The sequence below is a fragment of the Bartonella sp. TT121SHDZB genome, assembly GCF_042193415.1.
Classification (GTDB): domain Bacteria; phylum Pseudomonadota; class Alphaproteobacteria; order Rhizobiales; family Rhizobiaceae; genus Bartonella.
Genome location: NZ_JBHILR010000004.1, coordinates 57,672 through 115,342 on the forward strand (window position 1 = coordinate 57,672; position 57,671 = coordinate 115,342).

Sequence of the window (57,671 nt, forward strand, 5' to 3'; positions counted from 1 at the left end):
TGGTTTTCTTATGCGCCCAATCGGCGGATGGCTTTTTGGCTTCATTGCCGATCGTTATGGACGCAAACGCTCAATGCTTATCTCTGTTTTTATGATGTGTGGTGGTTCGTTCTTAATCGCCCTACTTCCTACCTATGAAACCATTGGAGTGGCAGCAGGAATTCTTTTACTTTTACTCAGAATGCTTCAGGGGCTTTCTGTCGGTGGTGAATATGGTACAACAGCAACTTATATGAGCGAAATCGCCCTCAAAAATCGCCGCGGATTTTTTAGCTCTTTCCAATATACCACACTGATTGGAGGTCAACTTCTAGCCAGTCTCGTTATATTCATTTTAGCGCTTTATCTCACCGAAGATCAGCTAAAAGCGTGGGGCTGGCGTATTCCATTTGCCATTGGTGGATGCGGCGCAATTGTTGCGATTTATCTACGCCGCACACTCCATGAGACAACGACCAAAGAAAGTCGTTCTAGTGCACAAGCTGGTAGTATTAGGGGACTTCTGAGCAACCACCGAAAAGCTTTCTTTCTGGTTATTGGCTTTACAGCTGGAGGATCGCTCACATTCTACACCTATACGACTTACATGCAGAAATATCTGATCACAACCACTGGCTTTGATAAACATACAGCCACAACAATCATGACAGCTGCGCTCTTTGTTTTCATGTTACTCCAGCCCCTCTTTGGTGCTCTTGCAGATAAAATTGGAACAAGAACTTCTCTCCTTATTTGGAGTGTCTTATCTATTATCTTTACCATTCCTGGACTTAATATGATTGGTAATACTGATAGTACATGGATTGCTTTATCAGTCATTACTGGAATGCTCTGCATTATGAGCTTTTATACATCTATCTCTGGCATTGTAAAATCAGAAATGTTTCCCGCTTCAGTACGAGCGATAGGAGTTGGGCTCTCTTATGCTATTGCCAACGCACTGTTTGGCGGTTCTGCTGAATATGTCGCGCTTGGATTAAAAGATCTTGGATATGAATCTGTCTTCTATTTTTATATAACCAGTATGATGATTATTGCATTCATTGCTGTTCTCTTAATGCCAGATGCTCGCAAAAAAGGGTATTTACAAGGAGACGATATTCATTAACCTTTAATGTTAACAAACAAGGGTTTCAACAAAAAAAGTAAAGCCCAGTATTCTGGGCTTTTTATATTCTTTCCGATAGAAGTTTAAAGCTCACAGTTTTTTATCCTTTCAAACACTTTAAAGAAGCAATGTTCCCTCCTGCACACGCCGCTTATAAAAATAAATGGCTTCATATTATTATGTAATAAATACTTCTTTTGCTGAATTTAATTCACTGAAGATAAAAAACGTTTGATTTATTTTAATATTCCCATTCCCACTCAACGTCGAAGAAAAGTGATTATCTTTCAAGATAATTTTATCAATAATAAAGATTACACTCATGATTTTGTTTAATACGTTCTTAATGGTACCCCCTCATGCAAAACAAATCCTTTCATGAAAAATAGAAAATACCATTATATTATGAATTCACACATTTTTTTGAGAAACATTTCTCAATGCACCCAACTCCATTTCACAACGGCATCCATGAATTACATAACGTAAAAACCCCGTAAAATATAAACATGGGCATTACTCTCTTTACACTTAATAAAAGTGCAAGCCGCTATTATTATACTATTGACGAACTCTTAATATTGTACTCCCCCTTAACACTTAAGATCATTCCTAAAAAGTATTTTAACTAATACACCAACCTCGCATGCAATAGTCAATAACATCATTTTACGAAACAACATCAAGCATATAAACTAAAGAGTATCATATCTTCATAAATACTCTGCATATGCAAATAATTCACAATCAAACAAAAAACAATATTGCCTTAAGGGTAACCCAAAGCATACGATTTACGCAATATAATAACACCATGAGCCCACAACAACACTGATAGCTCTAGAAAAAACTTTATGTTTCCCTAAAAAATTATCATGATACAATAGCGTTTTTATAATGCACATCGTAAACAACTTTAAAAAGAAGAAAAGTTATAAATCTAAAAGGGGAACAATTCATGAATAATCAAACAACTTTAGATCCACATGATACAAGGAAACGTATTTTTGCTATTATATCCAGTGCATCCGGTAATCTGGTAGAATGGTACGACTTTTATGCTTACTCCTTTGCATCGGTTTATTTCGCTTCGCAATTCTTTCCTGAAGATGAGGATATCGTTACACAACTGTTAAAAACTGCAGGAATCTTTTTTATTGGCTTTCTTATGCGTCCAATTGGAGCATGGCTCTTTGGGTTTATTGCTGATCGTTATGGACGTAAACGCTCAATGCTTATTTCTGTTTTTATGATGTGTGGGGGCTCTTTTCTCATTGCCATACTTCCCACTTACAAAACCCTAGGAATAACAGCAGCATTTCTTCTCCTTTTAGTCCGTATGTTTCAAGGGCTTTCCGTTGGCGGTGAATATGGTACAGCAGCAACGTATATGAGTGAAGTTGCGCCCAAAAATCGTCGTGGTCTCTTTGCTTCTTTTCAATATGCAACAACGATCTCAGGTCAACTTCTGGCAAGTTTTATAATATTTATTTTAGCCCTTTACCTTAACGAGGATCAGTTAAAAGCATGGGGATGGCGTATTCCCTTTGTCATTGGTGGCTTTGGAGCAATCGTTGCAATTTATCTGCGTAGCTTGCTTCATGAAACAACAACCCTCAAAAGCCGCTCTGAACAACACGCTGGTAGTCTTAAAGAACTTTTTCGTAATCATAAAAAAGCGTTCTTTTTGGTTGTTGGCTTTACAGCTGGCGGATCACTCACATTTTATACATACACCACTTATATGCAAAAATATCTGATCACAACCACTGGCTTTGATAAACAAACCGCAACAACGATAATGACTGCCGCCCTCTTTATTTTTGTGCTACTCCAACCCCTTTTTGGTTCCCTAGCCGATAAAATTGGAGCAAGAGCTTCACTCATTAGTTGGGGGGCATTATCCATTATCTGCACCATTCCTGTACTTAAAATGATCGGTAATGCCCATAATCCATGGACAGCACTCTTAATTATTATTGGAATACTCTGTGTTATGAGTTTTTATACGTCCATTGCTGGTATCATAAAAGCAGAATTATTCCCTGCTTCAATCCGGGCAATTGGTGTTGGATTTGCTTTTGCCATTGGCAATGCACTCTTTGGCGGTTCTGCTGAATATGTAGCGCTTGGATTAAAAAATATGGGATACGAATCTGTTTTCTTTTTTTACATCGTTGGTATGATGGTCATTGCACTCATCTCTATTCTTCTTATGCCCGATATAGATAAAGAAGGATATCTCGATAAAGACGATAGACTTCATTAAACTTATTTTCTGGATAAAAAAAGCCCAAGAAATTGGGCTTTTTTATCATTATCACAAATTTAATATTGTTTAAATTTTATGAAGTGCATTAAGGTGCTTAGCAACTAGATAATAAAAAGTCAGTCGACTTTTTCTACGCTCTCCAGACATCATCTCAGCCACTTTTGAAACAGCCATTTTAGCACTCTTCTCATCAGCTTCTAAAACATCTTGAACCCATTTTTCAACACGTTCTAACTCTTTTGGATCCGATGTAGCAACAAGCGCTGCATCCTGCTTTTTCATCACCAAAGCTAAACGATGGCTAAGTCGTTCTACTGCTGCTTCATCGGGGCCTGAATCATATAGTTTAATATCTGCTAGATTATTTGTCATTTTGCATCATCTCCTCTCCAAAAATGAGCGGTCTATACTTTATAGCCGCCTCATATAGCTCCATAAATAATTAGAGGATTAAAAATATTAACAACCCCCCCCTTTTCCTAAGACTGTTCTTCATCTATATTTAGAGGGCTGGTTTACCAGCTATGGTAATAAATGGACGGTGAAATAAACCTATTGGACCCGGGGGCGGTACCCGGCGCCTCCACCAAAATATAAAAAACCAAAGTTATATTTTGGTGGGGGCGAAATAGGATCGACAAGGGTGTAAAGATCGCTCTTTTACTCGGCATTGTACCACCGTTATCGGGCTAAATGAGTAGTTGCAAATGACAACTATGCGGAAGCACGTCTCGCCGCTTAAGGTGGTGTGAATGTTTCAAATTGAGTCTTAAACCGTCGCAGGTTTAAGCGGGGTTCGAAGGCACCTGGCAACAGAAGCCTTCACTTTTTTAAATGTTATTGATTGATCTTTCAGACATTATCAGACATTATTTACCATAGATTTTCGTGTTTTTTCGATTCATTGAGGTACATCGTAGACAAAATATTGCTAGTTTTAAAATACATTCTATTACACAATATCAATACAATCCATTCTGCTACGTGAAATAAAAGGAATAAACTTCGATGGTTAAAGATCAAATCCGTTACGATATTCTCGTTCAGGATGCGCTTCGTGGAGTTATCCGTAAAGTTTTATCGGAAGTTGCCAAAGCAGGTCTTCCGGGAAATCATCATTTTTTTATAACTTTTTTGACAAATGCCCCAGGCGTTAAAATTTCTCCTCGGCTAAAAAATCGCTATCCTGAACAAATGACAATCGTCTTGCAACATCAGTTTAGAGATCTCAGTGTTTCAGAAACAGCCTTCGAAGTAACCCTCTCTTTCAGGGAAATAACGGAAAAACTGGTAATTCCTTTTACTTCCGTTCAGGTCTTTTATGATCCTGTAGCAGCATTTGAAGCAGCATTTGATCTACCCTCAAGTCTGACCTCTGGAGAAAGTGAAAATTCAGAAAACACCTTATCTGCACCCATTACTCTCTCAAACAAACAAAAAAAAGAAAATACGCTCACAAAAGAACAAAATCTCAGTACCAATAAAGAACCTTCAAATAATGACACAAAACAAAGTGCTGATGTTGTCTCTTTAGATTCTTTTCGGAAAAAATAAACTTTCTCATGCCTGAATTAATTAACCTTCGCCAATTTCGAAAACAAAAAAAGCGTACAGAAAAAGCTCTTTGCGCTGAGCAAAATCGTTATCGTTTTGGTCGAACAAAAACTGAAAAACTTTTTGAGCAACAAAAATCTTTAAAAACGCAAAAATTTCTTGATCAAAATCGTTTACGAAATGACGAATAAAGGTAGAAAAATGCACGAAAATAATTCTATCGATTGGTCAAAAGTTATTCCACGAAAAATATCCGTTCGCGTTGATGGGCACGCAACAAGCGTCTCTTTAGAACCACCATTTTTAGATATTCTAAAAGATATAGCCCGCCAAAAAGGACAATCTTTAGCCTTTATTATCACTGATATTGATAGCAAAAGACCACAACAAGTAAATCTCTCGGCCTCGTTACGCGTTTATGCCCTTCAAAGCGTTCTCACCCAACGCCTTTAATGTTTGTGCTTATTTTTTTTACGTTCTCTTTCTGTCTGTTCAACTGAAACTGTTGTGACTTTTTAAGAGAAGTTTTTTTAATCTAGAACTTCAATGAAAAAAAGACTACAAAAGAGAGATAATGAGTAATTTTTCTGATCACAACATACCTTTCTTTGAAGAAGATTCCCCTCCAGACCATGATAAAAAGAGCGCTGGTTTTTTCTCCCATACTCTAAAAGAACAAAAGTCATATAACACAGACTATTTAGAACAACTCAATCCAGAACAGCAACAAGCTGTTATGAATACTGAGGGACCTCTTTTAGTTCTTGCAGGTGCTGGTACAGGAAAAACGCGCGTTTTAACAACCCGTATTTCTCACATTTTACGCTCTGGACTTGCCTCTCCTCAGCAAATACTTGCTGTCACTTTCACCAACAAAGCAGCCCGTGAAATGAAAATACGGATTGGTGAACTTATTGGAGAAGTTGTTGAAGGTATGCCTTGGCTTGGAACCTTTCATTCCACTGGAGCTAAAATTTTACGCCGTCACGCAGAGCTTGTTGATTTAAAAAGAAACTTTACAATTCTTGATAGCGACGATGTTCTTCGACTTTTAAAACAGCTTATTCAAGCTGAAGGATTAGACGATAAGCGTTGGCCCGCACGAAACCTTGCCATGATGATTGATTCCTGGAAAAATCAAGGACTTTCACCAAAACATATCTCAAAAAGTGATGCTCATTCCTTTGGTAACGGCATGGGGCGCGAACTTTATCACAGTTATCAAAATCGATTAAAAGATCTTAATGCTTGTGATTTTGGTGACCTTCTACTTCATTCTATCTCTATTTTCCAACATAATCCAGATATTCTTCGCGAATATCATTCTCAATTTCGTTATATTCTTGTCGATGAATATCAAGATACAAATACAGCACAATATCTTTGGCTTCGCCTTTTGGCCCAACATCCTCAAGGTCAACATGTTAATCTTTGTTGTGTTGGCGATGATGATCAATCCATTTATGGATGGCGTGGTGCAAAAGTCGAAAACATATTACGTTTTGAAAAAGATTTTCCTTCTGCTAAAATTATTCGTCTAGAACGCAATTACCGCTCAACATCCCATATTCTCAAAACCGCCTCCCATCTCATTGCGCATAATGAAGAAAGACTGGGAAAAGTCCTTTTTTCTGCTCAAATAAAGAGTGAGGAAGAAAAGGTAAAAATTCATTCAGCATGGGATTCGGCAGAAGAAGCACGAGAAATCGGAGAAGAAATAGAACGCGCACAACAAACCGGTCATGCATTAAATCATATGGCTATATTGGTACGCGCATCATTTCAAATGCGTGAATTTGAAGATCGCTTTGTAACACTTGGCCTTAATTATCGCGTCATTGGTGGTCCTCGTTTTTATGAGCGAATGGAAATACGTGATGCCATGGCTTATTTACGCGTTGTTGTCCAACCCACTGATGATTTAGCTTTTGAGCGTGTTATTAATACACCCAAACGCGGCATAGGAGATGCAACCCTGCGCATTCTTTATGAGAGTGCACGTGCACGTGCTGTTCCTCTTTTTTCTGCTGCCGCTGACATCATTGAAACAGATGAATTAAAGCCTAAGGCACGCAGTGCGTTACGAAGCCTTATTGAAAACTTCCGCCGCTGGCAAAATATGCTTCAAGACACTCCTCATAGAGAACTTGCCGAAATCATCCTTGATGATTCTGGTTATACAACCATGTGGTTAGAAGATCGCTCACCAGAGGCTCCTACACGACTAGAAAATCTTAAAGAAATGATTCGTTCCATGGAACAATTTGAAAATCTTCAAAGTTTTTTGGAACATGTTGCACTCGTTATGGAAACGGAAAATAATGAAAATATGGATGCAGTCAACATCATGACACTTCATTCAGCCAAAGGGCTTGAATTTGAAACAGTTTTTCTTCCAGGTTGGGAAGAAGGACTCTTTCCCCACCAGCGCTCATTAGATGAAGGTGGACGTTCAGGATTAGAAGAAGAACGGCGCCTTGCTTACGTAGGTCTAACAAGAGCAAAAAAATATTTGCATATCTGGTTTGTATCTAATCGAAGAATTCATGGATTTTGGCAACCTGCTCTCCCCTCTCGTTTTCTAGATGAATTACCAGCAGAGCATATAGAAGTTGTAGAAATGGAAACATCTTATGGTGGTTATGGAAAATCTTCCTTTCAATATCACGATTCTTTTTATAATGACTATGCAACACCAAGACAAAAGCGTGCACAAAAAAACAAGAATATTGAAGGAAAAGTTATCACGCAATCAATCTCTCATACACCATCAGATTTTTCTGTCAATGATCGGATTTTTCACATAAAATTTGGTTATGGTTATATTACAGCAATAGACGATCATAAATTGACAATAATGTTCGAAAAAGCCGGAGAAAAGCGTGTACTAGATAATTTTGTAAACAAAGCTTAATTACAAGCAAACCATGATCCGTTTTTCCAAGAGATCATTTTGTTTTATTCTGACTATCATTTCCATTTGCGAACAAAGGCTTCAATGGGCAAATTTTGCATATCAGGCAATGCGTCGTGAATTTTATCAAGTGGCCAATCCCACCAAGCCATATCTAAAAGGCATTCTATCACATGATTGGGAAACCGCATCCGCAATCGCTTAGCAGGCACCCCAACGACAATCGTATAAGGCATAACATCTTTCGTTATAACAGCGTTCGCGCCAATGATAGCGCCATGACCAATTGTCACTCCAGGCATAATAACCGCACCATGTCCAATCCACACATCATGCCCAATAATAACACGTTTTGCACAACGCCTTTCACGAAAACCACTGTCTAATGCCATATAACGAAAATATTCGTTTGGACGATAGGTTATTTTATGCGTTGAAACACGCTCCATGGGATGCTCCAACGCATTCATCCGTACATGAGATGCAATAGAACAAAAACGACCAATATCGCTGTAAATAGCCTCACTGTTACGTTCTAAATAAGAAAAATCTCCAACTATTACATCACGCAAAACTACCCGCTCATTAATTTCCACATAGCGCCCTAATTTACAACCATGCAGCCGTGCTGTCGTATGGATACGAGGTTTACTTTCATGAAATCGAAGATCGTTTTCAATATTCATTATTGCCTTCCATCAATTGTTTCATCAATAGATATGGAAAGACATACCAACCAAACCAATAAAATCAACCGTGAAACAAACATTGCAAAACAAACCAGCCAATGCTAGAATTTTCTGACACTTTTAAAAGAGACAAACATATGAAAAATGTACTCCGCATTTTAGGGCTAACAGTTATATTTCTTACGGGGGTTTTTATTTATGATGCATTTATAAATAAGCCTTTAGGTGATAACTTTACGCTCACTGATTCAAATGGAAAAACGATTACCGAAGCTGATATTCGAAATAAGCCTTCAATAATTTTCTTCGGTTTTACAATGTGCCCTGAAAGCTGCCCTACCACACTGATGAATCTTGATCGATGGCTTACAGCCCTTGGACCACAAGCGGATAAGTTAGGAATATGGTTTGTGACTGTTGACCCCGAACGCGATACACCAGAAATACTCCATAATTATCTCAGTAATTTTAACAATAAAATCATTGGCATTAGCGGAGCTCCTGATAAAGTTCATAAAATGGTCAATTCTTTCAACATTGTTGCTGAAAAAGTCCCTGGGGAAGATGGAAACTATACTTATAACCATACGGCAGCAATTTTTTTACTCAAAAAAGGCGGAAAGTTAGCAGGTGTTATCCGTTATGATACGAAAGAAAGCGATAGCGAATTAAAAGATGAAATCGCCATTGAACGGTTAAAAAAACTCATCTTAAACTAAAAAAACCGATCAAAAGAAAGAACAGCATGTCGCAACAAATTCGCCTCTATTATACTGCTTCTAAAAATGAAGCAGAACGGTTCTATACCCTTATAGAAACAGCCTTTGACGAAGAAGGTTATCCTCTTGCTCTTGTAGAGATAGACGAAAAAAATGCTATATATGAACTTTCTCTATATGTTGATCAAGACAATCAAGAGCACGCATTGAAACGTTTTGCAAGCATTCTCTCTATAGATTTTGATAAAATTAATATAGAAGTTTTACCCAATATTGATTGGGTACAAAAAAGCCTAGAGGGACTAAAACCTATACATGCAGGTCCTTTTTTCCTTCATGGAAGTCACCACCGAAACACCATTCCAGCAAATGTTCTCCCTATTGAAATTGAAGCGAATCAAGCCTTTGGAACTGGGCATCATGGAACAACAGCCGGTTGTTTGGAAATGATTGCCAAAGTAATGAAACACGAAAATCCACAAAATGCCCTTGATCTTGGAACTGGCAGTGGAGTCTTAGCCATTGGCATAGCAATGCTCAAGCCCATTACTATTCTCGCCTCCGATATTGATCCTATTGCTATTCAAGTTGCACAACATAATATCGAGCTTAATGGCGTAAAAGAGTATATTACAGCGGTTACTGCAACAGGTTTTATGCATGAACACATTGCAACACGAGCCCCTTTTGATCTCATTGTTGCCAATATTCTTGCCAATCCTCTCATTGAACTTGCGCAAGAAATGGTAAAAGCTCTTAAAAAAGGAGGATCACTTATACTCTCTGGAATTCTTGAAGAGCAACACGCCCATGTTTTAGATATTTATATAAAACAAGGACTGAAGCATATCGAAACATACCACCGGCAAGGATGGGTAACGATACATCTAAAATAAATGAAAAGGACGTTGTTATGTATCAATCTTTTGAGGCGACAACAAATCCCACGCATGCTGCAAAACGCATTGCCTCCCTTCGTAAAGAACTTGATCGCCTTGGGCTCGATGGTTTTCTTGTTCCACGGTGCGATGAACATCAAGGAGAATATGTCCCCCCTCATGCTCAACGTCTTAGCTGGCTAACCGGCTTTACTGGTTCAGCTGGGATTGCCCTCATTTTAAAAAACAAAGCCATTATATTCACAGATGGACGCTATAAACTTCAAGTCCGCCAACAAACTGATCCTCATATTTTTGATTATGAAGATCTAATAATCTTCCCTCCTTCACAATGGCTTGAAACAAATGGAAAAAAACTTTCTATTGGCTTTGACCCATGGCTTCACACCATTACTGCTATCGATATATTGAAAAACGCATTAGAAAATAAAGCCGGCGGGACACTTGTAGAAGTTCAACATAATCCCATTGATTTGCTCTGGCATGATCAACCAAAATTACCGCAATCTGCCCTATCAGTTCATCCTCTCAAATATGCAGGATGCAGTTCAGATGAAAAGTTGGCATTGATTTGCAGATATATACAAAAAGCCAATGCAGATGCCTTTATTTTTACAGACCCCTCTTCCATTGCATGGACATTTAATATACGGGGCAATGATGTTTCCAATACACCTTTTTCCCTTTGTTTTGCTCTCATTCCACTTAATGAAACACCAGTCTTATTCATTAACAGCAAAAAACTTGGTGTAGAACAGAAACAATATCTGGAACGTTATGCAAAATTATATGAACCAGAACAGCTTGTTCCCAAGATCAAAGAGTATATTCAAAAAGGGACAGTGTTTGCCTTAGATCCACAACTAACATGCGAAAAATTACGCACTATCATTAAAGAAGAAAACAGCTCTTTCATCACGCTTACCGACCCTGCTGCTCTACCACGTGCTATTAAGAATGACACAGAACTCAATGGCGCACGCAAAGCGCATCTACGCGATGGTGTTGCCCTAACCCGTTTTTTTTCTTGGTTAGATAAACAAATACCAGGGTCAATAAATGAAATTTCTGCTGCTCAAAAATTAGAAGAATTTCGCATAAATACAGCAAAAGAAATGGGAGAAAAACTTAAAGATCTTTCTTTTGATACAATCTCAGCAACAGGAGCAAATGGTGCCATTATTCATTATCGTGTAACAACGCAAACAAATAAACAACTCAAAGCCGGTGAACTTTATCTTGTTGATTCAGGTGGACAATATCGTGATGGCACGACTGATGTCACACGCACCGTAGCAATCGGCAATATTGGAGAAGAAGAAAAACGCTGTTTTACGCTTGTCCTCAAAGGCATGATTGCGCTTTCAACTATCAGATTTCCAAAAGGCACACGTGGACAAGACATTGATGCTCTTGCACGCATTGCATTATGGAAAGCTGGTTTTGATTATGCCCATGGCACGGGTCATGGTGTTGGATCTTATCTTTCTGTCCATGAAGGACCGCAAAATATTTCCCGCAAAGGGTGCCAAGAACTCATCCCCGGTATGATTCTTTCAAACGAACCAGGCTATTACCGCGAAGGCGCTTTTGGTATCCGTCTTGAAAATTTGATGATTGTGCAGGCAGCACAAAAAATTGATGGTGGAGATATAGAAATGCTCTCGTTCGAAACACTCACACATTGCCCCATTGATCGACGGTTAATCCTTCCAGAGCTTTTGACACAAGAAGAACGACAATGGCTTAATGATTACCATGCACATGTTTATCAGGTTAATGTACCTTACTTGAACGAAGAAGATAAAAAATGGGCAAAAGAGGCAACAATGCCCCTTTAAATCAAGCAACCTATAACTTTTACCCTTTCTACAAAAACAGCACCGTCTTTTTTTAGAGAAAAATATGTACTTGCGTCAGGAAATACAAAAAATATTTCTACAAGATACTTCACGTTTTTTCTGATATGGCAAACACTGACCTAGGTGAAGCAGAGTGAGATACGCCTGCACGTGGTAATGCTTATTTTGGGTATTACCATCTAGACACTACCATATCCCTAGTTTCTTTATATGGAAACTCTCGTTATATTTTGTAATCCTTCGCATCGTATTTCTAAAACACCTATTATAACCAGCTTATTACGCTGTTTGGATTCAAAAATTCTGCATATTTATTTACAATTTTTACCTTGCTTCACAATGATAATTTATAAATTTTACTAATAATAACCTTGTATATTCTTCATCATAATAGTTTAAGTTTAATATTTAAGTTCAACGTTAATTATTTTAAATAACGTAATAAATATCAAAGTATATGGCGTTCTATGTTTGCAAAAAATAGCCCCTTTATCTCCTTTTTGATTCCATCTCCCCCAAATGTAAGAAAGATAACCACACAAACAGCATATGCATCTTCTAGAAAACATCCTCTAAACATTATGCCCCTCAATCAGCTGTAGCCAAGCCTCTTCATCGATAACCTCAACACCTAATTCTTCAGCTTTAGCTAATTTTGAGCCCGCTCCAAGTCCTGCAACAAGAAGATCTGTTTTTTTAGAAAGTGAACCAGATGTTTTAGCCCCTAATCGCTCTGCCAATGCTTTTGCTTCATCGCGTGACATATGCGCCAAAGTTCCTGTAAAAACAATGATCTTCTCCGCTATTGGTGAAGAATCTGTCATGATAGTTGCCTCATCAAGAGGTGTTACTTCTTCAAGCAAAACAGACAAAACCTCGCGGTTATGTGCTTCTTGATAAAAATCAACAATTGCACTCCCTACCTGTGGTCCAATTCCTTCAATATTGGTAAGCTCCATCCAAGCCTCATTTCCTTCTTTATTTTCCTGCTCACACGGCATAAGTGCTTCCATAGCCACAGTTTCAAAAGCTGTATAATTTTGATAAGCACGGGCAAGACGACGTGCATTGACCTCTCCCACATGGCGAATTCCTAATGCAAACAAAAAACGGCTCAAAGGAATTTCTCGGCGCGCATTAATGGCATCATACAATTTCCGCACTGAAACAGTACCAAAACCTTCCATATTTTCCAAACGTATCAAAGACTTTTCTTGGCGCCGTTGTAAAGTAAAAATATCGGCTGGTGTATGAATACAAAGCGCTTCATCTTGAGCATAGAAAAAAAACTCTACCTGTTTTTTACCCAAGCCTTCAATATCAAAAGCATTGCGTGAAACAAAATGACGAATACGTTCAATTGCTTGTGCAGGACAAATAAGCCCCCCTGTACAGCGACGCACGGCTTCTCCCACTTCACGAACAGCATGACTCCCACAAGCTGGACACAAATGAGGAAAAATAAAAACAGCAGCATCTTTCGGGCGTTTTTCAATGATAACATCAATAACTTGAGGGATCACATCACCAGCACGTTGTACAATCACGGTATCGCCTACACGGATATCACGCCCTTCACGAATGGGCTCTCCTTTATGACCAATTCCCTTAATATAATCCTCATTATGCAAACTGGCATTGGTCACCACCACCCCACCAACAGTAACAGGTGTAAGGCGTGCAACAGGCGTCAAAGCTCCCGTACGACCGACCTGAATGTCAATATCTTCCAAAAGCGCCATTGCTTTTTCTGCTGGAAATTTATGCGCTATTGCCCAACGCGGCGAACGAGCAACAAACCCCAAACGCTTTTGGAGCATCAAATCATTAACCTTATAAACAATACCATCAATATCATAGCTTAAAGAATGACGGCATTCTTCGATATCGTGATAATAGCAAATAATGTCTTCTACAGTCTTAAAGACTTTTGTTAATGGATTGATAACAAAGCCATACTCTTTTAGCTTTTTCATCATCTCCATTTGACTTTCTGCCAATATTTCACTCACCTCACCACAAGCATAAGCAAAAAATTGAAGCTTTCTGCTAGCGGTTATCCGTGAATCAAGCTGACGGAGAGAACCAGCCGCCGCATTTCGAGGGTTGGCGAAGGTTAACTTTCCCTTCTCTTGTTGGCTTATATTAAGAGCTTGGAAATCTTCCCGCCCCATATAAACCTCACCGCGAACCTCAATGATATCAGGAAAATCACCTTGCAAAACTTGTGGAATATCAGCAATTGTTCGGGCATTTGCCGTCACATTTTCACCGACAGTTCCATCCCCACGCGTTGCCGCACGCACAAGTTGCCCCTTTTCGTAGCGCAAAGACAAAGATAAACCATCAATTTTTGGCTCCGCTGTTATTTCCAACACTTGTGTTTCTGGAAGCCGTAAAAAACGACGAATACGCTCAACAAATTCACTAACATCTTCAGAGCTAAACGCATTATCAAGTGAAAGCATAGGCTGTGCATGAACAGATTTTTCAAACTTTTCAGAAATTGGTGCCCCAATTTTATGTGAAGGAGAATCAATACGTATAAGCTCTGGAAAAAGAGCTTCAATTTCTGCATTACGACGACGTAAAGCATCGTATTCTGCATCAGAAATTTCAGGCTGATCATCACGATTATAAAGCACATCATGACGTGCAATTTCTTTTGCCAACCACTCTAATTCACTTTCTGCTTCAACAGCTGTGAGATTTTTAACTGCATCTTTGTTCATAAAATCTATTCCAAATTACGAGTTACTGCCATAAGGACTTCCACACGCATCCTCATCAAATGAATCTCAATAAACACAAGCTTTCCAGTATTTTTATCGCTGGCTAATTACCTTTATGCGAGAAGCTTTTGAGCCGCTGCACGTGCTTCTTCAGTAATCTGTTCTCCTGCCAACATACGAGCAATTTCTTCTGCACGTTCATGCTCTTCCATTTTATGAATCGCAGTAACAAAGCGTCCTTTATCATGACTCTCAATTTTTGAAATAAGAAAATGACCATGCGCTTTCGATGCAACCTGTGGAGCATGCGTAATAGCAAAAACTTGGACATGTTCTGATAAGCGTTGCAACCGTTGCCCAATAGCCGCTGCAACAGCCCCCCCAACGCCTGTATCAATTTCATCAAAAATCAGCGTCGGTGCTGATCCTCGATCAGATAAAACAACTTTTAATGCCAGCAAAAAACGGGATAATTCACCGCCAGAAGCCACACTAAGCATCGGCCCAGCACGTGTTCCAGGATTTGTCCGCACCCAATATTCAATACGATCACATCCCTCTGCACTCCGCTTTTCCATATCACTTTGCATTTCAACAATAAATTCAGCCCTCTCTAATTTCAATGCCGGCAACTCAGCCATCACACTTTCAGACAAGTGCTTTGCAACCTCTTGACGTTTTATTGACAACGCTTGTGCTAACATATCATAGTTTTTTTGTGCTTGTCTTGCCTCATCTTCAAAACGTGTCAATATGGTCTGAGCCTCTTCAAAATCAGCCAGTTCAGCATCCATTTTATCGCGTAACTGAACCAATTCATCCGCAGAAACTTGATATTTACGAGCAAACCCCCGAAGAGCAAAAAGACGTTCTTCTATCCGTTCCAATTCATCAGGTTCAAAGTCCAATGCTCGTATTGCCGTCTCAATACCTTCTTGTGCTGTTGCAAGTGCATGCAATGCCTCATCAATAGATTTCACCACTGGTGCAATAAGTTCTTGCGCCTCAGGAATTTTCCGCTCCAAACGCCTCACCAAATTGGAAAGCACTGGGATTGGTGATTTTTGACCCGTTAAAAGATCATCCGCTTCTTTTATATCCGTTGCTATTTTTTCTAATTTAAGCATATCGGCACGGCGAAGAGAAAGAGCATCTTCTTCACCAACTTGAAAATCAAGCTTTTCAAGCTCTTCTACACACGCACGAAGATAATCAACCTCACGTACAGCGCTCTCTACTTTAAGACGCTGCTGTTGCAAACGCTCCTCACATTCACGCCATGTATGATAACACTGGCGTAAATTTTCCACTTCATTCTCAAGTCCACCAAAGGCATCTAATAATTGGCGATGTGTAGCAACATCAACCAGTGCACGATCATCATGTTGTCCATGGATTTCAACCAGCAAACGGCCAACACTTCGCATCAATGCAACACTAGACACCTGATCATTGATAAAGACACGGCTACGTCCATCACTTGATTGTACCCGCCGTAAAATAATATCACCCTCGTCATCAAGACCATTCTCACGAATAAGTTGACGTGCAGGATGTGAAACAGACACATCAAAAACAGCCGTAACTTGCCCGCGGTCAGCACCATGACGCACAAGCGAAGCATCACCCCGCCCCCCTAAAGCAAGTGATAAAGCATCAAGGAGAATAGACTTCCCCGCACCCGTTTCTCCAGTTAAAACCGTCAACCCCGCTGTAAAATGAATATCGAGCGTTTCGATCAAAACAATATTATGAATCGAAAGCTGTACCAACATAGAGAATCAACGTACCCTCTTCTTGTCACCACCTAAAGCATTTGAGATCCAAGAAGATTTATGCTCATGTGGTGATATTTTATTCTTCTGCAAGAGATTATAAGAAAATTTATACCACTCACTTTTGGGATAATTACGTCCTAAAATAGCTGCTGCTGTTTGCGCTTCCGCCGTTAAGCCAAGAGCTAAATTAACTTCCGTTAAGCGGAAAAGTGCTTCTTCAATTTGATTTGTATCGGAATACTCTTCAACCACGATACGAAACCGTCTACTTGCCGCAAGATAGCGCCGTCCCTCTTCATAATAACGGCCGATCTGCATTTCTTTACCAGCCAGCTGTTCGCGCCCAAAACGGATTTTATCCTTAGCATCCTTGACATATTCAGAATTTGGATAGCGCTCTATAAGAAGCTGCATAGCAGCAATAGCACGTTTCGTATCACGTTGATCACGCGTAACATCGGGAATCCGACGGAAAGAAGAAAGACCAATAATATAGTACGCATAAGCCGAGTCAGTTGACCCTGGATAAAGCGTAATATAGCGTTGAGCCATACTAATTGAATCATCATACTTTCCGAGTCGATAATTAGTAAAAGCACCCATCACAAGAGATTTACGCCCCCAGTCTGTATAAGCGTACTGTTTTTCAATTTTCAAAAACTTCTTCGATGCATCCCCAAGCCGCCCACTTTCAAGGCTAGCAAGCGCCTGATTATAGAGAACATCTGGTGGATCTATTTTCAAAACATAAGCAGATGGATCAAGAGTATTTTTCTCTTTAAAGAGACATCCCGCTAACATACAGGTGCTTCCTAAAAGGACCACCCCCAATATCTTGCGTACAATGTTAGATTTTCTATATGTCATATTTCCAATGCACACATGAAATTTTTCCATAATTTTCCGGCCTCCAGAGAATATCACCTTGTAGCAAAAACAATTTATTAAAGTTTTTATAGCATATCACTTTAAAATCCACATAACCAATTTAGCAGTTTAGGTCAATCATCCCCTTAAAAATCAAATAAACGATAAAAAAATCTTGTCAATTTCCTTTTATTCTTTCTCTAAAAAGCTTTTTCATAATATGATTCGTTTGCCAAAACAGCCTTCACCAATTGCGCATTAATTCTATGTCCACTACAATAAGAACGAAATAATCCAATAAAAGGTGCCCCAAGCAAAGCAGTATCACCAATCGCATCAAGCATCTTGTGCCGAACACATTCATTCTCCCAATAAGGACCATCGGGATTTAAAATTTTATCATTAAGGTCGATAACAAGAGAATTTTCCAAAGAAGCACCTCTCGCCTTTCCAGAAAGCCTTAATTTTTCCACGTCTTTGATAAAACCAAAAGTGCGTGCCCGTGACAATTCATCTCGAAACCCTTGTGTGGTAAGATCAAAACTGAAATGTTGCTTACCAATAGCAAAAGAAGGAAAAGAGATCGTTATATCAAAACGACGTCCATCGAATGGCAAAAGCTCTGCAACACCATGAGCTCCTTCAACACGCACCGGCTTTTTTATAATGAAATAAGAACGCAACGCATTTTGCTGTACAATACCAACTTCTTCAAAAGCTTGGCAATATAGCCACGCTGAACCATCCAAAACAGGAATCTCATTATGTGACACTTCAATAATAAGATTATCCAAATTATAAGCAGCAATTGCTGCCATCAAATGTTCAATTGTTTCAACCCTTACATCTCCATCTCCAAGTACTGTTGATAATTCAGTTTTTCCTGTTTGCGATGCATGGGCTTGAAATATTTTCTCGGTTCCGTCTAATCCACAACGCTTAAAAACAATACCACATCCAACATCCGCTGGATAAACCTTTACCACTGACAAACAGCCACTGTGAACGCCAATCCCCTTAAATGTTACTGCTTTTTTAAGAGTAGACTGATATTTTGGTACCAAATTCATCATATCATTTTATTAAATTGCTTGTACATCTTTTAACAAAATTTATAAAATTATAAAAAATATTCATAGTAAATAATAAAAAAAACCGCTCATTATAAGCGGTTTTTTTAAAACAAAGTATTTTATCCAAAAAACAGCAATATATTTACTGTATAATTTTTGACTGATCATTAAAGAAACAATAAAATTTCTTACTTTACCTCATTTTTCATCAATTAATTTGCTTGACGACGTAAAAATGCTGGTATTTCCAACTGATCTTCTTCACTTATAAAAGTACGCTGATCTTGTGGTACCTGAGGGTGCAGCTCACCAGAACGACGTGGAACATACACAGAAGCATCTTGAGAAAGCGCCTGAGAATTTTTATTGTAAACATGAGACTCTTTCTGCTGAGACGATCTAACAGCAGGTTCCAGCCTCGCTTCTGGCTCAGCTTCTTCACGATGTGTCAAACTCTGTTTCAAACGCTGCCAAAGATTACGAGGACCTTGATCAGTCACAAATGTTCTTTGACTTTGTCCATGAGCAACAGGAGGAAAATCCTTTAACTCAGGCATACGCATTGGAGCGCGCGCTTGCATCTGTTGCATTTGTTTTGGTTGCACTGGCTTTTCTGTTTGCTTCACAACCCCTGTCATCTCATCAAGAACATGCGCTGTTGCCTCCATACTCACGGGAGCCGTCATCGCCTGTTGAGAACCACGGCTTACTTGCATACGAGGCACATTTAATTTCTGTTCCTGAACAGCATTTGAACCATACGCAACAGCATTCGTCGCATTTCGTGTCGTCATTGCTTCTACAGGATGTGCAAAAATTTGACTTTTGGGACGGAACTGTTCTCCGGTTGTTTTACCCTTTTCTATTTCAAGTGATTCAATCACTTCTACCATTGACTCAGAACGCAGAGGCGATGACTGAACATGAAAAGAACTGTGTGACGTTCCAGGATCGCTCTTGCGTATTGAAGAAGCAGGCCTTTGAATCTGAGGATGAGAGGACTGAACCACATCACTAACTTCACGATCAATACCGGTCGCAACCACAGAAACACGAATAACACCTTCCAATGACTCGTCATCAATAGCGCCAAAAATCACATTCGCATCAGCGTCCACTTCTTCACGAATACGATTAGCAGCTTCATCAACCTCAAAGAGAGTCATATCACGACCACCTGTAATAGAAATCAGTAAACCACGTGCCCCACGCATAGAGGTATCATCCAGCAATGGGTTTGCGATAGCAGCTTCAGCAGCAGCCAAAGCACGCCCTTCACCAGATGCCTCACCCGTTCCCATCATGGCTCGACCCATTTCGTGCATAACAGAACGAACATCAGCAAAATCAAGGTTAATCAAACCCTCTTTGATCATCAAATCCGTAATGGAAGCAACACCAGAATAAAGCACTTGGTCAGCCATAGCAAAAGCATCAGCAAATGTTGTCTTATCATTTGCAATACGGAAAAGATTTTGATTGGGAATAACAATCAATGTATCGACAGACTTTTGTAATTCTTCAATACCAGCCTCTGCCGTTTTCATGCGACGTGCGCCTTCAAACTGAAACGGCTTTGTCACAACACCAACAGTCAAAATACCTTTTTCACGCGCCGCGCGAGCAACAACGGGAGCAGCCCCTGTTCCAGTTCCCCCTCCCATACCAGCAGTAATAAAAACCATATGAGAGTCTGCAAGATGATCAATAATTTCATCAATACATTCCTCCGCCGCCGCTTGTCCAACTTCCGGTAAAGCACCAGCACCCAAACCTTCTGTCACTGCTGCCCCAAGTTGGATAACACGTTCAGCCTTTGACATAGCCAAAGCCTGTGCATCCGTATTTGCAACAACAAAGTCAACTCCCTGAAGACCAGCATTTATCATATTATTCACGGCATTCCCGCCACCACCTCCAACACCAAAAACGGTAATGCGTGGCTTCAATTCCGCGATATCTGGCCGATGCAGATTAATCGTCATTTTCTTTTCCTTCTCATAAGACACCGCAAGCCAAAGCGATGAAATTTATCCAACTAGACTTAACTAAAAACTCTCACGCAACCACTGACCAACACGCTGAAAATACCCACGCGTGCCCATCGATAAATGATTTCCTGCCGCCTGCATTGTTTTTTCTTCAAAACCCACCAATTGCGGATAAATTAACAATCCAACAGCAGATGTAAACGCCGCCCCTTTTGCAAGAGAAGGAAGCCTCGAAATACCTAAAGGCCGCCCGATACGAACATTTCTTCCTAATATAGTACGTGCCATTTCTGGCAATCCTGTTAACTGGCTTGCTCCCCCCGTCAAAATAACACGTTTACCAATGATGTGACCAAAACCAGAACGATTTAAACAATCACGGACCATCTCTAAAATTTCTTCAACACGCGCACGAATGACACGCCCAAGAACCGCGCGAGGATATTGAGTTTCACGCTGTTCACTCCCAATTTCTGCTACATTAATCATTTGCCGCTCATCAGCACTTGTTAAAAGTGCTGAACCATAAACAACTTTTAAACGTTCCGCCTCTGTTAAAGACATAGAAAATCCGCGCGCAACATCAAGAGTGACATGATGTCCCCCAACAGCAAGAGCATCCGCATGAATAAATTTTCCCTCAAAAAACACTGAAAATGTTGTTGTTCCACCACCAAAATCAATACATGCAGCCCCTAAATGCGCCTCATCATTCATCAAGACAGCAAGACCACTTGCAAAGGGAGTAGCAACCATTGCTTCAACACTCAAATGTGCACGATTAATACAAGTTTCTAAATTACGCAAAGATGCCGTTTCCGCTGTTACCACATGCACATCGACACCAAATGTTTCCCCTGCCATGCCAATAGGATCAGAAATTCCTTTATCTCCATCCAATACATAAGAAACTGGAACTGAATGCATAACATGACGTTCAGCATCAAAAGCTTTACGCGAAACATCTGAAAAAGCCATACGCATATCACGCTTGGTGACTTCACGACCATTCAAATGGACCATTCCATTAATCAAAGCACTTTGTAATCGACTTGAGGAAAAATTCACAATGACTGAATCCACCACCAAACCAGCCATTTTTTCTGCCGCATCAACAGCCAAGCGTATTGATTGCTCTGCTGCAAACATATCCATCACAACACCAGATTTAATACCGCGTGAACGCTGCACTCCAAAACCTAGAATTTCCATAGAATGTGTACGACCATGTAAATAGTGCGCATGCTTCAAAGGACGCAAACAAGCAATAAGACAAACAATCTTACTTGAACCGACATCAAGAACCGTTAAAAAACGTGTTTTACGCCCCCTCAAATGATGTGATAGCATCATAGGCTTCCTGCCTTTCGCGCTTTTAAGATACGTTCTTCTTCTGCTACAGTAGCATGATAACGCTCCAACGTTTCATCTGATAAAGAAACAGTAATTCGATCAGCAAGACGTAAATCAACACTGAGAATATCGCGAGATAAAAGATCTTGCATTGTACCAGACAAAACAAGAGAGGAAAGCCTTTCAAGTGCACCACTTTCAGGCAACATAACGCACACTCCGTTATCCAAAACAAGATCCCAACGCCGATCACCTACCCGCACGAAAGCACGAACACGATTATATATTTCCGGATAAACTGACAGCGCTTGAATAAACACTTTAGCAGCATTTTGTGCACCCTGCCCAACCACAAGCGGCAAATTCCGAACAAATTTCCCTTTAAAAGGTACAATGACACGACCTGTATTATCAACAATATCGACCATGCCCTCATGTTGCCAAATAGCATAAGGTTCACGTTCCACGATGGAAATGCGCATTCTATTAGGATAAATCTTCTGAACATTAGCTGATTGAATCCAAGGCTGTTTTTCCAAAAGGGCACGTGCTCTTTCAACATCAAAAGTGAATATAGAGGGGGCAACATCAAGTTCTAAAATTTTCACAATATCTTGCTTTGCCAAGCGTTTATTACCACTTATATCGACATCCACGACCACAAAACCAATATCCGATATTATTGTTTTTACGATCACTTCCATCTGACCACTGGATGAAAATCCATAAAAAGCCGTAACAAAGAAAAACCATACAACAGCAAAAGAACCAAAATGGCGTGGAATATGAATATTGACAAAAACAAACTCAAACATAAACCGAAGAAAACGACGATAAAGACGTGGCAAAGCCGGCACTGAAAGCACCTCCATCGGAATATTCGTTTTATTAATACTCAACGCATACATGATGCGTCCTCCACTATCCATTGAACAATATCGCCATAAGTACGACCGCTCACTTTTGCAATATCAGGCAGAAGAGATGTTGGTGTCATACCGGGTTGCGTATTAATTTCAAGCCAAACCAATTCTCCTGTTTTTTCATCAAAACGAAAATCAGAACGGCTAACACCTCGACACCCTATCGCCTGATGGGCTGCTAAAGACATTCTTTGCACACTTTGGTAAATATTTAGTGAAAGTTGTGCTGGACAAATATGAAGAGAACCACCCGTTTTATATTTTGAGTCATAATCGTAGAATGGAAAGTGTTTATCGGGAAGAATTTCACACACATCCAGCACTTCATTCCCCAAAACAGCACAAGTCAACTCACGACCAGGAATATATTTTTCAATCATCACTTCATCGGCATACCCCCACTCAGCTCCCCCAATATTATGCGGCGGCGCAGATTCATTTCCCTGTACAACGACAACACCAAAACTTGATCCTTCACACACAGGTTTAATCACATAAGGCGGCTCCATAGGATGTGCTTGCCCAATAGCAAAGCGGCTCATGATACGAGAAGGCGCAACACAAACACCAACACTTGCAACGATAATTTTTGCACGTCCCTTATCCATTGCCAAAGCAGATGCCATCACGCCAGAATGGGTATAAGGAATTTTTAAATATTCAAGAATCCCCTGAATCCGTCCATCTTCACCAAATGGACCATGCAATGCATTGAAGGCAATATCGGGCCGCAACTGTTCAAGAACAGAAGCAATATGAGTGTCAACATCTACGCGGCTCACGCGATACCCCTGCGCCTCTAAAACATCAGCACAAGCCGCCCCTGAAGATAAACTTACAGACCGTTCAGAAGAAAAACCTCCCATTAATACAGCTATATGTTTATTTTTCATAATACATCACCCTCTTTTGCATACTATATGTAGTCTATATAGAATACATCAGCACCACATACAGAAAAAAACAAAGTTTATTCTTGCGAATCAATAACCTAGCATTTTTCATAATGAATCAGACTCAAAAGCCTGATGCAAGAGATTCTTTGTTAATTTATTGATTCTTAATAGAAATTTTTTATTATCTCTTTGAAATGACTCAATTTTTTATTTTCACTTTTTAGTGAACAATAAATCAATGAAATGGATCAAAAGGAGAAACACTTCGACCACGTTCAAATTGACCAATACGCTCTATTTCCCATTGTAAAAGGTGGGCTGAATGTGCAAAAACACGCGCACGCACTGTTTCTCCCAATGCTTCAAGATCATATCCTGTTGCTTGCCCTGTATTAATCATAAAATTACAGTGCATTTCACTCATTTGAGCGCCACCAATCCGTAAACCACGACACCCTGCTTCATCAATCACGCGCCACGCAGATCCATTCTCAGGATTTCTAAAAGTTGATCCACCGGTCTTTTCACGAATAGGTTGCACTGTTTCCCTATGGAGGGCAACTTCATCCATAGCAGCACGAATATCATCTTTATTACCAGGCTCCCCTTCCAATAAAGCAGCAGTAAAAATAAAACCTTCAGGAATATCACAATGGCGATAGGAATAACGCATATCTTTCACACTCAAGATATGACGTTGCCCTTTACGATCCAACGCATAAACCTCAACAACACGCGCTGCAGTTTCAACACCATTTGCACCCGCGTTCATTTTGAGAGCTCCTCCAAGACCTCCAGGAATGCCATAATAAAAATGAAAACCTGCAATCTCAGCTTCTAAAGCAGCAGCAGCTAAATGTTTATCCGCCGCACCAGCACCAACTAAAAAGCCTTTTGGAGAAACCTGCTGCACTTGCCCAAAACTTTTTGGCGAAAGACGAATCACAACACCAGGAACCCCCCCATCACGCACCAGAAGATTAGAACCGATACCGACAATTGTGATAGGAACAAATTCAGGCAAATTTTGAAGAAAGAGCGCCAAATCTTCTTCATCAACAGGCTGATAAAAAAGCTCTGCCAATCCGCCCGTGCGAAACCACGTTACCTTACGCATCTCAACATTAGGTGTAAGTTTTCCTCTCACACCACCCAACAATGGTTGCAATTGCGCCAATAGCACCTCACCATCAATGTGCTGAAAATTTATCATGACCATCCAATATCACTAACTGATGAGGCAACGCACAAGCCCATTGTGTGATATTGCCAGCACCAAGAAAAACAACATAATCCCCTGCCTGAGCAAATTTTGAGATAAGAGACACAACATCTTCCAAACCATGTATCAAGCGCACATCACGATGACCCGCCATTTTAATATGCTCTACCAATTCTTGAGAACCAAACCCTACAATAGGCTCTTCACCAGCCGCATAAACGGGCGTAACCAACACTGTATCGGCATCATTAAAACAAGTAGCAAAATCATCAAATAAATGATACAGTCGTGAATACCGATGGGGTTGTGCAATCGCAATAACACGTCCTTTTGCACTCTCACGGGCTGCACGCAAAACAGCTTTTATTTCGACAGGATGATGTCCATAATCATCAAATATTTCAATGCCACGCCAACTTCCTGTTCGCGTAAAACGCCGTTTTACTCCGCCAAATTCTGCTAAGCCCCTTTTTATAGCTTCATTTGAAATGCCAAGTTCATGCGCAATAGCAATCGCCGCCGTTGCATTGGCAACATTATGCTGCCCTGCCATGGGCAAAAGCAAATTTTTCAACTCAATCTTTCTTCCTGTTTTGCGTGAGCGAACAAGAACATCAAAATATGTTTTTTGACCATCCATCGAAAGATTAAGAAAACGAACATCCGCTTGTGGATTTGCACCATAAGTGATCACCCAACGATCATCAATACGGCTCGCCAAAGACTGAACCTCTGGATGATCAACGCACAAAACAGCAAAACCATAAAAGGGAACATTTTCTACGAATTGCCGAAAAGCCTCACGCACAGCATCAAAATTTCCATAATGATCCAAATGCTCAGCGTCAATATTGGTAACAACAGCAATATCAGCAGGCAGCTTTAAAAATGTACCATCACTTTCATCAGCTTCAACAATCATCCAATCGCCATCTCCTGTACGAGAATTCGTCCCATAAGCATTAATAATACCGCCATTAATCACCACTGGATCAAAATGACCAGCATCAAGAAGGGCTGCGACCATTGATGTGGTTGTTGTTTTACCATGTGTACCACCCACCGCAATTGCACGCCGAAATCGCATGAGCTCCGCCAGCATTTCTGCACGTCTGACAAGCGGCAAATGTCTTTCCTTTGCTGCAATATACTCAGGATTTGTTTTTTTAACGGCAGTAGAAAAAACGACAACCTCTGCATTCCCTAAGTTTTCAGCACAATGACCTATATGAACGTTAATTCCTTTTTTCCGCAAACGTTCAACATTTGCACTTTCAACTTGATCTGACCCTTGAACTTTATAGCCAAGATTATAAAAAACCTCCGCAATTCCACTCATACCGATTCCCCCGATTCCGATAAAATGGATAACGCCTATATCAAGTGGCATTTTCATTAAAAAGCTCCTCTTTTATATCTGACAACAATCGCCCTGCAATTAAGGATTCAGCCATATCAGCAAGGCAACGGGTTGCATGGGGTTGCCCAACTTTTTTTGCAGCAAGCGCTTGTTTTTCTAATAAATGGGGCGCACAACAAGCGTGCATTAAAAGAGAAGAAAGCTTTTGTGCATTTAAATCTTTTTCTGATATAATTTGCGCTCCCCCCACACGAGCAAGCAGAGCTGCATTGGCAGCCTGATCATGATCTAAAGCATGGGGATAGGGAACAAGCAAAGCAGGTCTACCAATCACCGCTATCTCACAAACGGATGAAGCCCCAGCGCGCGACAAAATAAAATGAGAACGTGCCATACGTTCAGCCATATCATCAAAGAAAGGAGCAACCTCTGCTTGTACGCCCATATCATGATAGGTTTTGATCAATCCTCCAGCGTCACCCCGAACTTGCTGCACAATTCGTAAACGTTTACGGTTTTTATCATCGAGTAAAGCAATGGCTTCTGGAACAATATGTGAAAAAGCAGAAGCCCCTTGACTACCACCAAAAACCAAAAAATTAAATGGCTTTTCCCCCTCTGAAGAATGATAAGGAATTTTGGCCGCCTTCAACACAGCCTCACGGACAGGATTCCCCGTCAAAAGTATTTTATGAGCATAAGCGCCATTTGGCGACAACAAACCACCAGCGATTGCACGCACAAAAATTGCCAACATCCGATTGGCACGCCCCATAACAGCATTTTGTTCATGAATAAATGTCACACGCCTCGTTAAAGCCGCAATAAAAAGAGGAGGAAAGCTCGGATAACCCCCAAATCCTCCAACAAGAACAGGACGTAATTTATAAAACAACGCCAACGATTGCCCCATACCCCTTAGCAAAGACCAAAACGTCTTTATCAGAGCAAAAGGATGGCGTCGTGTAAATGTTGCCGATGAAACGATATGAATATGCTCTTCATCAAAGCACCGAACAAAAGGTCGTGCTCTTTCATCTGTTATTAAATGAACATCATATCCACGCTTCCTTAATTCAACAGAAAGGGCTTCAGCAGGAAAAAGATGTCCACCTGTACCACCAGCCACCAAAACAATAACTTTTTTATCATTCATAAGGAGTATCCAAGACAGAAGAGGAAGAAAAAGCTGAAAGGCGCGCTTCTGGCCAACGACGTGTTAAACTGAGCAAAATGCCCATTGAAAAGGCAATCGCCACCATAGATGAACCACCATAAGAAATAAAAGGCAATGTCATGCCTTTGGGGGGAATTAAGTGAAGATTAACGGCCATATTAATAGCGGATTGAAAGCCAATCATCATTGCTATGCCAGCAATACCAAGACGTATAAAGGAATCACGTGTATTCATGGCGATATACAATGAACGCATAACGATAAAGCCAAAAAGCATCATAATGAACAAACAAAGAATAATACCATATTCTTCAGCAGCAACGGAAAATACAAAATCTGTATGGCTATCAGGAATGATATGTTTTACTGTTCCCTCCCCAGGACCTTGCCCAAACCAACCACCATTCAAAATAGCCTCACGTCCTACATCCACTTGAAAGGTATCTCCTTCACCTGTCAAAAAACCATTGATACGCTCGCGCACATGATGCAGAAAAAGATAAGCTAAAATAATTCCTACAGCGCCTAAAATGAGAAAGAGAAAAATAATTGTAAGAGGCACACCAGCAATAAAAAACAGCCCCCCCCATGTTGTACTTATTAAAAGTGTTTGTCCAATATCAGGCTGCAAAACCAGAAGCACACAACAAATGGCATAAAGTACAATCGCTAACGTGTATCCCAGCATTCCCCTCCGCTGTATCTGTTCGGAAAAAAGCCAAGCGGACATAACCACAAAAGCTGGCTTCATAAACTCTGAAGCCTGTACAGAAAAACCAAAGAGCACAATCCATCGCCGTGCTCCCTTTAATTCTGGACCCCAAAATAAGGTTGCAACCATAAGAGCAAGCGTTACAATAAGCAAAAGAGCACATAAACGACGAATATTAGGAATTGAAAAAAAAGAAATGGTCACCATCGTAAAAAATGCTAAAATGCTGAAAATGATATGCCACCGAACAAAATAAAAACTATCAGCAATTCCGATTTTTTTTGCAATCGTGGGGCTGGCAGCAAAAGACAGCATAATGCCGATCCCCATTAAAATTAAACAAGCTGCAAAGATAGAGCGATCAATCGTCCACCACCAATTAGCAATTGGATCTCTATCTGCGCGCGTAACCATGATATCTGCCTTATCCGTTTTATAAATTGTTTCAAAGTGATATGGTTCCCCCGCCTGTTTAACAAACACTTTAAAAACTAAATTACATAAAAAAAGATTCTGGAGTCTTAACGCAAAAATATTTTTTTATAACTGATGCTTTTTATTGTAACTGCATCACAAAAGAGACAAATGCTTCGCCCCGTTCTTCATAATTTTTAAATTGGTCATAACTTGCACAAGCAGGAGACAAAAGAACCGTCACCTCTTTTGCCTTACAACCTATTGCATCAACAGCTGCTTCACACACCGCATTTTTCAAAGTTAAGCTCATAGAAAAGGGAAAAGCAGATCCAATAGTGCGAGCAAATTCTTCTGCCGCGCTCCCAATCAAATAGGCTTTACGAATTTTAGGAAAAAATTCTTTAAGAGACTCTATCCCTCCCTTTTTTGCCTGTCCCCCAACAATCCAAAAAATATCATTAAAGGTGGAAAGCGCAGGAGCTGTTGCATCTGCATTAGTCGCCTTGCTGTCATTGATAAACAAAACTGCCCCCATTTTACGCACTTGCTGCATACGATGATCCAACCCTTTATAACTTGCTAAATGCTTGTTCATAGAGGGATTGGTTATTTTTAAAGCCTGCAACGTTGCCAATGCCATAAGAGCGTTTTGCGCATTATGACTTCCGCGCAAAGCATCCATAGACGCGAGATCTGCAAGCATATGGCGCTGTCCTTGACGAACAGAAAAGAGTTTCGTTTCCTCTGCATAAAAACCATTTTCAACAGAATGATCTTTGGAAATTGCCTCAATTTGCTTCCCCTCATCAAGTAACTGTTGATATAAAACCCGACAAGCTGCATCATCAACGGAAATAAAAGCCTGTGAAGCCTGAGCAACCAGCTGCCTTTTGGTTTGCACATAACAAGCAAAACTTCCATGTCGATCAATATGATCAGGTGTGAGATTTAATAAAAGTCCAATGGTCGGCTGAAGAGAGGGAGTAAGATCAATTTGAAACGATGAACATTCAATCACATAGATACGTTTTTTAACAAAGGGCTTAAGCGTCAATATTGCCTTTCCAATATTTCCCCCCATCTGCACATCATAGCCCATTTTTTCCAACAAATGCGCAAGTAAAGATGTTGTGGTTGACTTCCCATTCGTCCCCGTAATTGCAATGAAAGGAACATCTTGGTCACACAAACCATAATGCTGTAAAAAATGATGGCGCGCACGAACAAACAACTCAATATCACCGATAATTTCTATATTTTTTTTTCGTGCTTTTTCAACAACCCAATGGGGTTGAGGATAATTTAAAGAAACTCCAGGAGCTACAATCAATGCAACAAATTCTGACCAGTCCTCATCGTGAAGGTCTCTTGTTGGAATATTTTGCCGAAAAGCTGCTTGCACACTCATAGGATTATCATCCCACGCCACCACTTCCGCACCGCCACTGATCAATGCTTGTGCCGCCGCCAATCCCGACGTCCCTAATCCAAACAGAGCAACTTTTTGACCTTTATAACACGCAACAGAAATCAAAATCTCACCGTAATTTAAGTGTTGAAAGACCAATAAGAGCAAGAACAATTGAAATAATCCAAAAGCGTATCACCACTTGGCTTTCAGTCCAGCCTTTTTTCTCAAAATGATGATGTATCGGTGCCATAAGAAACACGCGTTTTCTTGTTAATTTGAAATAACCAACCTGAATAACGACCGAAAAAGCTTCCACAACAAAAAGCCCACCAATAAGAGCCAAAACAATTTCGTGCTTCGTAGCGACCGCAACAGTCCCCAAGAGTCCTCCAAGAGCCAACGAACCAGTATCTCCCATAAAAATAGCAGCTGGTGGTGCATTAAACCACAAAAAGCCAAGCCCGGCCCCAACAACAGCTCCCAATAAAACAGCCAGTTCACCTGTTCCCGATACATAATGGATTTGGAGATAATCAGCAAAATTCATATTACCAGAAAGATAAGCGATCAGAGCAAAAGATAAGGCTGCAACCATCACAGGAACGATAGCAAGCCCATCAAGTCCATCCGTCAAATTAACCGCATTACCCGTCGCAACAATGACAAAAGCAGAAAAAGGAATAAAAAACCAGCCCAAATTGATCAAGTAATCTTTTAAAAAAGGCAAAGCTAATCCAGATGAGCCAATTTGCAGAATGGCAAAAGCCGCAATGGCCGCAACACAAAACTCCAAGCTTAACCGTGCTTTCCCAGAAAATCCTTTGTCTGTTTGTTTTGTGACCTTAAGATAATCGTCATAAAATCCAATTCCCCCAAAAGAAAGCATAACCAATAGCGATACCCAAAAGTAAATATTCGATAAATTACCCCATAAAAATGCCGATACCACAATGCCGGTTAAAATCATCAATCCACCCATTGTAGGTGTTCCAGCCTTTTTAAAATGTGTTTGAGGACCATCAGCACGAATCGGTTGCCCCTTACCCTGCCGCAATTTAAGAGAAGCAATGATGCTAGGTCCAAACAAAAAGACGATAAGCCCCGAAGTAAGCATAGCCGCTATCGTGCGAAAAGTAATATAACGAAATACATTCACACCTGGAAGCCAATCACTAAACGAAGAAAAAAATAGCATCATGGAATAAAAAAACCTCTTAAAACTATGAAGAAACCGCTTTATAGCGATCAAGCAATGCAGTCACAATATTTGATGAACAAAGGCTATTGGATGATTTAACCATAAGCAGATCCCCAGAAGAAATTTCTGCTAAAAGAAGCGATAAAATTTTCTCAATATTTTCAGCATAATGAACCTTAACACCAGCAGACAAATCACTGACTAAAGATTTCATCGCCTCACCAAATAGAAAAACCGGATTAGCACCAGAAAGACGTATTGGTTTTATTAAATCACGGTGAAGCTTTTCACTATACTCCCCTAACTCTAGCATATCTCCTAAAATAGCAATTCGCCGTCCCCCTTTCCCTACAGGTCCTGTAGCAAGAAGCTCAAGTGCAGCACGCATAGAAGCAGGATTTGCATTATAGCTTTCATCAATGAGATAAAATTCACCCCCATTTGATAAAGACAGTCGATAACGAACACCTCGCCCCTTTTGAGAAGAAAAATGGCGAAAAGAAAGAAAAACAGGCTCTAACTCAACCCCCATAGCATCACAAGCAGCAATAATCCCTAAACTATTTTGCACAATATGGCGCCCAGGAGCACCAATTTGGACCTCCCTATCCTGCCCCCCCATACGCACAATCATAGAAGAACTATCGGTTAGAAGACGTATATCATGCGCTTGATAATCAGCATCTTTAGTCTCACCAAAGCTTAAGATCTTTTTTACACCGCATTTCTTTGCTTTTTGAACGAGATAAGAAAAAAAATCACTATCCGCATTTAAAATGGCAATGCCTTCCTCATCCAATCCTTCAAAAATTTCAGCTTTTGCCTCTGCTATTTCTTCAAGATCTTTGAAAAAACCCATATGTCCTGCACAAATATGTGTAATGAGAACAATATGCGGACAAACCAGTTTGACCAGAGGGCGAATTTCATCTTTATGATTCATGCCAATTTCAAAAATACCATAATCACTCTCCATAGGCATCCGCGCTAAAGTGAGTGGAACCCCCCAACAATTGTTTAAAGAAGCGAGATTCGCATGAACATTCCCAGCCGTTGCAAGTGCTTGTTTCAAAGCTTCTTTTGTCGTTGTTTTTCCCACTGATCCTGTTACCGCGATAATCTTAGCTCTTGAACGTTTGCGTGCTGCTTGTGCAAGTTTTTCTAAAGCTTGCAAAACATCAGGAACAACGATGAGTGGAGCAGCTATCTTTTCCATATCTCTCAAACGGTGTTCCGCAACGATAAGAACGCCTGCACCTCGTGCATAAGCTTGCGCAGCAAAATCATGACCATCAAGATGATTCCCCTTAATGCAGAAAAAAACATCACCTTCCGCAAGAGTACGACTATCAATGGAAACCCCAGAAAAAGTTTCTGGCAGACTTCCCATTACAACACCATTAACTGCAGCAACAAGTTCTTGCTTATTCCATAAAGCTGTCATCTCTTTCGGTCCTCTAGAGCTTCTATCGCTTTCAGACGATCTGAAAAAGGATAAGTTGTCTGCCCTATAATTTGGCCATCCTCATGACCTTTCCCAGCAATGATAAGTGTATCACCAGCTTTCAAAAGTTCCACCGCATAAGAAATAGCCTCACCGCGATCTGCTATCTCTATTGCTGTTGGCACAGCCTGTAAAATATCCTTGCGTATTTTTTCTGGCATTTCTGTGCGAGGATTATCATCCGTTACAATAACAATATCCGCTTTATCCGCTGCAATTTTGCCCATCAAAGGTCTTTTTCCTTGATCACGATCTCCTCCACAACCAAAAACAACAACCAAACGCCCTTGCGTAAAAGGACGAACAGAAAGCAAAACCTGCTCCAAAGCTTCTGGTTTATGGGCATAATCAATATAAACAGGCGCATTATTTTCTGTCTTTCCCACAAACTCTAACCGCCCAGGTGCCCCCTGCAAAGTTTCAAGGGCAGAAAAAACCTTACGAGGTGAAGCACCCGTTGCAATTGCTAACCCCGCTGCCATCAGCGCATTGGCTACCTGAAAATCTCCAGCTAAAGGCAAATCAAATGTATAGATATTGTTTTCCACACGACATTCAATACACTGTTTTAAGCGTTGATGTTCAACACGATTAATCGTGATAAATTGCCCCTTACGACCAATTGTCAAGACACGGCGGCACGCTTGTGTAACAACATCAATAACCTTTTGTGAATAGACATCATCAGCAAAAATCAAAGCAGGAGCAGATTCAGGCAAAAGTGTATCAAACAACCTCATTTTAGCCCGCAAATAATCCTCCACACACCTGTGATAGTCCATGTGATCTCGCCCTAAATTGGTAAAGGCACCAGCCGTTAAACGGACTCCATCAAGACGTCTTTGATCAAGCCCATGCGAAGAAGCTTCAAGAGCTGCATGAGTCACACCTTCATGAGAAATTTCAGAAAGTAACCGTTGCAAAACGACCGGATCAGGTGTTGTGAGAGAACCATAAACATTCCGTTTAGGAGAAACAACACCAACTGTTCCTATACTCGCAGCACAAAATCCAACATGAGTCCAAATTTGCCGAAGAAAAGAGACAACAGATGTTTTACCACTTGTACCAGTTACAGCAACGACCGTTTCAGGCTGAGAACCGTAAAAACGTGCAGCTGCCAACGCTAAACTATGACGAACATTAGAAACACGTAAAATGGGAACAGATAAATCCTCAAGAACAGCATGACAATCTGTAACGATTGCTCGTGCGCCACGCTTTATCGCATCATTTATATAGTGTCTTCCATCACTTTTTTTTCCTTGAACAGCGACAAAAACATAGCCTGGCAAAACTTGTCGAGAATCGGCACTAATTCCTGTTATTTTCATTGCGGAAAGATTCTGATCTTCAAGACATTCTGTAAAAACTGTTCCAAACAACATAACGATGCACCTTTATATTCATTTTACCGTTGTTTAACGAAACTTGAATGGCTCTTTTTACTTAAAAGAGGCTCATATTCTTTTTTAAAATCTGGTTTTACACCAAGAAGACTAGCCGTGCGACGAACAATATTAGCAAGCATTGGTCCAGCATTCATTGCCGCTGTTGCTGAACGTGTTCCCTCCTCTGGCTTTGGTTCATCGATAATTGTTAAAATAACATAGGCAGGATCATCAATAGGAAAAGCAGCTAGAAAACTATTGAAATTTTTTGTTTTAGAATATTTTCCATTTTCAACTTTCTCAGCAGTTCCTGTTTTACCACCTACACGATAGCCTTCTACTTTTGCATTACGTCCAGAACCAATATCACTATTTAATTGATAAAGGTAACGCATATTTTGGCTTGTTTTAGCTTGCAAAACCCGTTTTGCATGGTGCAAAGTTTGTTCTTTTGTACGTTTTAAAAATGTCGGTGGAATTAACCAACCACCATTCATTAAAGCCGCCGCCGCAACGGCTGTTTGCAAAGGTGTTGTTGCCATACCATGCCCAAAAGAAATTGTCATAGAATGGATCTCCTTCCAATGATGTGGCACAATAGGATGAGCAACTTCAGGCAACTCTGTTACGAGTCGATCCAGTAACCCAAGTTTTTGCAAAAAATCACGATGTTTATCAATCCCTATCGCCAATGCCTCTTTAGCAGAACCAATATTGGAAGAATAAACAAAAACCTCCCATAACGTTAAGGGACGATTTTTTCCGTGAAAATCATGAATCATATATCCACTACTTGCCTTTATTGGCTTTGAAGCATCAATAATACTGTTTAAATGAAAAATATTGGAATCAAGTGCCATGGCGGTCGTAAAACTTTTAATAATCGATCCCATTTCAAATGTTCCGGCCGTCATCCGATTGAGACGATCACTTTTTAAAGCTTCAATAGGGTTTCCAGGATCAAAATCTGGTAGTGATGCCAAAGCCAAAACTTCTCCCGTATGTATATTTAAAATAACAGCTCCTGCAGCAATTGCCTTATAACGCTTCATAGCCTCAATAAGTTCATCATGGACAATTGCCTGAAGTCGCACATCAATCGAAAGCTGAACTTGTTTTAATGATTCTTCCATGGCAAGACCAGCAGCACGCAGAGCACTCAAACCCGCATCATCAATATATTTTTCCATACCTGCAATGCCTTGATTATCAACATTCACCATGCCGAGAATATGGGAAGTTACAGGTCCATCGGGATAAAAACGACGAATTTCAGTCCGAAAACCAATTCCTGGAATACCAAGGGCCATAATTTGTGTCTTCTGCATTGGTGTTAACCCACGCTGTATCCAAGAAAAACCAGATTTTCTTTTTAAGCGCTTATAGGTTTCCTGCCAATTAAGATCAGGCAAAACTGTTGAGAGCAATTCAATTGTTTCATCCACATCAATAATACGTCGTGGCTCAGCAAAAAGTGAATAAGTTTTAATATCTGTTGCCAATAAACGACCATTACGATCAACAATATCAGGCCGTGCCATCAATTGAAGAACTCCTGGCCCCTTTGCTTCTTCAATCTGTCCACCTTCCAACCCATAAGAAATAAGGCAAGCCACCATGATGCCATATAAAATTAAAAAGCAGAACAACGAAAAAAGCAAACGTGGACGACTGGAATAGGAACGACGAACAGAAACATTATGATTATTCAACGAATTCTTAAAGTGCTTTTTCTTCTGTAAGAATAAAAAAGTCGACTTCATCACTGCACGCCTTTTTGGACAACACCATTCATCTGAAAATCTCGCCGATTTGCCAAAATATCTTGATTATCTTCCAAAATATTTTGTTTAATCAATTCTTCAATTGGATCATGTACCCGTACCGGAATGTCCTTCAATTCTACGATTTGACGCGGCTGTATAACTTCTAATCCAAGTTCTTTTTGATAACGTTTCGCAAGTTTTTGCATGCGCGAAGGCTTGATCATCACAGCCCACTCAGCATGAAGCAAACTCACCGTATTTTTTGCTGCAGCAATTTCATGCTCAAGATGACGAATTTCGTTCATTCGTTTTTGAACATCATATTTTACCTTATAAGTAAGACCTGCCATACAAATCATAATCATCACTAAAATCATATCAAATGTACGAAAAACTGTCATTTCTTGCTGCCTTCAAAACTGACAATCTCTGCTAAACCAAATAATTTCATATCTTCTGCAAGAGCCTCTGCCTCAGTCCGTACACCAATACGCAACCGCGCAGAACGTGAACGAGGGTTTTTTTGTAACTCCTCTTTGGTTGCCGTTATCCCACCTTTAAACAACGGAAAAAATGTTGCTGGAGCAGCCTTTATTTCAGGCAAATAGCGTGATCTCCCACATTCTCCACCACGAGCCGAAAAAAATCTTTTGACCATACGATCTTCAAGAGAATGAAAACTGACAACCCCCAAACGGCCTCCAGCTTTTAAAACGCGTTCAGCAGCAAATAAACCACGCGCCAATTCACCAATTTCATCATTAACATAGATACGAAGAGCCTGAAATACACGTGTTGCAGGATGAATACGCTCTCCCGGCTTACGCCCTACCAACGCTTCGATAGCATACGCCAAATCACCCGTACGTAAAAAAGGCTGAACAACACGACGCTTTTCAATCATCCGTGCAATTCGTCCCGCATAACGCTCTTCTCCTAATATCTTAAAAATACGCGCTAAATCCCTTGCCTTTAAATGATTGACAACATCACTGGCTGTAAAACCAATCTGAGCCATTCGCATATCTAAGGGACCATCTTTTTGAAAAGAAAAGCCTCTTTCTGCTTCATCAAGCTGCATTGAAGAGACACCAATATCCAAAATAACCGCATCCACCTTCTCTTCAACGACACGATCGAGCTGTGAAAATGTCATGTGTACCAAACGAAGGCGTGGAAAAAATTCATCAACAAGCGATTGTCCCGCACTAATAGCATAAGGATCACGATCAAGAGCAATCACCTGTGCCCCTGCCTTTAATAAAGCGCGCGTATAACCACCAGCACCAAAGGTGCCATCAATCACTTTTGCTCCAACCAATGGCATAAGCCCAGCCAAAACTGGCTGCAACAACACTGGAATATGGCGTTCAGCTCTTTGATCCTGCTTTATCAAAATAATCCGTCTTGAAGTTATGCTGTTTCAAATCAACAGCTCTCTCATGGTAATTAATATCAGAATAACTCAACCTTCAACTTTCACATCAATCACAATGAACAAAAAGCTAAAGTTATCCCGATACGCATCCTAACGCATTATGCTTAAAGAAATGTTATAATTTTTTTTTAATATTCTTTGTTCAAAGATACATTTCAAACACACCGACTCCATGAAAGCACATATGGAATCGATCTTATAAAATACCGCGTATAATCATGAAATATCAGTCGGCCTATAAGCCGGGTTCTGTATAGTAAAGCTTACACTTTACATGGCAACCATTCATCTGGGACGGATGTTACCATCCGCCTCGTGCAACCTACCCGAATGACTCGCCCGGAAATCGGCTGCAAATTAATTGCACGTCATTTCTATTTGGTCTTGCTCCCGGTGGGGTTTACCTTGCCACATTCATTACTGAATGCGCGGTGGGCTCTTACTCCACCCTTTCACCCTTACCTATAAAAATAGGCGGTTTACTTTCTGTGGCACTTTCCCTAGGGTCACCCCTGCCGGGTGTTACCCGGCACCGTTTTTCCATGGAGCCCGGACTTTCCTCACCTGCCGCATTTCAGCATTGGACAAGCGCGGCTGCCCAGCCGACTGACATCCTAGGTTTATAAAACATTTTTTGCTCAGTGGAAATAGCATCTTAAAATATTTTATGACAAACCTCTCTCAACAGATGTTTTTATTTTAATGAAGCCAGATAAGTTTTTACTTTTGTGCAATATTTCGCTGAAATGGAATTCATTTTTTTTGCCGCATGGCCTGCGTTATATTTCAGGATTGTACCACACGTACTTCCACCACTGAGTTTATATGCCCGTGCCAAATAACGCATACCATATTCAAGATTGGTCGCAGGATCGTACAAATCTTGTACAGAACCACTAAAGCCCAACCCTCGTGCAGTAGAGGGTTTAATTTGCATCAAACCTATTTCGCCAGCAGCCCCCTTTATACGTGCCTTATAATTACTTTCAACTTTTACAACAGCATGTGCTAAATTAACGGGAACATTATATTTATTTGCAAGTTTCTGAATAAGAAACTCATAAGGACGAGCAGAAATCTGAGAAGCAACACTCCCTAAACCTTCTCTTGTTTCTGCAACATTTAAAACACTATGAGCCAAACTTATATCAAACACAAAAAATACAGCATACGCTGTATTTAACAAGATTTTCAAAAATTGCATTTTCTTTCTCTCACTCAAAAATTCTCAAATTCTAACCGCAAATAATTTTCAAATGTATTGTACAAAAAAAGAAAGCAAAAAAACGGCTTTAAAAGGGAAATATTAAGACAATTTCAAGATAAAATTCTTTATAAAAAGAAAAACTCTTTATACATAAATTATAGATTTCTCTATATCATCAAATAAAAAACTAAAAGACTATAACTAAACTTATATCATATTAACTAAAATGATATATTTTATCAAGTTCTGCTATATCTATTGTATCAATCAATTTTTATATTATAAAATAGCACTTTAAAGAGATATGACATTTTTTACATACGATGATTAAATTTTTTATTGAGATCAATTCCACAAAGCAATAGAGACGAAACCATCTTTACCAAAGATTCTCGATATCGCAAAAGTTGCACAAAAACAAAACCCATTATTGATGCTTCTTGCTAGCCAATAAACACGCGCTGCACTCTTTGTGGCCCAATAAACCACTAACTAAAATCAATCTCCATCATTGTGCATAAGAAGTTCACAGATATACCAAAACCATCATACTCTTTACCAATTCAAAATATTGCGCAAATTCTTTGAGAATTTTTTATCTTCTCATATTAAATAAAAAATAATTGGTATATAAAATGCGGTTAACGTGTTTTATTACAGTAATCTCTACCTTTGCTTTTCTACAAATGAGCGCCCTCAGATTATCCTCACTCTTTATGCAAAATACTGTATTGATTTAAACTGTTTTTTATTGTCTTTGTCATTGTAGTAATGGCTAATACAGTTAGCCTAACCAATGCCCTTGATGGACTTGCTACTGCTCCTGTAATAATTGCAACATTATCTTATATTCTGATTTCTTACCTTTGTGGGAAGATAAATTTTGCTGATTATCTTACAAATTTATCATCTTCCTACACGCTTTTCAAAATCTCACGAACAGCTCTCTCCCCCTTAAAATCAAACCCAAAAGCGTAATTAAAAAAATAGCTAAAAATAAGCATTAGCAATAGAAGGACGAGAAATCGCTTTTGAGAGAGCCATAGCAACAGTTTCATCAAATTTGTGAGCCTTTTCACGACTCTGACCACTTTTAGAAGCAAATGAAACCGCCTCGCGACGCACTTGCTCAATAAACAGCTCTTGCTGCTGAGGACTCATTTTAGAAATAATGCACGATAATATCTGGAAAAGCCATTGCCCATCTCTCTAGCAACGCCACCTCTGTTACCTCAACTTGCTGAAAAGAAGAAGTGTAACCGGATAAAAACTGATAAACAGCAACACTGCGAGAAGCAAAAATGCTAACGCCCAAAATAAGAAATATAAACAAAATAAAAGCAATACGACCGGATAAAAATCCCATCATCTCTTACTTAAAGATTACAGAATACAAATATAGATTTATTCTATAGCAGCATTCAACGATACCTTAATAAAGAAAAATTCTAATCACTGAAAATAAACACGATAACAGCAACTGCCCAATAACTGCTCCCCGCTACACACTGAGAACACTATAGATTAAGCAATAGAAGATCTTACATCATTCCCCCTGATAACATCTTAAACTCTAAAAGCAATTACCCAAAACCTGACTGAGGAAAAATCCTCAGCCAGGCCAGACAATCTAGGGGATCCACGCGGGGGGGGGGGGAGGAGGTTCCCCGATCGTCCTCTCGCATCAACTACTAGCCGATGCAATGTTTCTGCTATGGAATAAAATTCTTTAAACAACAAGAAATTCTTATCATCTTCTACGTAAAAAAACATAAAAGAATTATAAATTGTTTAAAAATGACGATATTTAGGCAAAAAAAGTTCAAAGTGACCCAATTTGGAGCAATTTTATTCCAAGAAACATTAATCAAAATCTAGAACCGTTGCAATTTTTATAATATTTTTTTCACAACTCTGATGATCATAATTAAAAAACAAATAATTTGTATATATTCAGCCTATAAAAAACAATGTACATAAAAGAAGAATCAGCAGAATCATTTACCCAACAACAATCACCACAAAAAGAAAAACGTAGATTTTTAAACCTTATACAATAACAACAAAAAATAAAAGGCATCATCTCGAGATGAAGATATAAATTGTTTAAATAAAACAACAGATTAGCTAAAATAAACCTTTTATTTTCATAAAATTTCTGCAAATAATCCTTTAAAATATTGTCAAACCATTTACATAACAACATCAATGAAGAATTAAAACAGCTTAATCTTACGAAAAAATAAGAACTCTAAAGGTATTCGTTTCGAATCATACCCCATAATCATTCCAAATAATGACAAATTATTTTACAATAGCCAACAAACTCCAACGCATTTTAATATAACGAACAAAGATCCGTGCAGACATTTTCTCTTAATCTCTATCACTTAAATTAACCCGTAAAAGAATAAACACAGCAGTTTTCATGCTCAAGAATTGTTACACTCTGCTCTTTTAACATAAATAATCCATTGATTTGCAATCATAACGCATTATTTTACAACTTACTTGAGAAATCTGAACAGGGTAAAATTCTCTTATTTTAAATATTCTTGTATTTGAGCCTTTCACTGAAGTTTTAAAAGATAAATTATCATTTAAAATCAATTTATTATATAATAAGATGAAGATGATATCAAGACACCTTAAATGGCTATCCTCATAGCCTTAACTCTCAAAGAGGTACTTTTATTACATAGCCTACCCCCCTATAGAACACCAATACTCTCACGTAAAAACATACTATAAATGCAAAAATAATCACTCTCCAATGATTAAAGAAAGTTTTATCTCTGCGCTATCTTTTGAGAAAAATCAGAGAATAAAGTACGTTAACAAACATGATTTATGCAAACTCTACTTGTTTATCTTTAAGATCATCAACCAATAAACGCGGATCACGAGCAAGCCAAAGTGTAACCATGACCTCCTTACCGTTTTCATTTTGTATAGGAGTAAGAAAAGCCGTTTTCTCTAGCATAAGTCCCGCTTTTTTAAGCCATTGTTCTATTTGTAAAGCCGAAAATCCAAGATGCATATGCGCTTGATCAGAATATGAAGACCCAACTTTATGATAACCAAAATCCACAATCAATAAACGCCCATGAGGACGCAAAACACCTGATATCTCATGAAGAAACATTTCAGGATTTTCAAGAAAATATAAAACCCAATGAAGAATGACTAAATCAAAAGTTGTATCTCCAACAGACAAGTGCAAAACATTACTATCAAGTACAACTTCAACCGCATGCGTATAAAGATCAGAAAACAATTTTAAGACTGAATTTCCACCCATTCCAATATTCAGCATCGTCTCAAAGGGTGTATCGCCAACAGTTTCAAGTAAAGCATTTTCCACAACATGATCTGCTATATAGGATGATCGTAAAACATTCCATTGCGACGCATTTTGTAAAAAATGCTTCTTCCTCGTTTTTTGACGCTGCTTTTTAACATCCTTCAAACGTTCTAAATCATGCGCTAACAACACATCATTCTTTGGCAAAGCCGAAAGAACACCCATCACAATGTCTTTACCCCAAAAATCATGACAAAGCTTAAAATAAAGGCTATCCCCCTTCTGATAACGCTCAATCAATCGTGCTTCGTACAATAAACGTAAATATCGTGATATACACGCTTGCGACTGATCAAGAATAAAAATAAAATCAGGAATTGTTAAATCTTCATGATGTAAGAGCCTAAGAACACGTAAATGGCTTACTTCTGCGACCGCTTTCAGCAGCACAATCATTGCATCTAAACTTGCACTTTTTTTCATAATTATCCCCTAAACATTCCTATAAACATTTGTTTATAGGAAAAAAAGTCAAGCATAAGGCGCATATTCTCATCTATTTTGTTCTCTCTATTTTACCATACTATGAAAAAAATAGGCTAATGTAAAAAACGAACAGATCTTATCTCCCTGCTTCTCGTTATGATGATAATACATTGATTTATAATAATAATTCATTTTTAACTTGAATAAAAAACCGGAATACCGTAGATTTTTCTCATTTCAAATCTATTCATGATAAATCAATCCAAATCATTCTCTTACAGCTCATAAACGGAGGGGACAGATGGATAAAAATACCTTTTATGCCCACCTCAAAACAAGAACTGCATACTATTGAGAAAAAATAACATGATAATGCCAGCTTGCATTTTTATTAAGTAAAGATGATAATGCTCAATGACCAAGGCATTTGTAGAAGTAATACTATACGCTCCATCCCCTCCTTTTCATTGCAGTTTTACAAAAAATAACCGGTTATATATCATGAGTAAAATAACCCTATTTAGGTCATAATTTCATAAAGTGTCTCTTACTCTTTTCAATGAATAAAAACTCCCACAGAGTACACACATACTTTATTTATGAAATAACAAACGCAATAAAATACACTATTATTCCAACAAAATTGAAATAAGAAAAAAATTCTAGCGTGTAAGAGGTTTATAATTTGCATGCTTAGGATTAAGAGATTCCGCCCCAAGACGACGAACTTTATCAGCCTCATATTCAGCAAAATTACCTTCAAACCATTCTACATGACCATCACCTTCAAAGGCTAAAATATGTGTTGCCAATCGATCAAGAAACATACGATCATGCGATATGATAACTGCACAACCCGCGAAATTTTCCAATGCATCTTCCAATGCACCCAATGTTTCAGTGTCAAGATCATTTGTCGGTTCATCAAGAAGAAGCACATTCCCCCCCTCTTTTAGAAGTTTCGCCAAATGTACACGATTGCGCTGCCCTCCTGATAAATTTGCCACCTTCTGCTGCTGATCTGCTCCTTTGAAATTAAAAGCCCCACAATAAGCGCGACTATTCATCTCATATTTTCCTAACTTAATAATGTCATTTCCAGCAGAAATTTCCTCCCAAACAGTTTTATGACCGTCCAAGGAATCACGACTCTGATCCACATAACTCATATGGACTGTTTCACCGATACGTATTTGACCTGAATCAGGCTGTTCCTGTCCCGTCAACATTTTAAACAAGGTAGACTTTCCCATACCATTGGCCCCAATAACGCCGACAATGCCTCCAGCAGGAAGTTTAAAAGAAAGAGAATCAATTAATACACGTTCACCATAAGCTTTAGAGAGATTATCAACTTCAATAACAACCTGTCCTAATCTTTCTCCAATAGGAATAATGATTTGCGCCTCTCCAGGACGGCGCTCACGTGCCGCCTGAACCAACTCATCATAAGCTTTAATCCGAGCTTTTGACTTTGCTTGTCGCCCTTTTGGACTAGAAGCGATCCATTCTTGTTCACGGGATAACGCACGTTGACGCGCCGCCTCTTCACGACCTTCTTGAGCCAAACGCTTGGCTTTAGCCCCCAAATAAGCAGAATAGTTCCCTTCATAAGGGATACCTCTACCGCGATCTAACTCTAAAATCCAACCCGTGACATTGTCGAGAAAATAACGATCATGGGTTATCAAAAGTACGGCCCCTGGATATTCACGTAGATGCCTTTCAAGCCAAGCCGTCGTCTCAGCATCTAAATGGTTTGTCGGTTCATCCAAAAGTAATAAATCAGGTTTTGACAAAAGCAATTTACAAAGTGCAACACGCCGCTTCTCCCCCCCCGAAAGTTTTGTTACATCCCCATCGGCTGGCGGACAACCAAGAGCAGCCATAGCCATTTCCACTTGACTTTCTAAATCCCAAAGATTCTGACTGTCAATAATGTCCTGAAGCTGTGCACTTTCATCAGCTGTTTCCTCGCTATAATTCATCATCAATTCGTTATAACGTTCAAGAATTGCCTGCTTATCTGCAACACCCTCCATCACATTGCCACGCACATCTTTGCTTGTATCAAGCAAAGGCTCTTGTGGTAGGTAGCCACAGCGAGCTCCTTCAGAAAGCCATGCTTCTCCCGTATATTCCTTATCTAGCCCAGCCATAATACGTAAAATAGTTGACTTCCCTGCACCATTTGGCCCTAAAATACCGATCTTCGCATCTGGATAAAAAGACAAATGAATATTTTCTAAAATTTTTTTATTGCCGTAGGATTTGTTAAGCCCAGCCATATGATAGATAAATTGACGTGCCATAAATTTCTCTTTGATAGTGCGATATTAAAGATTAGGGTTTTGAAAAAACTGCTTTCGCTTTTTGAAACTGTACAGTAAATAGTGCTGACATCGTATCAAAAGCTTTTCGCTTTATATTGGTACATTTTTTCTAATCTCACAAGCCCCAGTATGGTTCTGAATGCAAAAAAACATCGCCTCAAAAAGCAAAAAGCAAATCTTTTTAGCTGTACCTGAAACAGGTTATCAAACACTACCCCTCTTTTCCATACCAGATATAACATTGTATTTTTATCGTATTAAACCAACTTATCAATGTGATAGGATACCAGAAAGAAAAGCAATTCTCTATGCACCTTCTTTTTTTGCCTTATGGGCTTTATATTACACAGTAAAAAATCCTTCCCTTTTTTCATCAATTTTTTGTTACGGGAAACAATGGACTTCACCACTTGCCTTGATGTGGCTTAAATTACGTTTAAAAAACGACCGCCGCCTTATGGGATCTGACGTCCCAAGCCCAATGATCATGAAAGCTTTACATCAACACGTAGCAACAAATGACTACAGTGCACTTCCCATTGGTACGTGGTTACAATTCGTAAAAAACTATAAAACAAATTGTAAAAACTTATCCATTCCTCTTTTTTGGCTTGATAACTATAAAAATAATATCAATATCCAGCAACTCATTTCAAAACTTCAAGACGAAATATAGCTTTTTTAAAATATGATAAAAGCGCATCCCCTATAGGAATACATTTATGGAAAAAAAAGCCTTAATCGTCATTGACGTTCAAAATGACTTTTTACCTGGTGGAGCACTCGCAGTACCACAAGGTGATGCGATTTTACCCACCATCAATAATCTTATAAATCATTTTGACCACGTTATCTTAACTCAAGACTGGCACCCCCAAAACCATTGCAGCTTTGCTTCTACGTACCCTGAAAAAAAGCCCTATGATACAGTCACTCTTGACTATGGTCCCCAAATACTTTGGCCTGATCATTGCATACGAGGAACACAAGGAGCAGAATTTCATACATCTCTTAGAGTAGAAAAGGCACAACTTATCCTTAGAAAAGGCTATAATCAAAAAATGGATAGCTATTCTGCTTTTCTTGAAAATGATCAAAAAACGCCAACAGGTTTACACGTTTATCTCAAAGAACATGGTTTTACCAAGCTCATTATGTGTGGCTTAGCAACTGATTTTTGTGTAGGATTTTCTGCTCTTCACGCCATACAATACGGTTTTAAAGTCAGTGTTTCATTAAATGCCTGTGCTGGTATTGATGTAAACGGATCACTGAACACTATGCTTAAAACTATGAACAAAGCTGGTATAGAACTGTTAATGCTCTCCTGAAATATCTTCTCGAATCCACCATTATAACATTCTGATTTATAAAGAATAATTTTACATTTAAGCGAGAGATCAAGATATCGTAAAATTCTCTCATTTCACACCTATTTCACAACCATTCTCTTACACTCACCAATAGGATCAATGTATGAATAAAAATCATTCAAAAAAACAACAAAATACCTCTTATGAACTGTTAAATGCAAGAGTTGTCATAATACTGAAAGCCGATAATAAAGTATAGCGCCCACTTACACTTTATATTTAAATCAAAAATCATCTAAGAGATTATGCATTATTCCCTTCATAGGTAGAATCATGTAACGGCCTCAATTTTAAAACAAGAACACAGATAAGCAATAAAATGGCATTTTTTGCATGCAAGATCTTTCTCTATTCAAAAATACGAAATTTCCATTACTTAGACACAACATGTTTATCCAGTTGACAACGCTTAAAACGAATCGAAGAATACAATGCCATTCCAATAATACAGACTCCCACCAGTCCTGTTAAAACTTCAGGAACCGATATAATCGTTTGCAAATACATAATCACTGCAAGAACTAGAATTGCATAAAAAGCACCATGCTCTAAATAACGATAATGCAATAATGTTCCTGATTCAACCAACATAATCGTCATAGAACGAACGTAAAATGCACCGATACCAAGACCTATCGCAATAATAAAAAGGTTGTGTGAAAAGGCAAAAGCACCAACCACGCCATCGAAAGAAAAACTAGCATCAAGAACTTCTAAATAAAGAAACGCCCCTACTCCCCCATGAGCTACTGTTGTTAAAGTCTTTTGAGGAGTATCCAAGAGATGACCGACAACTTCAACACCGATAAAGGTCAAAAGTCCATAAAGAGCTGCCAATAAAAAAGTTATTTTATTTTCTACGTCAATCTGACCTGAAACAAATAAGATCAAAATCAAAACAATGGCAATATCAATTCCAACAAGCGCCCCCAATTTTTGAGCAGGTCTCTCTATAACATTAAGCCAATGCACTTCTTTTTCAGAATCAAAAAAATATTTTAAGCCAACCATCATAAGGAAAGTTCCTCCAAAAGCAGCAATCCCCATATGCGCATCGGTTAAAACTTCAGCATATCGATGTGGTTCCCATATCGCTAATTTGACTGCCGCAATTGGATTAATCCCAACAGCAACGACAACCACCAATAATGGAAAAACAATTCGCATCCCAAATACAGCTATCAAAATACCCCATATAAGAAAACGACGACGCCACAATGAACTCATTCTACTAAGAACACGAGCATTGATAATAGAATTATCAAAAGATAAAGAAATTTCCAAAATTCCTAAAACAAAGCAAATAAAAAAATATTTAAGAAAACCAGTAATGCTTCCCGTTTCAAACCAACCAATACCCCCTCCTAAAAAGACACCAATAATCGTGAAAAAAAAAGCAAACCCAAAATAGCGTAATAGGGTCATGATCATTCCTCAAAGTTTATTTTCTACTTCATCTAAAGCACACCAAAAATCCAAAGTTTGCATCTCTTTAAAGTTGCATCTATTAATGCAGAGGTGTATAGAGTATATATGGTAAAGTTACATGAAAATTCTCTCAAGAAAAGCAAGAGACAAATGTAGCAAACAAGGAATTTTGTTTTGAAATGAATATTAATTGTCAATACAATAAGTGAAAGATTGCTTTCTATCCACGAAAATAAAAAAATAACAAGAAATTAAAGCTATAAATATTGACATTATATCATAGATTATTAATACATAGTGTGCTTTTATTATTTGATGATTTATACCATGATGATTTACCGAGGGAGATAATTCGTGGCACGTCCTGAAACTGAATCAAAAACTATATTTGGAAAACGTTTACGTTATGTACGTCTTGCTTTAGGCGATCCATCACGTGAAACCTTAGCTAAAAGTTTTAGCATGACAAAAAATTCCATTGCTTTTTATGAGCGTGGAGAGAGAGAACCCAATCTTAGTGTCTTACAAACATACCGCACGTTATATGGTGTCAATATTAATTGGCTTTTAACTGGACAAGGGAAAATGTTTGACACCGAATATACCAAAGGTGATTTTGACTGGAATTATTTTATTAAAAAAATTGAAGGTCTTGAAGAAACACTTGCCAACAGTGATCGTAATGAAAAACTAAATCAAGAAAAAATCGATAGCTCTTATGAAAAATTGCAGCAATATTTATCAAGGCAAGGTTCATCAAACGGTCTTAACTCTAAAACTGCAACCTCTTTGATCAATATGAAAGCTAAAATGGCCAATTCTTATACCCTTAGCTTATTTATTGATTTACTCATTCGAAGCGTATCTCAAAAAGAGGTTATAGCAAACCAATAAATGTCTATTTCAAAAGAGAAAACAAGGAATGATTAGGCTCTACCAGTATGGAGTAAAGTGTCTTTTCACTTCGTCCATGCTGGTAGAGTTTTGTATGCTCTATAAAATTTGTTTTTGGAATGATAAGAAAAATATTTGTAATATAAATGAAAATACAGTGTCATTAAATTAAAAAAATAATTTTATAGCATAAGATTCTCATTCATATTTTATTGACAAAAAATTTTTTCTTGTTAAAAGAAAATAGCTCTCATAGGAATTATTTTTTAAGTCAGAAAATTTAAGGGGAATATATTGACGACTTCTTGTAAAGACATACATTAATGTTTACAAACGAATTAGTTAAGTATTTATCCTGAGAATTATCAGCTAGTTTATGAGGTGGGAAGCATGTATTTTGAAGTGTTTCAAGGAGTTCACAATCAGTGGTACTGGCGTTTAATGTCAGGAGATGCACAAAAAATCGCTTTCTCTAGTAAAGGTTATCCAACAAAACAAGATATCCTGATCAATATTGAACAAATAAAAGAAATTACACATAAGGCTCTTATCAGAGAACTACAGTTCTAACATTCTTTACCATTAAGATAAGCATTTATTTTTTATAATGAAATTTTGAGTTCCTTTTGTGATGAATAGAAAGTGACTTATTTTCTGTCAAGGGAAGAGAATTTTTGTGTTATTTCTAACACTCACAAATAATAGTTAAATTTTCACAGGTTGTATGTTTGTTTTCAAATATAATGAGGTTTCTTTAGCATCTATCAAGCAGAAAATCTCTCAGGTTTTTATTTTTCATACCCCCCCATAAAGAGAAGATAAATTATATATTATGAGTATGGTTGCTCTCCCAGATAATCAATATCTTTTATGTTCATCTTCCTATTCTGTATCCGTTAATCATAACGGCCTTATTCACTTCGTCTTGATAAAAAGCAAATATCTCTTTCTTTCTATTATCATACAATTTTTATGCCTATTGGTTGAAACTATCGTAGCATTTACACCTTACATCTAAAAGGAACACGCAAAACTGTTTCCAGCAATAATATAAAATTGCTAGATTTTATATACGAGCTTTTTAATAACCTAGCATATCTATAAACTGATGCATCATTAAATTTTCATTTTATGATCAATGACACTCTGTCTTATAAATTTAAATCTTTTCATAAATCAGAGTAAACTTGAATATTTTGGGCAACACAATCTCCCCACCAACACCGTAATTGGCTTCATTAAAGTTTATATTTCTCGTTATTTCTAATCTTTCTAACAAATTTTCAAACCCTTTAATGTATAAATCCAATAAAAAATATGAATACAATCACTCTTTATCATCTTCAGGTTTAAGCACTTTTTGATATTTCTTTTCATGTTCTTCATACTGCTTAATTTGTTTTTTCAGTTTTTCAATTATTCGATCGCGTCTTTTAATCACCATACTTTGCTCTCTAATAGCTCTATCTCGTTCTTCAGTCATTTTCATAGAATCCCTTAAAAACTCATGCTTTATCCTTCTGGATTCCTCTTTTAGAGCTTTAACTTGACTGCGATAATATAAAACAAACCAAAATATAACCCCGCTGAACAACAAAACAACAACCATTGCTCCCAATAAAATTTCGTTTACACTCATTTAACTCTCCTGTAAATACCACTCAAGTACTCATCTTGACCAATTTTTTTATTTCATCCTCCGTTAAAAAAAGAATGCAATAAATTGCATATTCCAAGTGTGAACAATCACTCTCAGTATTCTTATCTTCTCCATTTAAACCTTGATAAACGACGCAAAAAAGCATTCTGAAAGCGGCTAAATCCACACGTCACAGCCATTATTTGCGACATATTTATTGACACAAAATATATAAAATAAGGAATTTCAAACAAAACGAACGATGCAATAAAATCAATACACGCCTTCTCCGAACCGTTCTGTTTTTCCTCTTTTACCCTATATGGAATGCGACTATATATGAAAGTTTTTTCATGATTACAAAAATCTGCAGGGTTAAAAAGCACAGCATTTCTGTAAAATTTGTCCCTCTTACAAATCTTCACATCATCACAAACTAAAGTATTATTATAAACTCGTATCTTTCTACAACCACGAGCATCACCATAAGCTTCAATATATTGAGCATGAAAAACTTGATCAAAAAAGACCGCATTAGCGTAAACAAATGCATCTCCATTTATATTCGAATGACTATAAAGTTCTCCCTTTCATAAATATGCAAATTCTTGCAAAACTCTACACGACCATCTACTAACGCATTGCTATAAATAACACTATCATTGTAAATACAGACCTCATTATAAACTGCAGTCATAAAAAACACATTCATCCTTATAGAAGCATTGATCAAGTGTACACATTCTCCCAAACAACCACCTTTGTGAATCAGATTACCTTCACGTTCAATAAAATACCCAAGATCACTTTTTTGATATTTCCCAAATTTTTTAACGCACATATGCGATACATTATCATCTGATAATGATCTAATTTATTACAATAAAGGAGAAATCAGCATTCTTTGTCTATGAATTTACATTTTTTTTATACAGCCATTATCCTATCTCTTAAGGCTCTAAAGCTTCGTTGTCCCCAAATATCGCTTTAACGCAGAATTCTTTACAAATGCCCATGTTAGGGTATATCTTGATTTATAATACCACTGCGTATACTATTACGATAAAATCTCATAAGCATGTGAGAGGTGTATTGCCGTTTCTGGTACACACAGTGATTTCGTCATAACCGTATAACTAAGCAACCATTTTTTATTGATTCGAATCTGAAAGTGTATGGGGACATTTTGTTATTAATTAAAAACAACTCTATATGCTTCATAAGCGAAGAGCTCTGCATGGATATTTTCACGCTCCTTGTATCATATATTCTGGATTCGCAATGCAATATTAACGCTATAGCGTAAATATGTAAAGGTCTAAAAATGACAAAGACTGAAAAAGATTGGTTCCAACGCTTAGTTGAATTAATAAAAAGTGACGGACGAACAATGATTGAAATAAGCAAGGCTGCAGGCTGTGGGCAAAATTACGTCCAACAAATGATAAACGGAGGAAAAAGACCTTCAGTAGATAAACTCATGGCTATTTTGAACACACTGGGAAATGCTAGTGCCATATATGTAATAACTGGTTTCAACATATCCGATGAAGACTTAAAACTCATAACTTTGATTTCGTCTGGAGATAAAAAGAAGATCGAAGCCTTAAATGTTCTGTTGAATGAACGGCATCTGTAGAATTTTCTACTCTATCCAATATCGCTTGCTTTTGAGACGTGGATAAAGACTCCCATTTCACAATAATATCAGATAAAGTTGTCTCAATTTTTTTATCATTCTTCATAGTCATACTCCGTGTAGTCAAACTATATAACGCTAAAGCGTTTAAAATACATCTCATACCTTAGAAAAAAATATTTGCAATAGGCAGTATGGAAGCAATTGTGTACAAACTTATTTTATAAAATCAGATGAATTTCTATTAGTCATGTACCATGGTGAAACAAAAAGCATCGCACGATCCAGACTTTCTTATAAGAATTGCTATGATCACTTTTATCAACAACGCAAATAATGTGACGCAAATCTTATGATTCTAACTAATAAATAACTTAATGTGAAAATATCTCTAAAAACACTCCTGAACTCCAAATATAAGAGAACACGAAAAAGCTTATTTTGAAAGAAAAATATATCACAACTTTATTCTACATGGTTCTACAGAACACCATATATGTTTTTTTAATAATATTGCGAAGCAAGAATATAACAATGTTATAGGAATAAGCTCTTATAAATAGCTGCACGATTTAAAACTCTGTAACATATTTACAGTTAACCTCCCCTCTGAACGTACCTTGTAAACACTGATATAAATATCTATCATGAATAAAATAGTAATATAAAAAAACAAAACGACTCACTATCCATGTTATCTTTAAGTTAATTGTATGCAGATTTACAACAAGGGATAAATTCCTTCACATAAATGAAGAATTATATTTTCAAAGTATGATCTTGACGAAGAAGTGTACTTCTTCAACAAAAAATTTCCCCTGCCAATAATTTCTCATATAAAGAAAAAACTCATAACAAAGATAAAGCCCTCTTCACAATCAATACGAAAAAAGAGTTAGACTTACCGAAATACTGCCAATACTTTATGAGAGTAAAATCAAAAAAATTCTGCTCTTCAATAACAATTCGAATTACATGAGAACTCTTATAATTTGAACATTAAGCAGAGAATACACAAAGGGAAAAAATGGCATTTTAATGCTTATTACAATAAAATTTGGATGCAAAGCAACACCAACAATCACTCAATTGGCCTTTCAAAGAACAATCGATCAGATTCTTTTTAGAGAACACTCACCATCACTATGAACAATATCTCCCAAAAATCAGCAAGAATTCCCCTCTTGAAAAAAAGGAGATATCAACAAATATTATCATCGTTCACCCCATGATACATATGAACGCCTATAGACCATCACATTCTTTTATATACAACCTTTCATCAAACATAAATAAACGCATCCAACGAAGGTCTTAGCTGCCTGTTTTATGAAGAAAATCATACAGAAAAATAAAAAAAAGCATATGAATTAGGAAAGGAATGAGACTGAAAAAGCATGTCATCACTTTATATTAAAATGACTAATAGAAAAAATTGCAACAAACAACGACTAAAGGCTTCTAGAACAAACAGTAAAATAAATAAAAAACGAAAAAGGTAGAATCTCAAAACTTTTATATAAGCTATCCATTTTTCTATTGGACATTTCCCTATTGGTGGGCCCGGAGGGACTCGAACCCCCAACCAAGCGGTTATGAGCCGCTGGCTCTAACCAATTGAGCTACAGGCCCCAAATAGGTTGTTTCTCTCTAAACTAAAATGCCCTATGATACAAGAGCTGACCCGGATTATAACCCATCTTTTTCTCTTTTTTTCTCTTTTCTATTGGTTTTTTTTCTAGTGCTCTAATTTCTTTACAAAAACTCTCAAAAATGAGAAAGTAATAAACTGATAAATATTAAAGGAATAGATATGATAAAAAAGAAAATTCAACCACTGAAGGGGTCTCTGGTTAAAACAGCTATATTAGCATTCACACTCTTAACCACTTCATTGACTGTACATGCTGAAGCAAACAAAATAAAAAATGCAACAATCACAGTGACTGCAACCGGAGAAAGTCAAGCAGCACCGGATATGGCCATTATTAATCTAGCCGTTGTTACCTATGACAAAACTGCCCAAAAGGCATTAGCTTCCAATAATCAATCCATCAATGATATTATAAAAGCTTTTAAAAACAATGGCATCCAAGCAAATGATTTGCAAACATCAGGCTTATCCATTTATCAGTCAACTCCTGATAAACACCACGAAAAAAAGAATAATGAAAAACTCTATCATGTTTCAAATTCTTTAACCGTGCGCATTCGTGATCTTACCAATGCTGGTAAAATCTTCGATCAAGCGATGACACTAGGTGTTAATTCAGTTAACGGCATTACTTTTACCAACGCAGATACAAAGCCATTTTATCAAGAAGCACGTAGAAAAGCCATTACTGAAGCCATTGAAAAAGCGCAAACGATAGCACAAGCTGCCGATTTAAAATTAGGAAAAATTATTGAAATCAATGAAAAGGATGATTACTACCATCCAGCACCACGTCTCATGAGTAGAGCAGCAGATGCAAGCTACGCAAATACAAATTTTGCAGGTGGTGAATTAAATTATAATGTGAGCGTCACTGTAGTCTTTGCAATCGACTAAGTCACCAACTGTTGTATAAAAAATCACATTACTGGCCTTCACGTAGAAGAGCAGTAATGTGATAAAGATAATCTTCCTCAGATAATAATTCGTCTTCGTAAACCTCTATCTGTTCGCGTGCAGAAATACGCGCGGTATGTACCGTCTGACAATCTCCTGATACCAATGGATGCCACCAATGAAGATCTTTTCCCTCATAAATTAATCTATAAGCACAACTTTCTGGAAGCCAACGGGCTGTTTTTACTGTCGGAATGTCTAGCGATATACAATCTGGTACAATTGATTTACGATGAGCATAATCTCGACACCTGCAGGTTTCCCCATCTAAAAGACGACAAGCAATACTGGTTGCATAAAGATCACCCGTATCGTCGTCCTCAACTTTATGGAGACAACAACGGCCACAGCCATCACAAAGGCTCTCCCACTCAGAAATGGAAATCTCTTCTAATTTTTTTACTTTCCAAAAGGGAAGTTCTTCACTCATAAACTCAGACACACCTTTTTAAATTAAGACGATCTATAAAAAATGAAACATTTAATTTCTATAATTTCATCTATTTTTGTCTCTTAAAAAGATTTAACTCAATGTATACTTTAAACCATGTTCTTAAAATCTATCTGAATAAAAGAGAATATTCAAAAAATAGCGTATATAAATGAACGTAACCTATTGAAACATCTCTTTATAAACTGACAAAAAGTAAAATACGTCACCTAAAATGATAGAAAACTTCCGCAAAGAATACCTATTTTTCATCAAAAATTCCGTATGTTGCAATATAAGTTTATTCTTAATAGATTCTATTTCTTAAAAAACGAACCGCGCTACACACAAGAGAATGTTTTTATCATTCATTTCTTGAAAGCCTCTCTCTACTTCATAACCACCCTTTGCCCTATATCTATTCTTTTGAGACAGAGAAGTACAAAGCCTCAAAGCTAAGAAAAACATTAAACATCGCAAACTTTCTAGATTGTTCAAATTCTTCCTATGTTTTTCTCAAGAAAGCATCCAAGTACAACGTGACGCATCTCCCCCTTCATTAAGAAGAAGGAGGAAGTTATTAAAATGCACACGAATTTCTTTATTTAAGAATCGAGAAAACTGCGCAATTTTCGTGAACGGCTAGGATGTTTCAATTTACGAAGTGCCTTTGCTTCAATCTGACGAATACGCTCTCTTGTAACTGAGAACTGCTGTCCCACTTCTTCCAATGTGTGATCGGTATTCATCCCTATTCCAAAACGCATCCGCAAAACACGTTCTTCTCGTGGTGTTAATGAAGCAAGGACACGTGTTGTCGTATCACGAAGATTAGCCTGAATAGCAGCATCAATCGGTAATAACGCATTCCTATCCTCAATAAAATCTCCCAAATGGGAATCATCTTCATCACCAACAGGTGTTTCGAGTGAAATAGGTTCTTTTGCAATTTTAAGAACCTTTCGCACTTTTTCTAACGGCATAGAAAGCTTGCTAGATAATTCTTCTGGTGTTGGTTCTCGTCCAATTTCATGGAGAATCTGACGCGAGGTACGAACGATTTTGTTAATTGTTTCAATCATATGAACAGGGATACGAATAGTGCGTGCCTGATCAGCAATTGAACGCGTAATGGCCTGACGAATCCACCATGTTGCATAAGTTGAAAACTTGTAGCCGCGCCGGTATTCAAACTTATCCACAGCCTTCATCAAACCAATATTGCCCTCTTGAATAAGATCAAGAAACTGCAAGCCACGATTAGTGTATTTTTTTGCAATTGAAATGACAAGACGTAAATTAGATTCCACCATTTCTTTTTTTGCAATTGTTGATTCGCGTTCACCTTTCTGCACCTGCATAACAATCCGACGAAATTCACCAATCGAAATAGCCGTTTCTTGCGCAAGATTTTGTATCTCACTTCGCAATTTTTGGATTTCTTTTGCTTCACGCACCGAAAACTCTTTCCAACCAGGTGTAGGCAAAACAGCAATATAATTCATCCAATCTGCATCCAATTCACGTCCTTGGTATTCTTTTAAAAAATCCTCATGGCCAATGCCATAGCTATTGGCAATCCGTTTCAGCTTACCTTCATTATGAATCAATCTCTTATTGATGTCATAAAGCTGTTCAACCAAAGCTTCGATACGATTTTGGTTTAAAGAAAGAGATTTTACTGCTTGAATCAACTCACCCTTTAATTGCATATATTTCTTCTTCTGAGAAGAAGTAAGAGCCCCTTCTTTACGCTCTGCTAAACTGCTTTCAACATGCTGATCTTGTAATTTTCGTAATTTCACATAGGTTTGAGCAATGAAATCCAATGTTTCCATAACTTGAGGACAAAGTTCATTTTCCATTGCAGCAAGCGATAAATTAACATCGTCATCATCTTCTTCATCATCATCTTCAATGTTTCTCTCTCCTGCGCTCTCCCCCATATTACGTATACCAGAAGACATTTTTTCTTCTTCTGTCTTACCAACTTTACTTCGCTCAATAACAGGAGCCTGCTTTGCTTCTGGACCAGCATAAGTCGTTTCAAGGTCAATAATTTCACGAAGAAGAATACGCTGCTCTTTTAACTCGTCACGCCAGATAATAAGAGCCTGAAAAGTCAAAGGACTCTCACAAAGTCCTGCAATCATTGTCTCACGCCCTGCTTCAATACGCTTAGCAATGGCAATTTCGCCCTCCCGCGAAAGAAGCTCAACAGCTCCCATCTCACGCAAATACATACGCACCGGATCATCCGTACGATCTGTTACTTCGCGTTTATTCGTTGCCGTTGCAATTGCGTGGCTAGAGGCTTCTACTAAATCACCCCCCTCTACCGTAACTTCTTCTTCATAATTTTCAGACTCAACTTCATCCTCATCATCCACAACATTAACCCCCATCTCAGAGAACATCGCCAAGATATCTTCAATTTGTTCGGATGTAACCTCGTCAGAAGGAAGAACTGCATTGAGTTCATCCATTGTTACGTAACCATTTTTTTTGGCAAGTTTAATCATTTTCTTGATGGCATCATCAGAAAAATCAAGAAGAGGACTATCCAAACTCGCTAGGCTTGTTACTTCTGCATTATCTTTCTGTTTAACCTTTGTTGCCATACCATAACTCCACTCGATCACCTCACAGTTTCCATGTAACCATAGTTTCCATGTGACCAGTTTGTTTGTTCTCACTAAAATACCAACAGTTACTCATATATACTTCCTTTTAAGAGATTACCATTGGAAAGAATACATTTTGTATACGCCCTGACATCTAGACAAACTTGACATCCAGACAAAAACGCGGGAAAACTCCAGAAGTTTCCCCGACACCTCTCAGCCCTTCTGAGATAATCTCTGTACCCTATCGTAAGAACCAATTTCCCGCTTTTCCTAAAATTTACCCGCTTTTTCTAAAATTGAATTGTCATCTTTATAAAATGTCACTCCACATAAACTTCCTCATCTAAAATTTAAGTGACTGATTCGCATTAAAAAAGCGAATCATTTTATCGTATCTTGTGTATTCCCGTCTATTTTTTCATCCAACCAACTTCCAAACCCTTCAATTAACGCTTCTGTTGCCTGCATCTGCTC

The 57,671-nt window shown here is 38.3% G+C and carries 45 protein-coding genes, 1 tRNA gene, 2 other RNA genes and 1 pseudogene (2 of these 49 cut by a window edge); 16 read left to right on the forward strand and 33 right to left on the reverse strand.

The genetic code is table 11. The features are described 5' to 3' along the window. Positions 1-1,108: the 3' portion of an MFS family transporter gene (locus tag ACFIKI_RS03635; protein WP_375665720.1), read on the forward strand. Its footprint begins 200 nt before the window's first position; 1,108 of the gene's 1,308 nt are visible here — the last part of the coding sequence; its start codon lies off the left edge, out of view; it ends in the stop codon at positions 1,106-1,108. A gap of 958 nt (positions 1,109-2,066) precedes the next feature. Continuing rightward, positions 2,067-3,377, forward strand: coding sequence for an MFS family transporter (locus ACFIKI_RS03640; protein WP_375665721.1), 1,311 nt, complete (start codon positions 2,067-2,069; stop codon positions 3,375-3,377). A gap of 69 nt (positions 3,378-3,446) precedes the next feature. Here ACFIKI_RS03640 and ACFIKI_RS03645 read toward each other — a convergent pair whose 3' ends face one another. Further along, positions 3,447-3,752 carry a DUF2853 family protein gene (locus ACFIKI_RS03645; RefSeq protein WP_375665722.1) on the reverse strand — a complete coding sequence of 102 codons (306 nt, stop codon included), beginning with the start codon at positions 3,750-3,752 and terminating at the stop codon, positions 3,447-3,449. A gap of 98 nt (positions 3,753-3,850) precedes the next feature. Here ACFIKI_RS03645 and ssrA point away from each other — a divergent pair. The 5 genes from ssrA to ACFIKI_RS03670 all read left to right on the forward strand — a co-directional run bounded on the left by ssrA (position 3,851) and on the right by ACFIKI_RS03670 (position 7,848). After that, positions 3,851-4,207: a transfer-messenger RNA gene (gene ssrA, locus ACFIKI_RS03650) on the forward strand. 181 nt (positions 4,208-4,388) lie between these two features. After that, a complete protein-coding gene (locus ACFIKI_RS03655) occupies positions 4,389-4,934 on the forward strand; it encodes an SspB family protein (RefSeq protein ID WP_375623346.1) in 546 nt (181 codons plus the stop codon). An 8-nt stretch (positions 4,935-4,942) separates the two neighbouring features. Continuing rightward, the gene (locus ACFIKI_RS03660; protein WP_375623348.1) at positions 4,943-5,125 is read left to right on the forward strand and encodes a DUF4169 family protein; all 183 of its coding nucleotides are present in this window, start codon (positions 4,943-4,945) and stop codon (positions 5,123-5,125) included. Between the two features lie 10 nt (positions 5,126-5,135). Then, positions 5,136-5,387, forward strand: coding sequence for a ribbon-helix-helix domain-containing protein (locus ACFIKI_RS03665; RefSeq protein ID WP_273790764.1), 252 nt, complete (start codon positions 5,136-5,138; stop codon positions 5,385-5,387). A gap of 121 nt (positions 5,388-5,508) precedes the next feature. After that, positions 5,509-7,848 (forward strand): ATP-dependent helicase, encoded by a 2,340-nt coding sequence (locus ACFIKI_RS03670; RefSeq protein ID WP_375665723.1) that lies wholly within the window; start codon positions 5,509-5,511, stop codon positions 7,846-7,848. A 56-nt stretch (positions 7,849-7,904) separates the two neighbouring features. Here ACFIKI_RS03670 and ACFIKI_RS03675 read toward each other — a convergent pair whose 3' ends face one another. After that, the gene (locus tag ACFIKI_RS03675) at positions 7,905-8,534 is read right to left on the reverse strand and encodes a DapH/DapD/GlmU-related protein (RefSeq protein ID WP_375646178.1); all 630 of its coding nucleotides are present in this window, start codon (positions 8,532-8,534) and stop codon (positions 7,905-7,907) included. Between the two features lie 140 nt (positions 8,535-8,674). Between ACFIKI_RS03675 and ACFIKI_RS03680 the strand changes: the two genes are divergently transcribed. Genes ACFIKI_RS03680 through ACFIKI_RS03690 form a run of 3 tightly spaced genes read left to right on the forward strand, consistent with a single transcriptional unit; the run spans position 8,675 to position 11,996 of the window. Next, entirely contained in the window at positions 8,675-9,256 is a 582-nt protein-coding gene (locus tag ACFIKI_RS03680) for an SCO family protein (RefSeq protein ID WP_375665725.1), read from the forward strand. A gap of 26 nt (positions 9,257-9,282) precedes the next feature. Continuing rightward, positions 9,283-10,152 (forward strand): 50S ribosomal protein L11 methyltransferase, encoded by an 870-nt coding sequence (locus tag ACFIKI_RS03685; protein ID WP_375665726.1) that lies wholly within the window; start codon positions 9,283-9,285, stop codon positions 10,150-10,152. A gap of 17 nt (positions 10,153-10,169) precedes the next feature. After that, positions 10,170-11,996 carry an aminopeptidase P family protein gene (locus tag ACFIKI_RS03690; RefSeq protein WP_375665727.1) on the forward strand — a complete coding sequence of 609 codons (1,827 nt, stop codon included), beginning with the start codon at positions 10,170-10,172 and terminating at the stop codon, positions 11,994-11,996. A gap of 593 nt (positions 11,997-12,589) precedes the next feature. Here the strand turns inward: ACFIKI_RS03690 and ligA are convergent. The 24 genes and pseudogenes from ligA to ettA form a co-directional block, all read right to left on the reverse strand. Further along, entirely contained in the window at positions 12,590-14,749 is a 2,160-nt protein-coding gene (gene ligA / locus ACFIKI_RS03695; protein ID WP_375665728.1) for an NAD-dependent DNA ligase LigA, read from the reverse strand. Between the two features lie 113 nt (positions 14,750-14,862). Then, on the reverse strand, positions 14,863-16,524 hold the full coding sequence (gene recN, locus ACFIKI_RS03700; RefSeq protein WP_375665729.1) for a DNA repair protein RecN: 1,662 nt from the start codon (positions 16,522-16,524) through the stop codon (positions 14,863-14,865). 6 nt (positions 16,525-16,530) lie between these two features. Further along, positions 16,531-17,424, reverse strand: coding sequence for an outer membrane protein assembly factor BamD (locus tag ACFIKI_RS03705; RefSeq protein ID WP_375665730.1), 894 nt, complete (start codon positions 17,422-17,424; stop codon positions 16,531-16,533). A 170-nt stretch (positions 17,425-17,594) separates the two neighbouring features. Further along, positions 17,595-18,467, reverse strand: a complete 873-nt coding sequence (gene lpxC / locus ACFIKI_RS03710; protein WP_375665731.1) for a UDP-3-O-acyl-N-acetylglucosamine deacetylase — start codon at positions 18,465-18,467, stop codon at positions 17,595-17,597. Positions 18,468-18,679: 212 nt separating this feature from the next. After that, positions 18,680-20,452, reverse strand: a complete 1,773-nt coding sequence (gene ftsZ, locus ACFIKI_RS03715; protein WP_375623369.1) for a cell division protein FtsZ — start codon at positions 20,450-20,452, stop codon at positions 18,680-18,682. 63 nt (positions 20,453-20,515) lie between these two features. Further along, positions 20,516-21,811 carry a cell division protein FtsA gene (gene ftsA / locus ACFIKI_RS03720; protein ID WP_375665732.1) on the reverse strand — a complete coding sequence of 432 codons (1,296 nt, stop codon included), beginning with the start codon at positions 21,809-21,811 and terminating at the stop codon, positions 20,516-20,518. Continuing rightward, positions 21,808-22,719: a cell division protein FtsQ/DivIB gene (locus tag ACFIKI_RS03725; protein WP_375665805.1), complete on the reverse strand. Its 912-nt coding sequence runs from the start codon at positions 22,717-22,719 to the stop codon at positions 21,808-21,810. The genes ftsA and ACFIKI_RS03725 overlap by 4 nt, the downstream gene beginning before the upstream one ends. Next, complete coding sequence (locus ACFIKI_RS03730) at positions 22,707-23,627, reverse strand: D-alanine--D-alanine ligase (protein WP_375665734.1); 921 nt, start codon at positions 23,625-23,627, stop codon at positions 22,707-22,709. The genes ACFIKI_RS03725 and ACFIKI_RS03730 overlap by 13 nt, the downstream gene beginning before the upstream one ends. 238 nt (positions 23,628-23,865) lie before the next feature. Further along, a complete protein-coding gene (gene murB / locus ACFIKI_RS03735; protein WP_375665735.1) occupies positions 23,866-24,843 on the reverse strand; it encodes a UDP-N-acetylmuramate dehydrogenase in 978 nt (325 codons plus the stop codon). Beyond that, complete coding sequence (murC, locus tag ACFIKI_RS03740) at positions 24,821-26,248, reverse strand: UDP-N-acetylmuramate--L-alanine ligase (protein ID WP_375665736.1); 1,428 nt, start codon at positions 26,246-26,248, stop codon at positions 24,821-24,823. Before murC ends, murB begins: the two co-directional genes overlap by 23 nt. Further along, positions 26,232-27,368, reverse strand: coding sequence for an undecaprenyldiphospho-muramoylpentapeptide beta-N-acetylglucosaminyltransferase (gene murG / locus ACFIKI_RS03745; RefSeq protein ID WP_375665737.1), 1,137 nt, complete (start codon positions 27,366-27,368; stop codon positions 26,232-26,234). The genes murC and murG overlap by 17 nt, the downstream gene beginning before the upstream one ends. Then, entirely contained in the window at positions 27,361-28,515 is a 1,155-nt protein-coding gene (locus tag ACFIKI_RS03750) for an FtsW/RodA/SpoVE family cell cycle protein (protein WP_375665738.1), read from the reverse strand. Before ACFIKI_RS03750 ends, murG begins: the two co-directional genes overlap by 8 nt. Before the next feature lie 142 nt (positions 28,516-28,657). Next, entirely contained in the window at positions 28,658-30,052 is a 1,395-nt protein-coding gene (gene murD / locus ACFIKI_RS03755; RefSeq protein ID WP_375665739.1) for a UDP-N-acetylmuramoyl-L-alanine--D-glutamate ligase, read from the reverse strand. 4 nt (positions 30,053-30,056) lie between these two features. Beyond that, the gene (mraY, locus tag ACFIKI_RS03760) at positions 30,057-31,127 is read right to left on the reverse strand and encodes a phospho-N-acetylmuramoyl-pentapeptide-transferase (protein ID WP_375623385.1); all 1,071 of its coding nucleotides are present in this window, start codon (positions 31,125-31,127) and stop codon (positions 30,057-30,059) included. Between the two features lie 22 nt (positions 31,128-31,149). Beyond that, entirely contained in the window at positions 31,150-32,571 is a 1,422-nt protein-coding gene (murF, locus tag ACFIKI_RS03765; protein ID WP_375665740.1) for a UDP-N-acetylmuramoyl-tripeptide--D-alanyl-D-alanine ligase, read from the reverse strand. Beyond that, the gene (locus ACFIKI_RS03770) at positions 32,568-34,019 is read right to left on the reverse strand and encodes a UDP-N-acetylmuramoyl-L-alanyl-D-glutamate--2,6-diaminopimelate ligase (RefSeq protein WP_375665741.1); all 1,452 of its coding nucleotides are present in this window, start codon (positions 34,017-34,019) and stop codon (positions 32,568-32,570) included. Before ACFIKI_RS03770 ends, murF begins: the two co-directional genes overlap by 4 nt. Positions 34,020-34,042: 23 nt before the next feature. Next, complete coding sequence (locus ACFIKI_RS03775) at positions 34,043-35,785, reverse strand: peptidoglycan D,D-transpeptidase FtsI family protein (RefSeq protein ID WP_375623391.1); 1,743 nt, start codon at positions 35,783-35,785, stop codon at positions 34,043-34,045. Beyond that, on the reverse strand, positions 35,785-36,189 hold the full coding sequence (locus ACFIKI_RS03780; protein WP_375623393.1) for a hypothetical protein: 405 nt from the start codon (positions 36,187-36,189) through the stop codon (positions 35,785-35,787). Before ACFIKI_RS03780 ends, ACFIKI_RS03775 begins: the two co-directional genes overlap by 1 nt. Then, positions 36,186-37,184, reverse strand: a complete 999-nt coding sequence (gene rsmH, locus ACFIKI_RS03785; RefSeq protein ID WP_375665742.1) for a 16S rRNA (cytosine(1402)-N(4))-methyltransferase RsmH — start codon at positions 37,182-37,184, stop codon at positions 36,186-36,188. The genes ACFIKI_RS03780 and rsmH overlap by 4 nt, the downstream gene beginning before the upstream one ends. Before the next feature lie 264 nt (positions 37,185-37,448). Then, positions 37,449-37,836, reverse strand: an RNA gene (gene rnpB, locus ACFIKI_RS03790) — RNase P RNA component class A. An 84-nt stretch (positions 37,837-37,920) separates the two neighbouring features. After that, positions 37,921-38,430, reverse strand: coding sequence for a lytic transglycosylase domain-containing protein (locus ACFIKI_RS03795; protein ID WP_375623397.1), 510 nt, complete (start codon positions 38,428-38,430; stop codon positions 37,921-37,923). A gap of 993 nt (positions 38,431-39,423) precedes the next feature. Beyond that, positions 39,424-39,799 (reverse strand): annotated as a pseudogene (locus ACFIKI_RS03800) (hypothetical protein). A gap of 1,482 nt (positions 39,800-41,281) precedes the next feature. Then, positions 41,282-42,220 carry an ArsR/SmtB family transcription factor gene (locus ACFIKI_RS03805; RefSeq protein WP_375665743.1) on the reverse strand — a complete coding sequence of 313 codons (939 nt, stop codon included), beginning with the start codon at positions 42,218-42,220 and terminating at the stop codon, positions 41,282-41,284. A gap of 665 nt (positions 42,221-42,885) precedes the next feature. After that, positions 42,886-44,535 (reverse strand): energy-dependent translational throttle protein EttA, encoded by a 1,650-nt coding sequence (gene ettA, locus ACFIKI_RS03810; protein WP_375665744.1) that lies wholly within the window; start codon positions 44,533-44,535, stop codon positions 42,886-42,888. Between the two features lie 160 nt (positions 44,536-44,695). Between ettA and ACFIKI_RS03815 the strand changes: the two genes are divergently transcribed. Beyond that, positions 44,696-45,232 carry a hypothetical protein gene (locus ACFIKI_RS03815; RefSeq protein WP_375665745.1) on the forward strand — a complete coding sequence of 179 codons (537 nt, stop codon included), beginning with the start codon at positions 44,696-44,698 and terminating at the stop codon, positions 45,230-45,232. Between the two features lie 46 nt (positions 45,233-45,278). Further along, on the forward strand, positions 45,279-45,887 hold the full coding sequence (pncA, locus tag ACFIKI_RS03820; protein WP_375665746.1) for a bifunctional nicotinamidase/pyrazinamidase: 609 nt from the start codon (positions 45,279-45,281) through the stop codon (positions 45,885-45,887). 414 nt (positions 45,888-46,301) lie between these two features. Here pncA and ACFIKI_RS03825 read toward each other — a convergent pair whose 3' ends face one another. Next, complete coding sequence (locus ACFIKI_RS03825) at positions 46,302-47,354, reverse strand: DUF475 domain-containing protein (protein ID WP_375665747.1); 1,053 nt, start codon at positions 47,352-47,354, stop codon at positions 46,302-46,304. Positions 47,355-47,711: 357 nt separating this feature from the next. Between ACFIKI_RS03825 and ACFIKI_RS03830 the strand changes: the two genes are divergently transcribed. Together ACFIKI_RS03830 and ACFIKI_RS03835 are read left to right on the forward strand one after the other, a co-directional pair. Next, entirely contained in the window at positions 47,712-48,251 is a 540-nt protein-coding gene (locus tag ACFIKI_RS03830) for a helix-turn-helix domain-containing protein (RefSeq protein WP_375665748.1), read from the forward strand. A 390-nt stretch (positions 48,252-48,641) separates the two neighbouring features. Further along, complete coding sequence (locus ACFIKI_RS03835; RefSeq protein ID WP_375665749.1) at positions 48,642-48,821, forward strand: YegP family protein; 180 nt, start codon at positions 48,642-48,644, stop codon at positions 48,819-48,821. Between the two features lie 757 nt (positions 48,822-49,578). On the opposite strand, the gene ACFIKI_RS03840 is transcribed toward ACFIKI_RS03835, so the two are convergent. Further along, positions 49,579-49,890: a hypothetical protein gene (locus tag ACFIKI_RS03840; RefSeq protein ID WP_375665750.1), complete on the reverse strand. Its 312-nt coding sequence runs from the start codon at positions 49,888-49,890 to the stop codon at positions 49,579-49,581. 1,324 nt (positions 49,891-51,214) lie between these two features. Between ACFIKI_RS03840 and ACFIKI_RS03845 the strand changes: the two genes are divergently transcribed. Then, positions 51,215-51,529 carry a helix-turn-helix domain-containing protein gene (locus ACFIKI_RS03845; RefSeq protein WP_375665751.1) on the forward strand — a complete coding sequence of 105 codons (315 nt, stop codon included), beginning with the start codon at positions 51,215-51,217 and terminating at the stop codon, positions 51,527-51,529. Here the strand turns inward: ACFIKI_RS03845 and ACFIKI_RS03850 are convergent. Beyond that, on the reverse strand, positions 51,453-51,635 hold the full coding sequence (locus ACFIKI_RS03850) for a hypothetical protein (RefSeq protein WP_375665752.1): 183 nt from the start codon (positions 51,633-51,635) through the stop codon (positions 51,453-51,455). The genes ACFIKI_RS03845 and ACFIKI_RS03850 overlap by 77 nt on opposite strands. A gap of 1,449 nt (positions 51,636-53,084) precedes the next feature. Continuing rightward, positions 53,085-53,161, reverse strand: a tRNA-Ile gene (locus ACFIKI_RS03855). Positions 53,162-53,342: 181 nt separating this feature from the next. On the opposite strand from ACFIKI_RS03855, the gene ACFIKI_RS03860 reads away from it, so the two are divergent. Beyond that, complete coding sequence (locus tag ACFIKI_RS03860; protein ID WP_375665753.1) at positions 53,343-54,080, forward strand: SIMPL domain-containing protein; 738 nt, start codon at positions 53,343-53,345, stop codon at positions 54,078-54,080. A 28-nt stretch (positions 54,081-54,108) separates the two neighbouring features. Here the strand turns inward: ACFIKI_RS03860 and ACFIKI_RS03865 are convergent, their stop codons facing one another. The 3 genes from ACFIKI_RS03865 to dnaG form a co-directional block, all read right to left on the reverse strand. After that, positions 54,109-54,570: a YcgN family cysteine cluster protein gene (locus tag ACFIKI_RS03865; RefSeq protein ID WP_375665754.1), complete on the reverse strand. Its 462-nt coding sequence runs from the start codon at positions 54,568-54,570 to the stop codon at positions 54,109-54,111. Positions 54,571-55,175: 605 nt separating this feature from the next. Beyond that, positions 55,176-57,191: an RNA polymerase sigma factor RpoD gene (gene rpoD, locus ACFIKI_RS03870; RefSeq protein WP_375665806.1), complete on the reverse strand. Its 2,016-nt coding sequence runs from the start codon at positions 57,189-57,191 to the stop codon at positions 55,176-55,178. A 387-nt stretch (positions 57,192-57,578) separates the two neighbouring features. Beyond that, positions 57,579-57,671, reverse strand: partial view of a DNA primase gene (gene dnaG, locus ACFIKI_RS03875; protein WP_375665755.1) — the 3' end only. 1,845 nt of this gene lie beyond the right edge of the window; the window shows 93 of its 1,938 coding nt (coding positions 1,846-1,938); the start codon falls outside the window, past its right edge; it ends in the stop codon at positions 57,579-57,581.

Bases quoted from the DNA above. Each gene is read 5' to 3' on its own strand.
- ACFIKI_RS03640 (WP_375665721.1), top strand. From the start codon at position 2,067: ATGAATAATCAAACAACTTTAGATCCACATGATACAAGGAAACGTATT.
- ACFIKI_RS03645 (WP_375665722.1), bottom strand. From the start codon at position 3,752: ATGACAAATAATCTAGCAGATATTAAACTATATGATTCAGGCCCCGAT.
- ACFIKI_RS03655 (WP_375623346.1), top strand. From the start codon at position 4,389: ATGGTTAAAGATCAAATCCGTTACGATATTCTCGTTCAGGATGCGCTT.
- ACFIKI_RS03660 (WP_375623348.1), top strand. From the start codon at position 4,943: ATGCCTGAATTAATTAACCTTCGCCAATTTCGAAAACAAAAAAAGCGT.
- ACFIKI_RS03665 (WP_273790764.1), top strand. From the start codon at position 5,136: ATGCACGAAAATAATTCTATCGATTGGTCAAAAGTTATTCCACGAAAA.
- ACFIKI_RS03670 (WP_375665723.1), top strand. From the start codon at position 5,509: ATGAGTAATTTTTCTGATCACAACATACCTTTCTTTGAAGAAGATTCC.
- ACFIKI_RS03675 (WP_375646178.1), bottom strand. From the start codon at position 8,534: ATGAATATTGAAAACGATCTTCGATTTCATGAAAGTAAACCTCGTATC.
- ACFIKI_RS03680 (WP_375665725.1), top strand. From the start codon at position 8,675: ATGAAAAATGTACTCCGCATTTTAGGGCTAACAGTTATATTTCTTACG.
- ACFIKI_RS03685 (WP_375665726.1), top strand. From the start codon at position 9,283: ATGTCGCAACAAATTCGCCTCTATTATACTGCTTCTAAAAATGAAGCA.
- ACFIKI_RS03690 (WP_375665727.1), top strand. From the start codon at position 10,170: ATGTATCAATCTTTTGAGGCGACAACAAATCCCACGCATGCTGCAAAA.
- ligA (WP_375665728.1), bottom strand. From the start codon at position 14,749: ATGAACAAAGATGCAGTTAAAAATCTCACAGCTGTTGAAGCAGAAAGT.
- recN (WP_375665729.1), bottom strand. From the start codon at position 16,524: ATGTTGGTACAGCTTTCGATTCATAATATTGTTTTGATCGAAACGCTC.
- ACFIKI_RS03705 (WP_375665730.1), bottom strand. From the start codon at position 17,424: ATGGAAAAATTTCATGTGTGCATTGGAAATATGACATATAGAAAATCT.
- lpxC (WP_375665731.1), bottom strand. From the start codon at position 18,467: ATGATGAATTTGGTACCAAAATATCAGTCTACTCTTAAAAAAGCAGTA.
- ftsZ (WP_375623369.1), bottom strand. From the start codon at position 20,452: ATGACGATTAATCTGCATCGGCCAGATATCGCGGAATTGAAGCCACGC.
- ftsA (WP_375665732.1), bottom strand. From the start codon at position 21,811: ATGATGCTATCACATCATTTGAGGGGGCGTAAAACACGTTTTTTAACG.
- ACFIKI_RS03725 (WP_375665805.1), bottom strand. From the start codon at position 22,719: ATGTATGCGTTGAGTATTAATAAAACGAATATTCCGATGGAGGTGCTT.
- ACFIKI_RS03730 (WP_375665734.1), bottom strand. From the start codon at position 23,627: ATGAAAAATAAACATATAGCTGTATTAATGGGAGGTTTTTCTTCTGAA.
- murB (WP_375665735.1), bottom strand. From the start codon at position 24,843: ATGATAAATTTTCAGCACATTGATGGTGAGGTGCTATTGGCGCAATTG.
- murC (WP_375665736.1), bottom strand. From the start codon at position 26,248: ATGAAAATGCCACTTGATATAGGCGTTATCCATTTTATCGGAATCGGG.
- murG (WP_375665737.1), bottom strand. From the start codon at position 27,368: ATGAATGATAAAAAAGTTATTGTTTTGGTGGCTGGTGGTACAGGTGGA.
- ACFIKI_RS03750 (WP_375665738.1), bottom strand. From the start codon at position 28,515: ATGGTTACGCGCGCAGATAGAGATCCAATTGCTAATTGGTGGTGGACG.
- mraY (WP_375623385.1), bottom strand. From the start codon at position 31,127: ATGATGCTATTTTTTTCTTCGTTTAGTGATTGGCTTCCAGGTGTGAAT.
- murF (WP_375665740.1), bottom strand. From the start codon at position 32,571: ATGACAGCTTTATGGAATAAGCAAGAACTTGTTGCTGCAGTTAATGGT.
- ACFIKI_RS03770 (WP_375665741.1), bottom strand. From the start codon at position 34,019: ATGTTGTTTGGAACAGTTTTTACAGAATGTCTTGAAGATCAGAATCTT.
- ACFIKI_RS03775 (WP_375623391.1), bottom strand. From the start codon at position 35,785: ATGAAGTCGACTTTTTTATTCTTACAGAAGAAAAAGCACTTTAAGAAT.
- ACFIKI_RS03780 (WP_375623393.1), bottom strand. From the start codon at position 36,189: ATGACAGTTTTTCGTACATTTGATATGATTTTAGTGATGATTATGATT.
- ACFIKI_RS03795 (WP_375623397.1), bottom strand. From the start codon at position 38,430: ATGCAATTTTTGAAAATCTTGTTAAATACAGCGTATGCTGTATTTTTT.
- ACFIKI_RS03805 (WP_375665743.1), bottom strand. From the start codon at position 42,220: ATGAAAAAAAGTGCAAGTTTAGATGCAATGATTGTGCTGCTGAAAGCG.
- ettA (WP_375665744.1), bottom strand. From the start codon at position 44,535: ATGGCACGTCAATTTATCTATCATATGGCTGGGCTTAACAAATCCTAC.
- ACFIKI_RS03815 (WP_375665745.1), top strand. From the start codon at position 44,696: ATGCAAAAAAACATCGCCTCAAAAAGCAAAAAGCAAATCTTTTTAGCT.
- pncA (WP_375665746.1), top strand. From the start codon at position 45,279: ATGGAAAAAAAAGCCTTAATCGTCATTGACGTTCAAAATGACTTTTTA.
- ACFIKI_RS03825 (WP_375665747.1), bottom strand. From the start codon at position 47,354: ATGACCCTATTACGCTATTTTGGGTTTGCTTTTTTTTTCACGATTATT.
- ACFIKI_RS03835 (WP_375665749.1), top strand. From the start codon at position 48,642: ATGTATTTTGAAGTGTTTCAAGGAGTTCACAATCAGTGGTACTGGCGT.
- ACFIKI_RS03840 (WP_375665750.1), bottom strand. From the start codon at position 49,890: ATGAGTGTAAACGAAATTTTATTGGGAGCAATGGTTGTTGTTTTGTTG.
- ACFIKI_RS03845 (WP_375665751.1), top strand. From the start codon at position 51,215: ATGACAAAGACTGAAAAAGATTGGTTCCAACGCTTAGTTGAATTAATA.
- ACFIKI_RS03850 (WP_375665752.1), bottom strand. From the start codon at position 51,635: ATGAAGAATGATAAAAAAATTGAGACAACTTTATCTGATATTATTGTG.
- ACFIKI_RS03860 (WP_375665753.1), top strand. From the start codon at position 53,343: ATGATAAAAAAGAAAATTCAACCACTGAAGGGGTCTCTGGTTAAAACA.
- ACFIKI_RS03865 (WP_375665754.1), bottom strand. From the start codon at position 54,570: ATGAGTGAAGAACTTCCCTTTTGGAAAGTAAAAAAATTAGAAGAGATT.
- rpoD (WP_375665806.1), bottom strand. From the start codon at position 57,191: ATGGCAACAAAGGTTAAACAGAAAGATAATGCAGAAGTAACAAGCCTA.